At 39.5% G+C, this 57671-nt stretch carries 52 protein-coding genes and 1 other RNA gene (1 of these 53 cut by a window edge); 25 read left to right on the top strand and 28 right to left on the bottom strand.

What is annotated here, in order from left to right; genetic code table 11:
- Positions 1 to 736: the 3' portion of an NAD(P)-dependent oxidoreductase gene (locus FAZ19_RS17050; RefSeq protein WP_136821954.1), read on the top strand. Its footprint begins 119 nt before the window's first position; only the last 736 of its 855 coding nucleotides appear in the window; the start codon falls outside the window, past its left edge; it ends in the stop codon at positions 734 to 736.
- Between the two features lie 62 nt (positions 737 to 798).
- Here FAZ19_RS17050 and FAZ19_RS17055 read toward each other — a convergent pair whose 3' ends face one another.
- From FAZ19_RS17055 to FAZ19_RS17085, 7 genes are all read right to left on the bottom strand, one after another.
- On the bottom strand, positions 799 to 1938 hold the full coding sequence (locus FAZ19_RS17055; RefSeq protein ID WP_136821955.1) for an AhpC/TSA family protein: 1140 nt from the start codon (positions 1936 to 1938) through the stop codon (positions 799 to 801).
- Between the two features lie 115 nt (positions 1939 to 2053).
- Positions 2054 to 3523: a PKD-like family lipoprotein gene (locus FAZ19_RS17060; RefSeq protein WP_169305690.1), complete on the bottom strand. Its 1470-nt coding sequence runs from the start codon at positions 3521 to 3523 to the stop codon at positions 2054 to 2056.
- On the bottom strand, positions 3504 to 4322 hold the full coding sequence (locus FAZ19_RS17065) for a DUF4843 domain-containing protein (RefSeq protein WP_169305691.1): 819 nt from the start codon (positions 4320 to 4322) through the stop codon (positions 3504 to 3506). The genes FAZ19_RS17060 and FAZ19_RS17065 overlap by 20 nt, the downstream gene beginning before the upstream one ends.
- Before the next feature lie 16 nt (positions 4323 to 4338).
- Positions 4339 to 5820 carry a RagB/SusD family nutrient uptake outer membrane protein gene (locus tag FAZ19_RS17070; RefSeq protein ID WP_136821958.1) on the bottom strand — a complete coding sequence of 494 codons (1482 nt, stop codon included), beginning with the start codon at positions 5818 to 5820 and terminating at the stop codon, positions 4339 to 4341.
- A gap of 30 nt (positions 5821 to 5850) precedes the next feature.
- Positions 5851 to 9228, bottom strand: coding sequence for a SusC/RagA family TonB-linked outer membrane protein (locus FAZ19_RS17075; protein WP_136821959.1), 3378 nt, complete (start codon positions 9226 to 9228; stop codon positions 5851 to 5853).
- A gap of 171 nt (positions 9229 to 9399) precedes the next feature.
- A complete protein-coding gene (locus FAZ19_RS17080; protein WP_136821960.1) occupies positions 9400 to 10590 on the bottom strand; it encodes a FecR family protein in 1191 nt (396 codons plus the stop codon).
- A gap of 62 nt (positions 10591 to 10652) precedes the next feature.
- A complete protein-coding gene (locus FAZ19_RS17085; protein ID WP_136821961.1) occupies positions 10653 to 11255 on the bottom strand; it encodes an RNA polymerase sigma factor in 603 nt (200 codons plus the stop codon).
- Between the two features lie 278 nt (positions 11256 to 11533).
- Between FAZ19_RS17085 and FAZ19_RS17090 the strand changes: the two genes are divergently transcribed.
- The 6 genes from FAZ19_RS17090 (at position 11534) to FAZ19_RS17115 (ending at position 19993) form a co-directional block, all read left to right on the top strand.
- Positions 11534 to 12874: a cytochrome ubiquinol oxidase subunit I gene (locus FAZ19_RS17090; protein WP_136821962.1), complete on the top strand. Its 1341-nt coding sequence runs from the start codon at positions 11534 to 11536 to the stop codon at positions 12872 to 12874.
- 4 nt (positions 12875 to 12878) lie between these two features.
- On the top strand, positions 12879 to 13895 hold the full coding sequence (locus FAZ19_RS17095) for a cytochrome d ubiquinol oxidase subunit II (RefSeq protein WP_136821963.1): 1017 nt from the start codon (positions 12879 to 12881) through the stop codon (positions 13893 to 13895).
- Positions 13896 to 13988: 93 nt separating this feature from the next.
- On the top strand, positions 13989 to 15731 hold the full coding sequence (locus FAZ19_RS17100; protein WP_136821964.1) for a DUF1800 domain-containing protein: 1743 nt from the start codon (positions 13989 to 13991) through the stop codon (positions 15729 to 15731).
- 11 nt (positions 15732 to 15742) lie between these two features.
- Positions 15743 to 17011, top strand: a complete 1269-nt coding sequence (locus FAZ19_RS17105; protein WP_136821965.1) for a DUF1501 domain-containing protein — start codon at positions 15743 to 15745, stop codon at positions 17009 to 17011.
- A gap of 148 nt (positions 17012 to 17159) precedes the next feature.
- Positions 17160 to 18599, top strand: a complete 1440-nt coding sequence (locus FAZ19_RS17110) for a sulfatase family protein (RefSeq protein ID WP_229707617.1) — start codon at positions 17160 to 17162, stop codon at positions 18597 to 18599.
- An 8-nt stretch (positions 18600 to 18607) separates the two neighbouring features.
- The gene (locus FAZ19_RS17115; protein ID WP_136821966.1) at positions 18608 to 19993 is read left to right on the top strand and encodes a sulfatase-like hydrolase/transferase; all 1386 of its coding nucleotides are present in this window, start codon (positions 18608 to 18610) and stop codon (positions 19991 to 19993) included.
- Between the two features lie 39 nt (positions 19994 to 20032).
- Here the strand turns inward: FAZ19_RS17115 and FAZ19_RS17120 are convergent, their stop codons facing one another.
- Positions 20033 to 20452: a hypothetical protein gene (locus FAZ19_RS17120; protein ID WP_136821967.1), complete on the bottom strand. Its 420-nt coding sequence runs from the start codon at positions 20450 to 20452 to the stop codon at positions 20033 to 20035.
- A 132-nt stretch (positions 20453 to 20584) separates the two neighbouring features.
- Here FAZ19_RS17120 and FAZ19_RS17125 point away from each other — a divergent pair, with 132 nt between their 5' ends.
- The 11 genes from FAZ19_RS17125 (at position 20585) to FAZ19_RS17175 (ending at position 31386) form a co-directional block, all read left to right on the top strand.
- Entirely contained in the window at positions 20585 to 22492 is a 1908-nt protein-coding gene (locus FAZ19_RS17125) for an AAA domain-containing protein (RefSeq protein ID WP_136821968.1), read from the top strand.
- Between the two features lie 106 nt (positions 22493 to 22598).
- Positions 22599 to 23987, top strand: a complete 1389-nt coding sequence (locus tag FAZ19_RS17130) for a M20/M25/M40 family metallo-hydrolase (protein ID WP_169305692.1) — start codon at positions 22599 to 22601, stop codon at positions 23985 to 23987.
- Positions 23988 to 24277: 290 nt separating this feature from the next.
- On the top strand, positions 24278 to 25120 hold the full coding sequence (locus FAZ19_RS17135) for an ABC transporter ATP-binding protein (protein WP_136821970.1): 843 nt from the start codon (positions 24278 to 24280) through the stop codon (positions 25118 to 25120).
- The gene (locus tag FAZ19_RS17140) at positions 25113 to 25916 is read left to right on the top strand and encodes a hypothetical protein (protein ID WP_136821971.1); all 804 of its coding nucleotides are present in this window, start codon (positions 25113 to 25115) and stop codon (positions 25914 to 25916) included. Before FAZ19_RS17135 ends, FAZ19_RS17140 begins: the two co-directional genes overlap by 8 nt.
- A 1-nt stretch (position 25917) precedes the next feature.
- A complete protein-coding gene (locus tag FAZ19_RS17145; RefSeq protein WP_136821972.1) occupies positions 25918 to 26295 on the top strand; it encodes a GntR family transcriptional regulator in 378 nt (125 codons plus the stop codon).
- A gap of 86 nt (positions 26296 to 26381) precedes the next feature.
- On the top strand, positions 26382 to 27239 hold the full coding sequence (locus tag FAZ19_RS17150; protein WP_136821973.1) for a hypothetical protein: 858 nt from the start codon (positions 26382 to 26384) through the stop codon (positions 27237 to 27239).
- Between the two features lie 189 nt (positions 27240 to 27428).
- A complete protein-coding gene (locus tag FAZ19_RS17155) occupies positions 27429 to 28142 on the top strand; it encodes a response regulator transcription factor (RefSeq protein ID WP_136821974.1) in 714 nt (237 codons plus the stop codon).
- 2 nt (positions 28143 to 28144) lie between these two features.
- Positions 28145 to 29503, top strand: a complete 1359-nt coding sequence (locus FAZ19_RS17160; protein ID WP_136821975.1) for a HAMP domain-containing sensor histidine kinase — start codon at positions 28145 to 28147, stop codon at positions 29501 to 29503.
- Between the two features lie 129 nt (positions 29504 to 29632).
- Complete coding sequence (locus FAZ19_RS17165) at positions 29633 to 30148, top strand: hypothetical protein (protein WP_136821976.1); 516 nt, start codon at positions 29633 to 29635, stop codon at positions 30146 to 30148.
- Positions 30135 to 30635: a hypothetical protein gene (locus FAZ19_RS17170; protein WP_136821977.1), complete on the top strand. Its 501-nt coding sequence runs from the start codon at positions 30135 to 30137 to the stop codon at positions 30633 to 30635. Before FAZ19_RS17165 ends, FAZ19_RS17170 begins: the two co-directional genes overlap by 14 nt.
- A complete protein-coding gene (locus FAZ19_RS17175) occupies positions 30619 to 31386 on the top strand; it encodes a YoaK family protein (RefSeq protein WP_136821978.1) in 768 nt (255 codons plus the stop codon). Before FAZ19_RS17170 ends, FAZ19_RS17175 begins: the two co-directional genes overlap by 17 nt.
- Here FAZ19_RS17175 and FAZ19_RS17180 read toward each other — a convergent pair.
- A complete protein-coding gene (locus FAZ19_RS17180; RefSeq protein ID WP_136821979.1) occupies positions 31352 to 32500 on the bottom strand; it encodes a PepSY-associated TM helix domain-containing protein in 1149 nt (382 codons plus the stop codon). The genes FAZ19_RS17175 and FAZ19_RS17180 overlap by 35 nt on opposite strands.
- On the bottom strand, positions 32501 to 34570 hold the full coding sequence (locus FAZ19_RS17185; protein ID WP_229707616.1) for a TonB-dependent receptor: 2070 nt from the start codon (positions 34568 to 34570) through the stop codon (positions 32501 to 32503).
- 537 nt (positions 34571 to 35107) lie between these two features.
- Between FAZ19_RS17185 and hisG the strand changes: the two genes are divergently transcribed.
- The 3 genes from hisG (at position 35108) to FAZ19_RS17200 (ending at position 38620) form a co-directional block, all read left to right on the top strand.
- Complete coding sequence (gene hisG, locus FAZ19_RS17190) at positions 35108 to 35959, top strand: ATP phosphoribosyltransferase (protein ID WP_136821981.1); 852 nt, start codon at positions 35108 to 35110, stop codon at positions 35957 to 35959.
- A complete protein-coding gene (gene hisD, locus FAZ19_RS17195; protein WP_136821982.1) occupies positions 35959 to 37245 on the top strand; it encodes a histidinol dehydrogenase in 1287 nt (428 codons plus the stop codon). The genes hisG and hisD overlap by 1 nt, the downstream gene beginning before the upstream one ends.
- 76 nt (positions 37246 to 37321) lie before the next feature.
- On the top strand, positions 37322 to 38620 hold the full coding sequence (locus tag FAZ19_RS17200) for an NAD(P)/FAD-dependent oxidoreductase (RefSeq protein ID WP_229707615.1): 1299 nt from the start codon (positions 37322 to 37324) through the stop codon (positions 38618 to 38620).
- Positions 38621 to 38699: 79 nt separating this feature from the next.
- Here the strand turns inward: FAZ19_RS17200 and FAZ19_RS17205 are convergent, their stop codons facing one another.
- Entirely contained in the window at positions 38700 to 39257 is a 558-nt protein-coding gene (locus FAZ19_RS17205; RefSeq protein ID WP_136821983.1) for a hypothetical protein, read from the bottom strand.
- Here FAZ19_RS17205 and FAZ19_RS17210 point away from each other — a divergent pair.
- Positions 39157 to 39867: a hypothetical protein gene (locus FAZ19_RS17210; protein WP_136821984.1), complete on the top strand. Its 711-nt coding sequence runs from the start codon at positions 39157 to 39159 to the stop codon at positions 39865 to 39867. The two genes, FAZ19_RS17205 and FAZ19_RS17210, sit on opposite strands and share 101 nt — an antisense overlap.
- Before the next feature lie 131 nt (positions 39868 to 39998).
- Positions 39999 to 40366: a transfer-messenger RNA gene (gene ssrA / locus FAZ19_RS17215) on the top strand.
- Positions 40367 to 40628: 262 nt separating this feature from the next.
- On the opposite strand, the gene FAZ19_RS17220 is transcribed toward ssrA, so the two are convergent.
- A complete protein-coding gene (locus FAZ19_RS17220; protein ID WP_136821985.1) occupies positions 40629 to 41441 on the bottom strand; it encodes a GNAT family N-acetyltransferase in 813 nt (270 codons plus the stop codon).
- A gap of 298 nt (positions 41442 to 41739) precedes the next feature.
- Entirely contained in the window at positions 41740 to 42465 is a 726-nt protein-coding gene (locus FAZ19_RS17225; protein ID WP_136821986.1) for a DUF2931 family protein, read from the bottom strand.
- A gap of 426 nt (positions 42466 to 42891) precedes the next feature.
- On the opposite strand from FAZ19_RS17225, the gene FAZ19_RS24525 reads away from it, so the two are divergent.
- Positions 42892 to 43035: a DUF6922 domain-containing protein gene (locus FAZ19_RS24525; RefSeq protein WP_373287738.1), complete on the top strand. Its 144-nt coding sequence runs from the start codon at positions 42892 to 42894 to the stop codon at positions 43033 to 43035.
- 122 nt (positions 43036 to 43157) lie between these two features.
- Here FAZ19_RS24525 and FAZ19_RS17235 read toward each other — a convergent pair whose 3' ends face one another.
- The 12 genes from FAZ19_RS17235 to FAZ19_RS17290 form a co-directional block, all read right to left on the bottom strand.
- Positions 43158 to 43553: a hypothetical protein gene (locus FAZ19_RS17235; RefSeq protein WP_136821987.1), complete on the bottom strand. Its 396-nt coding sequence runs from the start codon at positions 43551 to 43553 to the stop codon at positions 43158 to 43160.
- A 2-nt stretch (positions 43554 to 43555) separates the two neighbouring features.
- Positions 43556 to 44305, bottom strand: coding sequence for a class I SAM-dependent methyltransferase (locus FAZ19_RS17240; protein WP_136821988.1), 750 nt, complete (start codon positions 44303 to 44305; stop codon positions 43556 to 43558).
- Positions 44296 to 45033, bottom strand: a complete 738-nt coding sequence (locus FAZ19_RS17245; protein ID WP_136821989.1) for a DUF2071 domain-containing protein — start codon at positions 45031 to 45033, stop codon at positions 44296 to 44298. The genes FAZ19_RS17240 and FAZ19_RS17245 overlap by 10 nt, the downstream gene beginning before the upstream one ends.
- A 4-nt stretch (positions 45034 to 45037) precedes the next feature.
- Positions 45038 to 45415: a DoxX-like family protein gene (locus FAZ19_RS17250; RefSeq protein ID WP_136821990.1), complete on the bottom strand. Its 378-nt coding sequence runs from the start codon at positions 45413 to 45415 to the stop codon at positions 45038 to 45040.
- Between the two features lie 237 nt (positions 45416 to 45652).
- A complete protein-coding gene (gene arr, locus FAZ19_RS24530; protein WP_373287741.1) occupies positions 45653 to 46060 on the bottom strand; it encodes an NAD(+)--rifampin ADP-ribosyltransferase in 408 nt (135 codons plus the stop codon).
- Positions 46061 to 46450: 390 nt separating this feature from the next.
- Entirely contained in the window at positions 46451 to 46813 is a 363-nt protein-coding gene (locus FAZ19_RS17260) for a DUF2200 domain-containing protein (protein ID WP_136822027.1), read from the bottom strand.
- A 97-nt stretch (positions 46814 to 46910) separates the two neighbouring features.
- On the bottom strand, positions 46911 to 47420 hold the full coding sequence (locus FAZ19_RS17265) for a hypothetical protein (RefSeq protein WP_136821992.1): 510 nt from the start codon (positions 47418 to 47420) through the stop codon (positions 46911 to 46913).
- Positions 47421 to 47666: 246 nt separating this feature from the next.
- Complete coding sequence (locus FAZ19_RS17270) at positions 47667 to 48074, bottom strand: hypothetical protein (RefSeq protein ID WP_136821993.1); 408 nt, start codon at positions 48072 to 48074, stop codon at positions 47667 to 47669.
- A gap of 50 nt (positions 48075 to 48124) precedes the next feature.
- The gene (locus FAZ19_RS17275) at positions 48125 to 48571 is read right to left on the bottom strand and encodes a hypothetical protein (RefSeq protein ID WP_136821994.1); all 447 of its coding nucleotides are present in this window, start codon (positions 48569 to 48571) and stop codon (positions 48125 to 48127) included.
- 23 nt (positions 48572 to 48594) lie between these two features.
- Positions 48595 to 48888, bottom strand: coding sequence for a hypothetical protein (locus FAZ19_RS17280; protein WP_136821995.1), 294 nt, complete (start codon positions 48886 to 48888; stop codon positions 48595 to 48597).
- 61 nt (positions 48889 to 48949) lie between these two features.
- Positions 48950 to 49735: a hypothetical protein gene (locus FAZ19_RS17285; protein WP_136821996.1), complete on the bottom strand. Its 786-nt coding sequence runs from the start codon at positions 49733 to 49735 to the stop codon at positions 48950 to 48952.
- Positions 49736 to 49803: 68 nt separating this feature from the next.
- Positions 49804 to 50751, bottom strand: a complete 948-nt coding sequence (locus tag FAZ19_RS17290) for a hypothetical protein (RefSeq protein ID WP_136821997.1) — start codon at positions 50749 to 50751, stop codon at positions 49804 to 49806.
- A gap of 394 nt (positions 50752 to 51145) precedes the next feature.
- Here FAZ19_RS17290 and FAZ19_RS17295 point away from each other — a divergent pair, with 394 nt between their 5' ends.
- Complete coding sequence (locus FAZ19_RS17295) at positions 51146 to 52060, top strand: hypothetical protein (RefSeq protein WP_136821998.1); 915 nt, start codon at positions 51146 to 51148, stop codon at positions 52058 to 52060.
- Positions 52061 to 52253: 193 nt separating this feature from the next.
- Here FAZ19_RS17295 and FAZ19_RS23940 read toward each other — a convergent pair whose 3' ends face one another.
- The 3 genes from FAZ19_RS23940 to FAZ19_RS17305 form a co-directional block, all read right to left on the bottom strand.
- The gene (locus FAZ19_RS23940; RefSeq protein ID WP_169305693.1) at positions 52254 to 52406 is read right to left on the bottom strand and encodes a hypothetical protein; all 153 of its coding nucleotides are present in this window, start codon (positions 52404 to 52406) and stop codon (positions 52254 to 52256) included.
- 6 nt (positions 52407 to 52412) lie between these two features.
- Positions 52413 to 55961: a hypothetical protein gene (locus tag FAZ19_RS17300; RefSeq protein ID WP_136821999.1), complete on the bottom strand. Its 3549-nt coding sequence runs from the start codon at positions 55959 to 55961 to the stop codon at positions 52413 to 52415.
- A gap of 172 nt (positions 55962 to 56133) precedes the next feature.
- Positions 56134 to 57342 carry a hypothetical protein gene (locus tag FAZ19_RS17305; protein WP_136822000.1) on the bottom strand — a complete coding sequence of 403 codons (1209 nt, stop codon included), beginning with the start codon at positions 57340 to 57342 and terminating at the stop codon, positions 56134 to 56136.
- Positions 57343 to 57671: the final 329 nt, after the last annotated feature.

Here is a 57671-nt window from a genome sequence, read left to right on the forward strand (position 1 = left end):
TGATTTCGAGAGGCAGTCCACCGTTTATGGCAGCATTAAAGAACTGATCGAACATAGCGATATTATCTTCACGATGCTTACGGATGATGATGCTGCAAAAGATGTTTATAAGCAGGTATTAGGTGTTTCCATTGTCGGAAAACTCTTTGTAGATATGAGCACCATTTCGAAGGAGGCTAGCATTGAAATATCTAAAGCAATACGCATCAAAGAAGCATCTTTTTTGGATGCGCCTGTTGCTGGGAGTACCACACCTGCCGCAGAAGGGACATTAATTATTATGGTTGGCGGGGAGGAGAGCGATTTGCTACGGGCGCGACCGTATTTGGAAAAATTAGGGAAGCTTGTTAAGCATCTTGGTGAGAACGGCCAAGGCATAGCAGCTAAATTATCCATTAACTATTTTCTTTCGATGATCTATCAAGGTTTGGCAGAAACGGTTTTATTTGCCGAAAAATTAGGAATAAGTCGCAACAATATACTTGAAATAATTAATGAAAGTGCGAGCGGGAGCGGTGCGACAAAAGTCAAAACCAACGCTTTAATAACAAATAATTATACACCTACTTTTGCACTAGACTTGATGTTAAAAGATATTCTTCTTGCTCACAGGGCAGGTGCGGATTATCCGTTATCTCAAGTATTGATTGATACGTACCAATCCGCCCATGATAAAGGCTTTGGATCGGATGATGTTATGGGTATCATTAATTATTTAAAAGACCAAAAAAAATAAGATAAGAGAACAACCTGAGGCTACCCACCTCAGGTTGTTCTCTTAATCAATTATTAAGGCTCTTATTGACCAAACACTTTTGCAAGTTCAGTGTCAAGTTTATCACCACGTAAGTTAGTTGCTACGATATTACCTGTAGGATCGATTAAATAATTTTGAGGTACACCTCTTACGCCATATAATACAGCCGCATCGTTGCTCCATCCTTTTAAATCAGCTACATGAATCCAAGGTAATCCGTCGTCCTCTACAGCTTTCAACCAGGCAGATCTGCCTTTGTTGTCGTCGATTGAAACGGCGAGTATCTCTAATCCTTTAGGTTTATACTTTTCGTATGCTTTTACAAGATGCGGATTTTCAGCACGACATGGGCCACACCAACTTGCCCAGAAGTCGATAAGCACATACTGTCCTAAGAAATCAGAAACTTTAATCATTTTGCCATCCATATCGGGTTGTGCAAAGTCCGGTGCTTTACTTCCGATTTTGATCGTTTTGTCGGCTAATATCCTAGCTTCAAGCTCGCGAGCACTGCTTAATTGTCTCACTTCTTTCGATAATGCTAAGAATACAGGTTCGATCTCCGAAAGTTTCCGTTTGTTAGCTACGTCCTTAAGTGCGTCGATAGAAAAGATCGAGTTCGGATTATTCTGCGCGAATGCGAACTCTTTTTCGCGGCGGGTTTCAAATTTTGCGTCGAATTTTTCACGAATGGCTGCATATTGATCATTTGCGTCGGGAGCATCTTGTTTCACAGCCGCAAATTCTTTGTTTGCACCATCAATGATGGTCATAAAATCGCTGCCAATTTCCGCAATGTATTTTTTATAGCTATCATGCATGGGTGAGCCCGTAATCTTAGATGTGCTTAACGAGTCTTTTATCGCTATTTTATAGGTTTCATTAGCGAGGTAGAAGTAGAGTCTGTCACCGTTATTCTGCACCATCATTTTGCCTTTTCCCTCTGGGTCAAATACCATTCGGGAATAAGCAGGTTCATCTACCGTACCTGTAAACATGAATTTACCATTCTTGATGGTTGCCGAGTCTACCATCGAAAAACCCTCGTTAGTATAGTCGAGGTATACTTTTTTTCCGTCAAATTTTTGAGGAGCGCTTCCTTTAAGTTGGAATTCCTCCTGAGCAAGCAATTGAATAGGGGATAGAACCACTAGTGCTGCTGCTAATTTTAAAATGTTCATATATATTATTTGTTTTTGTCTTACTTGTACATTATGATACGGGTATCCGCGGTATATATTTGGTGTCGTGATTCACGACACCAAATACCTTTATTTATGTGGTATCACCGGATTGCTATTTTCTCCATGCCATATCGACAGGAGTACCTGGTATTCCTTCAATTTTCTTAACAAGATCACCATTACGGCCTACGTTAATATCCATGTAGTAAATGCTACCTTCTGCCCCTGCGATAAGGGTGTTCTCATCATCATCCAGTTTCAACATCGTTACTTTGTCTGTAAATGTTGTTTCCATTTCCCGGATCTGTTGGTTGATGGGATTATATCTGTACACCTTATTCTGTGCAGCGATATAGATGTTACCTGTCTGCGTCGCCACCATTTTCGTGTCGGCATTAATCCACTCCTGATGAATAAATAATCGCTTATGTTCGGATGTGAAGGTAAAATCTTTGATAAAATCACATTTAAACTTTAGCTCATAGATATTTCCTGTTGCATCTTTCATATAGGCATAGGTTTCCGTATTATTAATCTGTACGATATCTAGGAGATCCATGCCCACATTGTGGGGATCAAAAATCTCGGGATCGATGGGCGTATATTGGGTGCCAAAATACATTGGTATACCGTAGATGTTTAATCGCACAAATTGCTTTTTATCTTTTTCGTATGCAATCATGATGGTATTACCATCAATAGTACTCATGATGAACTGTGGTGCCAATTCATAATTCCCATCGGCGTAATTGCTAAACATACCATAAGTATTTGCTTGATCCCAGGTTTGCATGGTTCCGCCATAAAATTTGCCGTTAATTACCCCTATGAGCACGCCATTCGGGTGATTTTGAAGATTACCAATTTCTATGGTAGCGGGTGCTAAAAAGAAATTATCGCGTATCGTATTCGGCTTCTCTTTTTCCAGTCCCAGGTCATCTACGTCTATTCTTACTCCTCCATTTTTGGTTACTATCCAGTAGCCCAGCGGAGTTGCATTAGTTAGACCGGTGTGACGCATGAAATACAGGTGCAACGGATCCGCTGGTAAGTTTTCTCCATTGATTGTTTCGTAAATATTTGGTTGTACAGTATTATCCGGTTTGACAAAGGAAAGTTTCGTTATTCCTTGTTCTATACTTAAAACAACGTCGCCTCTAGAAAACTCGGTGATTCCGCGAATTTTAAAATTGTGAAAATACTTCATCCCATTCGATTTGTTTGTAATCGTCAACCGAGTGGTATACACTTTAGCTCCATATCCAAACAGCATGCGAAGGGAAGGGCCTTCATACAGATCACGTTCCGGGTTGATGGATTCGGGAACCATGATATTCCATAGGAACTCCAGCTGGTTAGCATCAATACCCTCAAATCTTGGTTCAATGATCAGGCTGTCCCCTACTACAGCTTCATACAGCGTGTCTAAGCCAATTATTTCTGGCGTAATTGGCATATTAATGTCATAGTTGCCCTTGTCCTTATAACAGCTGCCCAAGCATAATAGCAAGAAAGCAAAGAACGCAAGTTGAAACATGTTGATGTTTGTCTTTATTTTCATATTATCTAACCTCTCTTCCATTTTCGTCAATAAAAAAATACTTTCCGGATCCTGCATTATATCGGAGTAGCATCGGCCTGCTCGGATTGTCCTTATGGTAAAAGGAATAGGTCGCACCATTATCTTCTGTATTCAACACGTAGCCTTTCTCTGGATTGTTATTCACCCAGCGGAAGGGGTCGTTTAGCATCATTGTGAGTACGCTGGCGATGTAGGTGTTTTTCGGTACACCAAATGGATCTTCATCCGTGTTTGTCATATAATCTAGCCCAGTTACAAGTATAAATAATTGATGTTTTGCGCGGGAATAGTCACCGAGCCATTGATCCCACCAGTGCGGCTTTTCTAATCGTGCTGACAGTATAACCCGGGCACGGATAATGTTAGGGTTTTCAACACCAAAGTCTTCTGTTCCCTGTAGTTTTAAAATTACAGACACAGACCGCTCTTCTAGATCGGATACATTGTACAGAATAAGAGGAAGCCATGCGCGTCCTGAGTTAGCAACTATGGAATAATTATCTTCTAAGGGTTTATAGTGTAGTTCGGGAACTGCAGTGGATGAGTCCTGTTCCACATACGCCTTATAAGTACTGCCTTGCGGAAGACGATGCCCCGTAATTCGTACAGGTAGATAGACGGTGTCTACAGCTTTTGTCATGTCGTATGCAAAGGTATAGACAATGCTATCGCGATCATCACGGTTGAGATCGAAATAGATATTTGCATCTTGCTCATAGAGCTTCAGCTCCGCTTCTTTACAGCCATATAGTGACATAATCGCGATTAATGCTAAAATAAAATAATTTATCTTTTTCATAAGTTGTTTTGATGGATTAACGTTCACCATAAATAATCTCGTCATCTGGTAATGGGAGTACAAAAATGCTTTGATTAGCAGGGATTATCTCGCCTTGAAATCCAATAATGGGTTTGTTTAGCCTTTTATAAGCGTAGAACAGCTGGCCTTCGGCATATAGTTCTTTTCTATATTCTTTGAGCAGTTCGGTCTGAAACTGTTCCAAACTAGCGGCTTGCACTTTTGGAGCGATTGCCCGCTGTTCCCGAACTTCATCCAGATAAGCTAGGGCACGTACCGGATCGCTTTCATAGGTGCATTCTGCAGCGATATAATAAATCTCGCTAAGTCGGATGCCTGGTGCCATAAGATAATGTCTATTTGCAATAAAGGTATCCCCTAGTGGGTTCCGTCGATATTTTTGAATCGATACCTCATTACTATTCAATCCGGTAAACCACTGCGAAAATCGTATATCTGTAGCACCAGGACCTGATGTTTCGTAGATGCTTCGCGTGTCATCTACTTCTAAATACATATAGTTTGTGTTTTCTGGGAACCAGTCGCTATTGTATTGGTTGTTCATCGCTGGGATATACCATCCAAAAAGCAGTTCTTTATAAAAGATACGATCTTTTTTGTCATTGTCTACCGCTAGGAAATCCGTTCTATTTGTCCACGGGAACTTTTTAGCATCAATGACTATCATCGCATTCGCCATTGCACTCACTTTGTCTCCCTTATATAGGTACACGCGGGCTAGGGCGCCACATACCGCATAGTAGTTTAGTCGATGTCTTCTATTTTGTAAGAATAAGCTTGGGTTATGTAATTCGGTGTTGGCCAGTGTGTCTGCATTGGGATATCCAATAATATAGGCTGATTTGCGGATTGGATCGTTTGCCAGTAGTTCTTTGGCTTGTTCCATATCGTCAATTACGGAGTCTAATACTTCCGTCACCTTAGACATGGCTGTCGTTTTATTCGAGTAGGAGGTTACATACGGTATCGCAGTGGCTTCCGGATTTACCAGAGGAGCAGGGGCGAATAACCGAAGTGCATCAAAATGCAGATAGCCGCGTAGTGCTAGCGCCTCTCCCTTGATAATACGGTAATTATCTCCGATAAACAGACGCTGTTGTCGGTCGATTTGTTCTAGAATAAGGTTAGTGTTTACAATACCGTTATAAAGTCCCAACCATATCGCGTCTTTACGTTGCATAAAGTCAGCGTCGTCGTACTTGTAGTTTTTCGTGGGCAGGTATTTGCTATAGTCAAAAGGTTTTATCCTGTAATTTTGAACCAATACTTCCGGGGTGCCGACGGTAAGTTCTTTCCCGTAAAGATCTGCCTTGGCACCGCGGGTATAAATTCCCAATAACGCTTCCTTAAATCCCTCTTCTGTTGAAAAGAGAAGATCCCTGTCGATATCGCTTTCTGGCTGAATATCGAGCCATTTTGAGCAGGATAAAAAAGCAGTTTGCGATAACAGCAGGATGTATATTATAAGTTTTTTCATTATTTAGTTCGCTATGATATGTATTCTGTTTTATAGTGCTGCTTGTAAACTAAAGCTAATACTTCTTGCGAAGGGATAGTTGATCCCTCTTTCTTGCCGTACAGTAGACATGCGGAAAATATCATTTGCCGTCAGTCCTAAGCGAAGGCGGGACAATGACATTTTTTGCACCCAAGCTGTTTCAAAATCGTACGATAGGAACACAGACTGTAAGGCCAATAGATTATCGGGCATAATAAAACGCGATGAAACCCTCGTTTGTCCTTGGTCTTGTATGCTTTTATAGAAGGTGACATCGCCTGGGTTTTTCCATTTTTCAGCTAATACCCGACTGTCTACATTATAACGTGGATCGGCATTTTCGACACGGTCGACCAGCGTTTGGTTGTACATTTTAGCACCCATGCGCGCTTGGAAATAGGCTACTGCTGTTAGTTGTTTATACCGTAGTGTACCACCAAAAAAGCCTTCCAGTTTTGGGGTTGCAACGGCTACTACTGTAATATCTCTTGCATTCCAGTCATAAGTCAGCGACCCGTGTCGATTTAAGTATACCTCGCGGCCGCTTTCCGGATCAATGCCCAAGGATGGAACAGCATATATCGCATCTACCGACTGTCCTTCTTTAAAGCGGAGAAAAGGAACACCTAAATTTTCCTGTTCCTGCTGTTCCTCGTCGACCCGGTCATTATAGCTCTTTAGCGAATTGGAAATACGCACAATTTTATTTTCATTTCGAACTAGGTTAGCCATTAGGCTTAATGTCCAGTCTTTATTCCGTATCGGTATTGCGTTGAAATTAATTTCAAAACCTTTATTTTCCATGTCGCCCAGATTCTCTTTGTATGATGCAAAGCCGGTTGATGGCGCTACGGTAAGATCCGTCAAGATATCTTTGGTTAACTTATAATATAGTCGTGGCGATAGGGTTATACGGTCGTTAAATAAGCCCAGATCGATGCCGACATCCGTATTCTGTGTTTTTTGCCAGGTTAAGTCTTCGTTTCCATAATTACGGACGCTAGCACCAATACCTGATGAGTACCAATTGGTTTGATCGTAGGTATAAGTAGTTGTAGACATATACGGTGCAAAGTTGACCGAACCCGTCAAGCCTGTCGTCGCGCGTAATCGGAATAAGTTAATAACGTCGTTTTGAAACCAGGACTCGTTGTGTACATTCCAACCCAGACCGAAAGACCAGAAGGGGGCTGTGCGGTTGTTATCGCCGAATTTAGACGAGCCATCCATACGCACCGTGGCGTCCATAAGGAATCGGTTATCATATGAATAGTTTGTGCTCAAAAAAGCACCGAATAATCGGGATAAAGCTAAGGAACTGTATGGACTTGCATTTTCAGCGTATCCTTTTGCAAAGCCTATGCTTTGAAAGCGATCGTTGGGAAAGCCAATTGCCGTAAAAGAGCGTTCATCCATATTTTCGGTACGAATGTTAGTTCCGCCGACGACATTAAAGTCACTTTTTCCGATCCGTCTTAGCCAGTTTAAACGAACGTTTGCATCCCATTGTAGTTCGTTGTTGTAATAGCTTTCATAGCTGCCTTTTTCATCTGTCCGGTCTGTCGAATAATTATAAAATTCATTCGCCATGGGAGAAATAAATTCGTCTGCGGTATTCATGCGTTTCATTAGGCTAACTTGTCCGCGTAGACGTAGTCCGTTGCCCAGGTCAAAGTCACCTGCAAAGTTATTCAGAACTTCCGTATAACCTTGCCGATTAAAGCTGTTTAAGGTCGCGTTATATAATGGGTTCAGTACAGATTCATCGTTAGTATTTCCTGATGCATCGACACGTCTCCAAGTATCTACCCGTTGAATAATATTTCCATTGTCGTCCCTCATGCGGTAATACGGGTTCATGAGTACATAATTTACATAATCACCATAGGGCGATTCCGTTCCCTGTACGACTGTAATTGCTAACTCATTGAAAAAACGAATTTTATTTTTTAAGTTATAATTGAAGTTTAAACCACCAGAATATTGGTTCCGATCTGAACCTTTCATCACCCCAGGTCTGGTCTGGTACCGAACGTCCACGCCGTAGCGGAAGGTCTCTGAGCCGCCTTCTACAAATAAACCATGCTTTTGTCCGACAGCCGTGCGTAAGGGCTGCGATAGCCAATAGGAGTCTACGCCGCCCAATACATTTGCTAGCTTGCTATAATACAGCTCGTCGAGATTACTTTGTGGCTGGCGTTGGATCTCGGAATCAAATAAACCAGACAACCGTTCAAACTCCAGTTTTTCAGGAGCATGTAATACATTGTAGTCGCTAATATCTGGCGCATTGACATTGCTCTCGTGCGAGTAGGTTAATTGTAGCTTCCCTTCTTTAGGTGCCTTGGTAGTGATCACCATTACACCGTTTGCAGCTCGAGAACCGTAAATAGCCGTAGCAGCTGCATCTTTAAGTATCGTAACCGTTTCGATACGTGTCATATCAAGATCGAGTACTTTTTGAACACTCACTTCATAACCGTCCAGTATAAATGCTGGCATATTTGTTGTTCCCGTAATGTTATCTCTACGCAGTACCTCACCACTTCCTGCAGGTAGGGCAGAGGATCCACGAACATTAATATTAGGTATAGTGTTCGGATTTGCACCAGCTAGGTTGTTGTCTAATAATTTGAACGAAGGATCAAATACTTGCATAGCTTGCAGGACATTCTGGGGGTTTACTTGACGTAATTCTTCACCACTTTTTGTGATTGCAGTACCGGTATAAGAGTCTTTTTTAATGGTCTGATATCCCGTTACAATTACCTCATCGACCTGCGCCGCTTCCTCCTGCATTTGAATGTTATAAGTCAACTTTCCATCCTGTAATTTGAATACGGTTGGTTTATATCCAATCATCGTTACTGTGACCGATCTTTCCCCTATAGTGCTAGGTAATGTGAAATTTCCAGCTTGGTCGGCTACCGCAATAGTTTTACCGTCGATGGCAAAGCTTGCCCCACCCAACGCTGCACCGTCGCTTCCGAGGACTTGTCCTCGGATTGTTTGCTGCGGCATGTCCTGTTTCGACTGGATTGGCTTACTTGGGGTATTCTTTCCCTGCGGTTTTCGTTCCAGCACAATCGTTCGATCTACAATTCGATATGAAATATTCCTTGGGGTAAGGATTTTGTCTAAGAATGCCTCTAATGGCATGTTTTTAGCGACTATACTTACTGGCGATGCATTGTTCAACAAGTCTTTTGTGCCCAATACTTCGTAGGCAATCTGTTGCTTTACAACTTGCAAAACCGTCGCCAATGCGGTGTTCTGTCCAGTATAGGTAACTGTCTGCGGGTAGGCTGCATGACCAATTTGAAGGCATACAACGAAATACAAAAATGTACTTAGCTTGATCACTCTAATAAAGTAACTTAAATTCATTAATTTTGTGGTTAGTAATTGGACTAAGTCCGTTACAATTCAGTTAATTGTCAGCATAGCTGACTCAGTTCCGGCGGGAAGGTATTGCAACTACCTTTCCGCTATTTATCTTAGATTTTCGTGCTGATTTTTTCCTTGAACCTCCTTTCTTCCATTCATTCCATAATTCTTCTATTCGTTCCCGTTGGCCGGTGCTATAATTAATTTATTATCAGCAGTCATTTGATAGGTTATGTTGTTGCTTTCCAGTAAACTCAATATGGTCGATAACTTGCTGGTGCGAAAGGTTCCGCCAAAAAATTCAATATCCGGAACGGTACCTTTGTAGATTACATCTACATTATACCAACGGGATACTTCGCTCATTACTTCCTTCAACGATTTTCCGTCAAAGTTGAACTTTCCGTTAAGCCATGCCAGTTCTTGTGCTACATCTACGTCCTTTCTAGAAAGTTTGCCCTTTCGTAAAACGGATTGTTGTCCTGGTTTAAGCTCCGTTTCTGTTTGGTCTGCCAAAGCCTGTACACGCACTTTTCCTTCCGTCAATGTTGTTTTAATCGGATAACCGTCTGTGTATGCGTTTACATTGAAATGAGTGCCTAATACCGTAATCTTTTGATCGTTGCTGATTACTATAAAAGGATGATTGGCTTGCTTTGCCACTTCAAAGTACGCTTCACCCTGCAGAGTGACTTCTCTTTTGTCTTTTGCAAATCTAACTGGATAATCTAATTCGCTACCCGCATTTAGTTTTACGCGGGTACCGTCGGGAAGGGTTACGCTGTATAAACCACCTCTGGGAGTAGCTATTTTGACGGATACAACAGATTCCGTCTCTGTAACAAGTTCTCCATCTTTGTAGTTTAGCCCATTTTCATTGATATAAATTTCCTGCTGTGTTTGATCCAGTTCGAATAGCCTACCATCAGAAAGTCTTACTGTAGCTTTATTTCCTGCGGGTGCATAATCGATATCCGCCGTCTGCTGATTAGAATTTGCAGTTTGATTCGTATTAGTGAAAAATAGGTACACACTAAAGGAAACTGCTAACAATACCGATGCTGCAATAATGTATGGGCGAAAAATCCGCAGAAAAGGAGGGGCGATCGCTAATGGAGACGGAAACACTTTTTTTCTTAATCGTTTATACGCTCCTTCAGTATCTACTTGAGCAAATCGATGATAGGCCTGCTGCTGTTCCGTGTGATTGATACAGTTTTGGTAAATATCTCGGTTACTCTCCGAAAGTTCTAGCCACTGGCTTAATAATGCTTGCTCTGTTTCGGTTAATTTTGATCCTTTGATTTCTTTTGCGATAATTTCTCCGATAACGACTGGTTCTTTCTCTTTCTTGCTATTCATATTTCCTGTTGTTATCTATATATACAACACCAAATTGAAAAAGTACTAAAGAAAAATGCGAATTATTGAAATTTTTCTACAATAAATACACCTGCAATTAAAAGAATGAAAGAATCTTTGTTTATTTTACTTCGTAAAATGGCTAATGCACGGATTTTTTGATTTTTTACAGTTTGTATATTTATTCCCATCTCATCAGCCACCTCTTGGTTGCTTTTCCCCTCTAAATAGGTTGATTTAATAATTTGTTGAGCTTTAGGGGGGAGATTTTGTATTGCCGTATATAATTCGCCCATAGCTTCAGCATACACGATATGCTGTAGTTGACTTTCTTGAAATTGTTCTTGATCTGCTAGATAATTGTCTGTACGAGCAGCTCGACGTTGCCGAGCAGTTTGTTTATTCAATCCGATTCGACGGGCTGTCTGGTATAAAGACGACTTAAGATGAAGTAAATTTTCAAAATCACGTTGACTGTTCCACATATTTACAAAAGCTTCTTCTGCAATATCCTCTGCTTCTCTCGTTTCTTCTACAAATTGTCCTGCAAATAAGCAGATACGACTATAATAGCGGTGAAAAACAAATTCAAATGCCTTCTCTTTTCCAATATTTAAATCTTCAAGCAGATGTAATTCGCTACTATACTTCATTTTTATCGCCATTTCATCCGGTTAATACGAACTATTGCCGTAAATATAAACATAATTCAAAAATAAAGTTAACAGAACCCTTACTTCTGCAAGTTGATCTTCATTTATCCTCGAATAACACAATCTTTCGTATCGGTCTCTCATTGTTATATTTATCGACAAGGAAATCATACACTTGGTTGTGCTTTTAACATCCAATCCGTACCTTAGTGACATGCTGTATACTGGTTAGCAAAAGGAATAACCGGAAGAAAAAACAGTTTACCGATTTCGTAACAATGATATAAAGTATGGATGATTTTATCGCCGCTCGTTCCCAAATGGCTATGTCGCTTGGTTTTCACATTATATTTGCCTGTGTGGGGATGGTTATGCCTTTTTTTATGGCTATTAGCCACTATAGGTATCTCCGTACAGGGGATGAAATCTACAAAGGACTAACAAAAGCATGGAGCAAAGGGGTTGCTATCCTTTTCGCGACCGGTGCAGTATCGGGAACCATGCTGTCCTTTGAATTGGGATTATTATGGCCCGAGTTTATGAAACACGCCGGTCCCATTTTTGGTATGCCCTTTTCATTGGAAGGAACAGCATTCTTTATCGAAGCCATCGCATTGGGTTTCTTTTTATATGGTTGGAATCGGTTCAATAAATGGTTTCACTGGGCTACGGGTGTGTTGGTCGGTATCAGTGGTTTAGCCTCGGGAATACTTGTCGTCGCTGCGAATGCTTGGATGAATAGTCCGGCAGGTTTCGATTATCATGAAGGCGTTTATTCAAATATTGACCCCATAGCAGCGATGCTGAATGATGCCTGGTTTTCTCAGGCTTTGCATATGGTTTTAGCCGCATTTGTATCCACCGGATTTACGGTGGCTGGTATGCATGCGCTTATGATTTTGAAACGAAAAAATATCGAGTTTCATTCCAAGGCTTTCAAGATTGCTGCTACCTGTGGCTGTATTGCCGCTTTATTGCAGCCCATTAGCGGAGATATTTCCGCCAAAGATGTCGCCGAGCGACAACCAACGAAGCTGGCGGCTATGGAAGCACATTTTGATACCGAGGCAAGAGCGCCCTTCATTATCGGTGGCATTGTTAATGAGGAAGAGCAGAAATTGGATTACGCCATCAAAATCCCTAGTCTATTGAGTTTTTTGGCACATGGTGACGTAAACAAACCTGTCACTGGACTCAATGAGTTTCCAAAAGAAAACTGGCCACCTGTCGCGATTACGCACTATGCATTCCAGCTAATGATCACCTTGGGTATGCTACTGTGCGGACTTTCACTTTTGTATTTTATTGCTATTTGGAAGAAGCAGCATTGGATGCACACTAATTGGTTCTTACGTCTTTTTGTATTCGCCATACCATTAGGTTTCATCGCACTTGAAGCGGGTTGGGTAGTTACCGAAGTCGGGCGTCAGCCTTGGATTATTTACGGCATCATGCGTACAAAAGATGCGGTGACACCCATGCCCGGTATTGTATATTCCTTCTACATCTTCACTTCGGTGTTTGTGTCGCTTTCGGCTATTGTCATCTTTCTCTTGTATAGGCAACTGAAAATGGTCGGTAGATTGTATGATGTAACGGATCCTAACTTTGGCATAAAATCAAAATCATAAGGTTATGTTATACGTAGTCGTCGCTTATCTCTGGGTATCCCTTTATCTCTACCTTATATTAGGTGGAGCGGATTTTGGTGTAGGTATCATAGAGCTATTTACAGGAAAGAATAACAGAAGCCGGGTCAAAAATACCGCTTACAAATCCATTGGTCCAATATGGGAAGCAAATCATATGTGGTTGATTATTGCAATCGTCGTACTTTTTGTCGGTTTTCCAATCATATATAGTACTTTATCCATATATCTTCATATTCCGCTTTTGCTTTTGCTGTTAGGAATTATTGCTAGGGGAACAGCATTTGCTTTTCGCCACTATGACGCAATTGACGACGAATGGCAACAGGTTTACAATCGAATCTTTCAACTAAGTAGCCTAGTGACACCCTTCTTTTTAGGCATTATCGCTGCAAGTACCGTTTCTCGACAAATAGATCCTTCAGCTACAAGCTTTTTAGCCGCCTATGTGTACAGCTGGTGGAACCCCTTCGGGGTTGCAGTCGGTGTCTTTACAATGTGTATCAGTGCCTATCTTGCATCTATATACATTATCGGAGAAGCAGGCGATAAAAAATTTATCGATTATTTAATCCGTAAAGCCAAAGTATATTTCGTACTGGTACTGGGGGCTGGTAGCTTAGTATTTACGACCGCATACTGGACTGGTGTTCCTCTATTTGAATGGGTATTTGGAGGCTTGGTCGGTCAAATTGCCGTCTTATTGGCCACTGTTTCTATATTAATACTTTTTTGGGCGGCAACTCGATATAAGAGCACCCTGATGCGTATGTGTGCAGCCTTTCAGGTCTTGATGATCTTGATCGCCGCAACCTATAACCATTTTCCAGAGCTCATTCTGCTTGCAGATGGCAGCGCATTATCCCTAGTCGATCAGCAAAGTAGCGAAAAAACCATTAATGTATTGGCATGGGGGTTACTACTGGGAAGCATATTTATTTTACCCTTTCTGTTTTATCTTTTGTATTCCTTTCATAAAAAGAGCGCATTTCAAGATGAATAAAAAATTAAACTTTTTCCTCGTACGATTGTCATAAAATAGAATCAGCAGTCGGTCGAGGTAAATGAGATAGAGATAATGTAAATATAAGGTGCTATGAAAAAATGTATTTTTATTAAACTCTTCTTAGTGCTATTGACCTTTGCACCATTGATTCCAATAGCTGCTCAACAACAGTCAAAATTTCCCTATGCCGAAGCAGGCCTAAGTAAAGAGGCCGCAGCAATTCATTTGCTTAGCCGTTTTACGTACGGTTACAAGTTAGAAGACGTAGCGTATATTCAACAAGTAGGGCTTGAGAACTGGTTTAAAGAACAGCTCAGCATGAAGGTTGAGGATAAGGAGGTACATAAACATCTCCAGCCCTATGCAGATGCGATGTTGGATAATAGAAGTCTATTGGCGCGATACCCTCGCACACAAAGCGTCAAACAGATGATGATCAGAGATGGTTATATCAAAAAAGACTCGATAAATAACACCACCACATATCGTATAAAGCTAAATGAATATTTAGAAGACAAAGGCCTTAAGTCTCCGCAATACTTGTATAACATGTTTATTGCCTCAAAATTTATACGGGCCTCGTATTCAAAAAATCAACTCGCAGAGGTGATGACCGACTTTTGGTTTAATCACTTCAATGTCTCATTCACAAAAGGGCAGTCAGCCCCTTATATCCCTTCCTATGAAAATCATAGTATCCGTCCGTATATATTGGGAAAATTTAGCGATTTATTATTGGCAACGGCCAAGTCACCAGCCATGCTTACCTATTTGGATAATGTAGCGAGCACCGCAGAAAACACGAATTCGAAAAGAAAATCAGGTTTAAATGAAAATTACGCACGAGAACTTTTGGAGCTTCATACGCTAGGAGTCGATGGCGGGTATACCCAAAGGGATGTTCGGGAAGCCGCGCGGATTCTTACAGGTTGGACAATTAATTCCCGCCGACTTGATGGGAATCCAGATGCGCTGAATCGATTAGCGAAAAATAGATCAAATGTCATAGAGGATGACTTTTTGTTTCTATCAGCCAGACATGATAAAGGAGAAAAAGCCGTTATGGGAAAAATTTTCAGCAATAAAGGCTACACAGAAGGTCTGGAACTCTTAGAATTTTTAGCTGCAAGACCCGAGACAGCAAAATTTATTGCACGCAAACTGGCGATCCGCTTTGTCAGTGACACGCCAAGTGAAGCGCTTATAACTGAAATGGCAAGTACGTTCCTATCGAGTAAAGGCGACATTAAGCAGGTGCTGGTAACGATGGTGAACTCGCCTTCATTTTGGGAGAAGAATAATATTGGTAGCAAAATTAAAACACCATTCGAGCTGGCCATTAGTAGTGTGAGAGCACTAGATGGAAATTTAGAGAACCCTGAAAAACTTAATAAATGGGTAACACGTATGGGAGAGAAAAAATATTACTACATCGCACCCACAGGGTTTCCTGATAGAGCCTCCCAGTGGATCAATAGTGGATCCTTGTTAAATAGAATGAATTTTGGATTATCTTTTTTGAAAACCAATGTGACGGGGGTGCGTGTTGATTTAGTGCATGCCTTACACGATAGGGAACCCGAAAGTGCTGCTCATGCGCTGGATGTTTTTGGTAAAAATATGGTTCCAAATATGGATCAAGAGCTGCTTAAGAGAAGGCTTTCCCCACTACTCACTACCCAAAACTTACAGCAAAAGGTGTCGAGATCAATTCCTTCTTCAGCAGATGATCAGCGTATGTCAATTGAAGAAGCTGAAAAAAATACCACACATCCGATGCTTGAACAAGTTGTCGGACTAATTATTGGATCCCCTGAATTTCAGAGACGTTAAACCGTGCACATATGTATAGTAGAAGAGCATTTTTAAAATCATCGGGTATAGGTCTGTTCGGAATAGGTCTTCTTGGCGGTATACCTTCTTTTGTGGTTGAAGCCGTGACCCGGGAGAAGCTTAATCCATTATTTAGCAAACGTAAAGTATTGGTTTGTATATTTCAACGAGGTGCCATGGACGGATTAATGGCTGTTACTCCTTTTGAAGATAATTTCTTAAAAGAAGCGAGACCCAACTTGTTCATTGCCCCCCAGCTCAAAAATAACCGAGCACCTGGCTTAATAGATCTTGATGGTAGGTTTGGTTTACATCCGGCGATGAGTAGTTTCGAACCTTTGTTCAAGGATGGCAGACTAGCCATCGTACATGGGATCGGTTCGCCGAATACAACACGGTCGCACTTTGATGCGCAAGATTATATGGAAAGCGGCACCCCGTTCAAGAAGAGTACATCTGATGGTTGGCTCAATAGAGCAGTTGGGCTTACCGGGCACGAAAACGTGCAAACTCCTTTCTCGGCCATAAGCCTTACATCGGCCTTGCCACGATCATTATATGGAGATCATGATGCCTTAGCGATAAGCAATATCAAGAATTTTAAAATTCAGGGTGCCGGCAAGCGTATGCTGCAAAATGCAAAAAGCTTCGAGGAACTCTACGACGATACTGCTGATGAATTGTTAAATGAGGCTGGTGGAGATAGCTTTGACAGTATGAAAATACTTCAACAAAAAATCCAGAAAGAATATATTCCGGCCCAAAATGCGAAGTATCCTGCTACCAATCTCGGCTCTTCGCTCAAGCAAGTTGCCCAGCTTATTAAGATGGATGTGGGGCTAGAGGTCGCGTTCACCGAATCCAACGGTTGGGATACACATTATAATCAAGGTAAAGACACAGGTATCTTCGCACGCAACGTTGGCGACTTGTCCGATGCTATAGTGGCTTTTTGGAATGATATAGAAGCTTATCAAGATGATGTGCTCGTAATGACGATGACCGAATTTGGAAGAACTGTGCATCAAAACGGAACCGGTGGCACCGATCACGGACGCGCATCCTGTAATTTTATATTGGGGAATCACGTTTCTGGAGGTAAGATACATGGAGTCGTCGATCCATTGGCCGTAGAAAATCTAGAGGATGGGAGGGATCTCAAAGTTACGACCGACTTTAGAGCCGTGTTTTCCGAAGTATCTCAATTACACCTTAATGTCAAAGATAACAATTCACTATTCCCGGAATGGGATGGTAAAAATATTGGTGTCATGAGGTGATATGATTTGAGGGTATTTTGATCGGAAAAGGCAATTACTTGTAAGTTTTTAAGATTATTTTTGGATATACTAACTGAATTTAAACCGGCTGGTCGTTTTATAATCAAGATAATTCAGATCGGACACTTGTCAGCATTTAAAAAAGTGGATGAAAAAAATTGAACAAAGACATCTGTATCTCAACTTTAAGGATTGCAGACACTACATTTTATTGACGCTCATTCTATTTATCGGGTTTTGTCCCAAAGTTTTTTCACAGCAAGCCACTATGGCTTCGTCTTCTAAAGCGAATCGTCCTAATATCTTGGTTATCATGGCGGATGATTTAGATAGCAGACAGTTGAGCTGTTATGGAGGTATGAATTTACAAACTACCCATATCGATCGGCTCGCTAGCGAAGGCGTGAAATTTAATAACCTAGTTGCCTCAGAAGCTATGTGTGTACCCACACGAGCATCTTTGTTTACAGGCCTTTATCCAGTACGACATGGTGCCTATCAGAATCATAAGCCTGTAAACCCAGATTTGAAAAGTGTAGTACATTACCTAGCAGAACAGGGGTACCGGGTAGGTCTAACCGGAAAAGATCATGTTACCAAACCGCGATCCATTTTCCCTTTTCGCATTGTGCCCGGATTTGAAAAAAACTGTATTGCTACTACCGATGAATATTTTTTGGACAGCATTGCCCATTTTATAGAAGAAGAGGAGCCCTATTGCCTTTTCGTGATGAGCGCCAATCCTCATGCACCTTGGACGGTGGGAGACCCTTCCGAATTTGATAAGGACAAGCTCATCCTACCGGCACATTGGGTAGATACCGACCTAACCCGTAGACAATTCGTAAAGTATCTAGCCGAGGTGCGACGGTTGGACAATCAAGTCGGAGATGTATTGAAACTTCTGGAACAACAAAACCAATTGGACAATACTATTGTGATTTTTCTGGGAGAACAAGGACCTCAGTTTCCCGGTGGCAAATGGACGTTATATGATAATGGACAACTCAGTTCGATGTTGATTAGGTGGCCTGGTATAATCCCTCCGGGTAGCACAACTGATGCAATTGTTCAATATGAGGATATCATGCCGACCTTGTTTGCAATTGCCGGAGGAGCATCTTTAGAATCTTTAGATGGACGAAGTTTTCTTCCTGTAATCAAAGATCCTAAAAGATCTTTTAGGAAGTACGCTTATGGTATTCATAATAATATCCCCGAAGGACCCTCATATCCCATCCGAAGTATTCGAAATGACCGGTTTAAGCTCATTCTCAATTTAAAAGCGAACCAAAGGTATCATATCAAGTACATGACGGATACAACTAATATGCAGCAAGTGTACACATCATGGGTAGCCAAAGGGAAAAACGATAAGGAGTCCGATAAACTAGCACAACGGATCGTCAAGCATTCTCCGGTGGAGTTTTATGACCTACAGAATGATCCGTACGAATTAGAAAACCAATCTGATAACCCTGCATACCATTCAACCATTGCGGAGATGAAAGAAGAACTACTTAATTGGATGGAAAAGCAAGGCGATACAGGAATAGCGCTAGACATTCCGATTGAAAGAAATAACTAATTAGTAAAATGAAAAATATACTTTCCAGATTTGCAGGAGTTGTGAGACTGATTAAAGCCTCCATCGTATTGATATTGGCATCGTATTCATTTTTGTTAAAAGCGCAAGATATACCCAAACCGAATATCATTTTAATCTTGGCAGACGATTTGGGGATTGGCGATGTCAGCTGTTACTATGGAAAGTATAGCACCCCGAATATTGATAAGATCGCCGCTGAAGGTATTCGGTTTACCAATTATTATAGTTCATCACCGATATGTTCCCCATCACGAGCAGGTATTCTCACAGGTCAATCGCCTGCCAAATTACATTTTACGACATTTTTAAATACCCGCGAGGATAATAAGAGAAAGCAGCAGGTCGATTATTTGGATCCGAATGTTCCGTCCATTGCCCAGTTATTAAAATCGGAGGGATATGTTGCCGGGCATTTTGGGAAATGGCATATGGGGGGAGGACGTGATGTTACAGAAGCGCCTAACTTCGACCAGTATGGATTTGATGAATGGTCCGGTACCTATGAGAGTCCCGATCCTGATCCGGCTATTACTGCCACTAATTGGATTTGGAGCGACAAAGATAGTGTAAAGCGATGGAATCGTACAGCGTATTTTGTCGAAAAGACGTTAAGCTTTTTGAAAGAAAATAAAGGTAAGCCGTGCTATGTAAACCTTTGGACAGATGATGTGCACACACCTTGGGTAGCAGGAGATGATGAAGTGGGCAGATACCCGGGGAAGCCGGAAGAAGAGCGAAGCTTCGAAGCTGTATTGGCAGAATTTGATCAGCAACTAGGAAGATTGATGGATGGTTTAAAGGAATTAGGTATTGATCACAACACCTTAGTAATCTTCACCAGCGATAATGGACCGTTACCAACTTTTGGACAAGACCGATCAGCAGGGCTACGCGGTAGTAAATTGTCTCTCTATGAAGGCGGAATAAACATGCCGTTTATTGCACGTTGGCCTGCTAAAATTAAAAAGAATGAGACTGATACGACATCCATATTATCAGCTTTAGATTTGTTCCCATCATTTTGTGCTTTGGCAGGAGTGGATCTTGGGAATTCTGATTTATTAGACGGAGAAGATCGAAGTGCGACGTGGTTAGGGAGGCCATCACCACGAAAGGAACCATTAATTTGGGAATATGGGCGTAATAGTTCTTTTTTTAGCTTTCCCAAAGCACCCAACCGAAGTCCCGCGCTAGCCTACCGATGGGAGAATTGGAAGTTCTTGATGAATTTAGATCAAAGTGGTATGGAGTTATATAATTTAGCGACAGACAAGAAAGAATCAGTCAATCTTGTATCACAGCACCCAGATTTGGTAAAGAAATTTAGTAATACACTTTTGGAATGGTGGATACGACTGCCGTTATTTGAATGATTTACACGTTTATTTTACATAATAGCTACTTCTTAACATCTACGGCATTTCCCATTCCGAAGCAATAAAGTAGTATGGTCCATTTTCCATTTTGCCTCCTCTGGGAGAGACAAGATCGCCTTCATAAAATACCCCAAGTTTATTGGTTATTTTTTTTGTTGCGAATAAGCTCCACGCCTTTCCTAGCTTGCTTTGTTCCCAGTCCGGGTGAATAGAGGTTGGATTTGAGCGAGACAGCACTTTTGCATTGTATATGTTAGGGGCAAGACCTAGGTCGACCGCAACAACAGTAGAATCCATGTCTGTTGTCATATTCTGCTGCGAGTTACTATTAGTAAAGGAGTCTACATCTACCTTTATCGTATCAGAAGCTGTATTTTTACCGTCCGATCCGGATCGACAGGAAATGGTCGACATCACGACGAGACATACCGGTAGTAATTGTTGTATTTTCATCATAAAAAACTTTAAGCAATAATGCTGCCGATTGTTTTCAAAGCGCAATAGTACATGTAAATTTGTTATGCCTAATATCAGATCATGTTATAAAAACAGTTACTTTGCAACTGTTTTTATAACGAGAATATCTCTATGAATTATTTTGACGAGCTCACTGCCTTATTGAATGAGGAAAAATATTATGATAAGGCCCAACACGAATCCCTGATTTTAAAAAGCAATCTAAACGAACGACGGGCGCAAGGTGTTACTTGGTTTCCAGTTTCAATAACCAATAGTGAACTTGGTCGCGGCGATTACGTAACGATTACGTTGACCAAGACTAATAATCTGGAAGAAAATCATCGTTTTCGATTCGGCATGCCAGTTTCCTTGTTTTCTAATTATGCTCCCAGTGACGACCGCATTGATGGCATTATATCCTTCGTTAGTAGAGATATCATGCGGATTTCATTTCGAGTGGATGAGTTACCCGAGTGGAGCCGAAGGGGAAAACTTGGTGTCGATCTACTATTTGACGAAAACTCCTATAGAGAAATGCAGGATGCTTTGTGTCAGGCTAAGGAATTGCGTACTGATGTGAAGCAAGGAAAGCTTATCCGACAGCTTATCGGGGAGGAATCTCTTTGGCATGATCAGGTACACGTTGCCTACGAACACCCCGAACTCAATGCAAGTCAAAATAATGCTATTCAACATATCTTAAGTTCGTGTCCACTAGCTATTGTACATGGTCCTCCTGGTACGGGCAAGACCACCACATTGATTAGAGCCGTACAGGCTCTATTAAAGCAAGAAGCCAAACAGATCTTATTTGTTGCACCCAGTAATACAGCGGTTGATGTCCTGACCGAACGTCTAGATGCAATTGGAATTTCAGTAGTCCGTATCGGTAATCCCGTTAAGGTGTCTGATCACCTTCAAGAGCTCACGTTGGATGCCAAGGTAGAAAAACATAATGCGAATAAAGAGCTTAAAAATCTGGAAAAGCAAGCCCGCGCGTATACAGAAATGGCCCATAAATACAAGCGCCATTTTGGTAAAACAGAACGGGAGCAACGAAAAGCTTTGTTTGATGAAGCGCGCAAAATCCGGAAAGAGGTTGATCGAGTTCAGGATTATATTGTTGAAGATATCTTGAACAGGGTAGAAGTGATCACCGCGACGTTAGTAGGAGCAAACCATTATACGATCCGTAACAGAAGGTATGAAACGGTTATAATAGATGAAGCGGCTCAAGCATTGGAACCTGCTTGCTGGATTCCAATCCTAAAAGCAAACAACGTAATATTAGCGGGAGATCATTGCCAACTGCCCCCCACCGTCAAATCCAGTAACAATTCCAGAGAAGGTCTTTACCATACCTTGTTCGAAAAATTGATAGTACATTATCCGGCAGCAGTTTCTTTATTAAACGTGCAATATAGGATGAATGCGCAGATTATGAAGTATCCATCGCAGGCCCTCTACGCAGATCAATTGCAAGCTGCGGAACCGATATCGAATTGGACCTTACTCCATGATGCAACACCCATACTCTTTATTGATACAGCAGGTGCTGGATTTGAAGAAACGCAGATTGATGGTGCTATCTATAATACCGAAGAGGCCCATTTTTTAAAGGTACACCTCCGTTCGCTGCTTAAGGATCTGCAGTTATCTTATGCGAATCAGGTATTCCCCAGTATTGGTATTATCACCCCGTATCGAAGGCAAGCTATTTTGCTTAAAGAAATAATAGAGCAAGATGAAGAACTACAGCCTTTTGCCGCCTTGGTTCAAATAAACACGATCGATAGTTTTCAGGGGCAAGAAAAAGACATCGTTTACATCAGCTTAACCCGAAGCAACACCGAGCAGCAAATTGGTTTTTTAAGTGACGTACGGCGCATGAATGTAGCGATGACCCGAGCTAAGAAAAAGCTGATTGTGATAGGCGATACCAGCACAATCGGGCAACATCGTTTTTATAAAGATTTTCTGGATTACATCGAATCCATTAATCGATACCACAGTGTGTGGGAATGGAGTGCACTGTGATAACGATGAGCACTTAATGAATTATTTTTAGTTAAATTTTGGTACTCAATTGTTTTACTTGATCTTCATAATGCGTATTTTTAGGGCACTCAATCTAACATTAAACATGAGAAAATTATTTTCTATATTATTTATATCGTTTGGCGGTATGCAGATCAATTGTGCACAACAGGATTCCATTATGTTCGATAGGATCTACCATGAATCCTTTTATAACGGTCAAGCTTATGATAATTTAAGATACCTAACCAAAGAAATTGGACACCGGATCGCAGGCTCAAAAAAAGCAGACCAGGCAGTTGTCTGGTCAAAAGGGTTAATGGAAGGGCTAGGTTTGGATAAGGTGTATTTACAGAATGTAGAAGTACCTTATTGGGATAGGGGGCCAAAAGAGAAAGCGCATATTGTAGAGACCGGCGAACCTTTAAATGTACTGGCATTGGGAGGGTCCGTGGCTACGCCGATCAACGGTCTGGAAGCAGAAGTTATAGAAATCGAATTACTCAGCGATTTGCGTAAATATGGGGAGCAAGTACGTGGAAAAATCGTTTTCATCAATAAGCCTTGGGATGAATCTATGGTAGAAACCGGTGTGGCTTATGGCCTCAATGCTGGCCAACGTAGCCGTGGACCAGGGGAAGCAGCGAAACTGGGAGCCGTGGCGTTTCTGTTCAGATCCTTATCCTCTTCTGCCATAGATGATTATCCGCATACAGGAGGTACACGGTATATCGATGGAGTAGATCGCATCCCGGCAATAGCTATATCGGCAGTATCTGCAAATCGATTGAGTGAGAGATTAAAAGAAAATCCTAAAGCAAAGGTTTATCTAGAACAGCATGCTGCTTGGAAAGATAATGTACCAACGCATAATGTCATTGGTGAATGGATTGGGAGCGAATTCCCAGAAAAGATAATTACCATTGGAGGGCATATCGATTCCTGGGATGTTGGAGAAGGAGCACACGATAACGGGACGGGTACCATGGGTACTTTAGATGCGTTGCGTACGTTAAAAGCTTTAGGTTATAAACCGCGGCATACCATTCGATTGGTTTTTTATATGAATGAAGAGAACGGTGTACACGGATCCATGGCATATGGAAGATATGCTAAGGATAAAAATGAACAATTGATTGCGGGTATTGAAAGTGATGCCGGTGGTTTTGCACCGAGAGGGTTCGATATTAAAGCATCTGCTTCGCAGGTTGAATGGATGCAGAAGCACTGGAAGCCATTATTCGAACAGAAATTCTGGGTTTCTCGTTTCTTAAGCGGTAGCCCCGGAGTTGATTCAGGCGTGTGGGGAGAACATTTTCCTAATACAACCATGTTTAACTTTAGGCCTGATCCGCACCGCTATTTTGATTTGCATCACACGGACAAAGACGTTTTCGAAGCAGTAGATAGACGAGAATTGCAATCAGGTGTAGCCGCGATAGCTTCTTTGCTCTATTTGGTTGATCAACAAATTGATGAGTTACATAAGAAATAAGCATTGTATTGGGATTTGTTGGATGGGAAGAAATGAAAAAGCTGTTTAAAAAGAAAGGTTTTCAAACGGGGAGAATGAAAACCTTTACTAACCAATTATAAACCTAAATTATGATGATACAAATATAGTGTGTTTTATACACTAAGTGCAAGTGCTTTATTGTAAATAGACATTCGAATGACAATATGGGTCTAATTTCCTTACCTCAAACAAGACAATTATTTTTTTATAAAAATTGGATATTAAAATAATTGTTATAATTTAGTGTATTATTTAAGTAGTACACTAGTATGATAACTATTCAAAACCTAAATTTTAATTACAATAAGGCTAGGCCCTTATTTAAAAACATGAATATGCAGCTGACCGAAGGGCATATTTATGGCTTGCTTGGTAAAAATGGAGCCGGCAAATCGACTTTGCTAAAAAACATTGCCGGTCTTGTCTATCCTTCCGCGGGCGTATTACAAGTGCTCGGGCATAATCCTGCTCGACGCGAACCTTCGCTTTTACAACAGATTAGTTTTATTCCTGAAGAATTTCACCTACCGGCAGTCAAATCACCGACTTACGTGAAGGTGAATGCACCTTTTTACCCCAATTTTGATCGGACGTATTTAGATACACTATTAGCCGAATTTGATATTCCCATCGAGCAGAAACTTTCCGAAATGAGCTATGGGCAAAAGAAAAAATATATTATTGCCTTCGGATTGGCAACCAATGCGAAATTGATTATTATGGATGAACCAACGAATGGGCTGGATATTCCATCTAAAGCACAATTTCGAAAAATAATGGCCTCAGCGATGACGGACGACCGTTGTATTATCATATCTACGCATCAAGTGCGTGATCTGGATAATCTTATTGATGCTGTTATTCTGCTAGACGAACAAAAAGTAGTCCTTAATGCCTCCATTGACGAAATCACAACGGCGTTTACGTTTAAGAAGGTGAAGGAGCTGGATGATACCGTTTTATACGCTGAAGAGGCGTTAGGTGGTTATCAGGTGATAACAACTAATCATAGTCTCGAGGACTCTAAGTTCGATATGGAGTTATTATTTAATGCGGTTTTAGCAGAAAAAGGAAACATTACCTCACTTTTAAATATAGCTCATCATGAATAACATATTTAATTTCAATCGCTTTTCTCTTCTGATACGCCGGGAATGGATTAATTTCGGAAAAATTTATCTTATTTCACTCGCTGTCGTCGCAGGTGTAGTTCTCGCGTTCTACGGCTATTATGTGTATGAACAATTACATTATGGTCATGGAAACTGGCGTGGTAGTCTGGGCTTTAGGCCGGTTATATTTGTGTTTTTAGGGCTATTATTCTTAACAATGACCTCCAGTAGTTATTTCTCCGATCTGGGGCAAAAGCCCAAGGCGATCATTGAACTACTGATTCCCGCTTCCACGTTGGAGAAATTTTTGGCGAGCTTGGTGTATACGGTTTTCTTAACGATAGGCTCCTTTCTTCTAATTTTCTATGTGATCGATTTCGCCTTTTTGTCGTATATACGTGGTTTTACCAAAGAAACGACATCGTACATAGCGGCAGACGGAACAGCTGTTGTAATCGATCACTTAGCTTATTTTTTTAACCAGCCGTTACCAGACGCCACTAAATATTTTTTTGTGTTACCTTTTTTGTTAAATAGTATTTTCTTATTGGGATCCATTTATTTCAAGAATTTCCATTATATAAAAACAGCAGTCAGTGTGATGATTTATATCGCCTGTTGGATTGGTATATTAGTTTTTATCATGCAAGGGGCTACTCGGAATACGATATGGGTAGGAGATAATTTTTGGCGGGAGGAGATGAATGTGTTACGGATTATTGGTGCAGTAGGTGTGTTGTTGACCTTATTTTTCTGGTTTCTGAGCTACCTACGCCTGAAAGAAAAGGAGGCATAATATGGATTTTAATAATAACAAAGCAATCTATTTACAAATTGTAGAACACGTTTGTGAGCATATCTTACTCGGCACATGGAAGCCGGAAGAAAAAATTCCTTCGGTTAGGGATATGGCCGTCAGCGTGGAAGTAAATCCGAATACAGTAGCGCGTACATATGAATTATTACAGCAAAAGGGCATTATCAATAACAAAAGGGGAGTAGGTTTCTTTTTGAGTACAGATGCGATCCAGCAGGTACAATCGTACCGGAAAGCGGCGTTTATTGATGACGAACTACCGCAGGTATTTAAAAATATGTATTTACTAGAAGTTACGACGGAGGACATCCGCCGGATGTACGAAGCGTTTATTAAGCAAAATTTCAACACCAAATAGCGACGCCAGGACGATGTGAATAGGATCAACAGCAGTTTAATTCAAAATCACTTCGCGTGTTCAGCGCTTATAATAAAAAAAGAACAATGAAACTAAGTAATAAACTATTGATAGGTCTGGCAACGATACTTTTAGTCGTGCCGATCTGTGTGTGCTATATTGTTGTGAAAGCCAATCGGGCGGACGCGCATACGTATAGAGATCTCCTGTACAAGGAAGCTACAAGTTTGCAGGTGCCAGATAAATATATGCGGACGGTCTCTGTTGAGCCTTTTAAGAAAGTTAAACTGTTGGGTTCAGGAAATACCTCTATTAATCTTCAGCATATAAACAGCGATAGATTTGCCATCAAAGCAGATAAGGATAAGGAATCGGATTTTGTTTATCATATTGATGACCAAGGGAATTTGGAAATCGATTTTCAGAATCGTAAGCAGTATAGTCAGCTCTCAATCTCCATCTTTTCACCGAATGTAGAGGAATTGACGGTTTCTAATATTCACATACAGGATTTTACGATACAGGCTCCTGAATTTCATGTATCGTTGGAAAAACAAAGCGCTTTTAGTTTTGGATTGAATACCAAGATAGATCACTTATATATGAATGTCAGCCAGTCCAATCTTGACATGCGATGGGTTGATGTTGTTAACGAGCCGATGCATGGGGTACGCGACCTCACTCTAGACCTTAACAGCAGTTCAGTTCGAATCCATAAGAGGGCTTTTGGTAAACTATATGCAAGTATAAAAGATTCTGAAATTGCATTTAATTTGCAGAAAGATACGACAGGCCATATCGAAGAAATGAACATCTTTACGAAGGGAAAATCTGCGGTGTATATGAATGGTACTGAAATAAAAAGCTTGCTCGGGAGCCTTTCCGACCAGACTATGACAGATCTTCCTGTATATCATTTGCGTAAATTGTTAAATAGCAAATAGGATCGGCAGAATAGTATAGCCACGTATAGTGTACTTCGTAAATCGTGTGTGGCTACACTATTCTCTAGTCAAAAAGAAGACACCATTTCTTCTTTACAATAAGTTTGCTGGTAAATTATAATGTTGCTCTTTATTGAAAATATTTGTATATTTTAGCTATTCGTTATAAACGAAGTTAATTTTCAATATATGGTTACGCAAAAAATTTTGTTGGTAGAGGATGAGCGAAATGTAGCTGAATTCATTGTACAGGGGTTAGTGGAAGATGGCTATGCCGTATCGCATGTGAATAATTATGAAGAAGCGCTTCAAATTGTGCGTAACGACCGTATTGATCTCGTGATTTTAGATGTTTTGCTTCCTGAAGTAAATGGACTTGAAATATGTAAAAACTTTAGAAATTTAGGCTACAAAGACTTGCCTATATTGATGGTAACTGCGTTGGGGAGTCCGGAAAATGTAGTATTAGGTCTGGATAGCGGTGCTGACGATTACCTCTCTAAACCTTTTAAGCTTATAGAACTGAAAGCGCGAATTCGCTCTTTGATCCGACGGAAAAGTGAAATCGCGAACCATTTAATTAATCAAGAAGAAAAAAAGTACAGCTACGGGTTCCTAGAACTGAATGATTTTAAAAAAATAGCGTATTGCGAAGGTCAGGAACTAAATCTTACATCCACAGAATATCGACTTTTGATGCTTTTCATCCAGACTCCGAAAAAAGTATTCAATCGGAATGAACTTTTGGATAAGGTCTGGGGGATCAATTTTGACATTGGATCTAATGTCGTAGACGTTTATGTAAATTATTTGAGAAAAAAAATTGAGAAAATAACGACAAAAAAGGCGATACATACCGTTATAGGCATGGGATACGTATTAAAAATAGACGATAATAGTTAAAAATGCATAAATACAATAGAACATTATATTCGCTGATTACTATCCTTATTGTTTATACAGTCTCTTTTGTGATCTTTGTTTTTTACTCCATCTCTAATTTTGCCTTTACAGATTTTTATAAACGATTGGACTTAAGGAGAAAACTGGCCGCAGAGCAGATGCTTAATGAAGATCCTAGGAATGAAGATTTCAAATGGACGTATGAGAATGTTGAAAATCTCGACAAGCAACATAATTTTATTGTCGAATTTGACCACACACATACAATATTATATAATAACGGTTTGGATCCTGCACTTTGGAAAGAGATTAGTAAAGTAGGCCATGCTAATTTTAAGATAGGAACCAAGTTTTATTCGACAGATGTCTATAAGAACGATGGTAAAATGTATGTTGTCGGAGTTTCTGCCGAGAATTATTTCTATACCCATCATATCGCATATCTACGAAACTTGTTATTTATCAGTGTAGTTTTGGGGGTTCTTTTTGTCATCGTGGTCTCTTTACTTGTAAAGCGATCATTTCTAAGACCAATTAACGGTATTATAAATGAGGTAGAAAAAATAGGTTCAGAAAATCTATTTCTTCGTCTTAAAGAAACGGAAGACAAGAGTGTGTTGAATAAATTAGCGATAACATTTAATAGAATGCTATCTAGGATAGAAACTTCCTTTGAGACGCAAAAAAACTTCGTTAGCAACGCATCCCATGAGCTAAATACACCCTTGACTTCCATCATCGGAACAGCAGATTTAGCACTGTCAAAGGAACGTACTGTAGCGGAATACCAACAATCGTTGACGAAGATAATAGCCGCAGCGGATAATCTCGAAAAAAAGACCAATGCGTTACTGTTATTGGCACGTACAGGCTATGAAAATAATGGAAGTAATTTTAAGCCGGTACGTATCGATCAGATTATTATGGATTCAGATCTAACTGTAAAGGCGATCAATGAACGATTCCATATTAAAACGGATTTCACCCTACTTCCCGAAGATAGCATGAAGCTAAAGGTATATGGATCGTCTGCTTTGCTACAATTGGCTTTTTCGAATATCATATCGAATGCCTGTAAATATTCTTCCGACCATACCGCTTACGTAGCTCTTGGTGCACTTGATAATAGTGTTATTGTGCTCATTAAAGATGAAGGTATTGGTATTCCTGAACAGGATCTTCCTTACATTTTTGATCCGTACTTTAGAGCTTCTAACACCGGAAATTTCTCAGGCTATGGTATAGGATTACCTCTGGCACGAAATATTATTCGGATGCATAATGGAAAATTAAATGTGTCTTCTGTGCTGGGGGAAGGCACAACGGTGCGGATAGAACTACCTACGGTTACCTCTTTTTAATCTTATTCTAATGTATGTTGGATCATTCTAATTACATTCTAATATGACCTAAAAAGTCTCACACAAAACTAATGTGAGGCTAATCTCGTTGCAATTTCACTGTCCTAACTTTGAAAAAAAAATCAAAATATGGCTAGGACAAAGCGTGTTCTCATTCAAACAGACTTCACTGTCAATTCACTAAATATTGTTGTAGATCTACTAGATCGGTATCCCGATCAATGTTTTGAAATTATCCTCGTACATGGTTTACAATCTGATAATTCCATTACCGAATTACTTGGTTTTCACGCTGAAGATCATCTCGAAGTACTACAGACGGAAGAATTTATTAAGGCTTGTCAGCTCATGCGTTCGAAATACGGTGAACGCATAAATGAAATGTATGCGGATATCATCACATCCCAAACGAACAATTACTTTAGGAATTACTGCAAGGGCAGCCGAGTAGATCATCTTGTAATTGCAAAGGATTATAGGTTTGAGAGCGCTACACAGAGAAGTTTCGATCTATTGGAAATATTTAATAAGAATTCCAATGTCGGTCTTTCGGCAGTTTACCTAGGTACGCGGTTAGAAAATGTCCCTGTCATAGATAAGTTAGATAGTTTATTTTTTAGGAGGAATTGGCATGTTACATTTTAAACGAAAAAGACTACTTGCGATCACCTATATCTTATTGGTTTCGTTGTTGCTTACTGCAGCATACATGGTTATGCATTTTGAGAATCCGGAACGCCTTATCCAAGGTGAATGGGTCGAAACAGGATGGTATTTAGAAAAAACCGATAGCAAGGCACGACATTCGGAATGGGAGCTACAACATAGCTTACGAGAAGAAATTATGAAAGATCTTGAGTTGTTTAATGTCAAAGTCTGGGAGTTCGACAACGATGGAACGATTAAAGCGGCTAATAATTCATTGAATGAACGCATAGAGTGGTATATCAGAGGCAGGGGGCATATTTTGCAATTAGTTAGGGAAGGTAAACAACTTGAAAGTTTCCAGATCGCCAATATAGATCGAAATACATTAGAATTGCACCTTAATCTGGATCTACAAGTGAGAGGGGTGCTGAAAATTAAATTAGAAAGAAAGGGATATCAAGAAGATTATGCTGAGAAAATATAGTAATCATAGAACTGTTAGCGATAACATTAAGTTGGGTGGTCTGACGGCCTTTTCAGCGGGTATGGTGAATGTCATATCGGTTATCGTCTTTTTTGCATTTACGTCGAATATTACCGGATATTATGCGGTTTTTGCACAGGAGTTATCGAAGGGAAACTGGTACCAAGGAGCTGTTGTGCTTTTCTGGATTCTTTTATTCTTCTTTGGAGGTGTAATTTCAAATGCAGTTATTATTCACGGAAAGAGTTTATGGGGGCAGTATGTATCACACGCGATTCCTGTCGTACTCGAGCTTTTAAGCATCCTATTTGTAGGAGTGTACCTCGATTTTTTTTACAATGACTCTTTGCAAGAAACCGAACTTTTGGTAGGTGCCCTGTTATTTGCAATGGGGCTGCAGAATGGTTTAACAGCCAGTATCTCAAATTCAGTTGTAAAGACCACCCATTTAACCGGCTTAACAACCGATTTGGCCATTATGGTTTCGATGTTCACAAAGACAAAGAACAGACAAAATAAACAATTGGTCGACAAATTTCATTTGTTGTTGGTTATTTTGTTTTCCTATTTTCTTGGCGGATTGCTCAGTGGGGTCTATTATTTTTACTTCGGTAATCAAACATTTTATTTAGTATGCTTTGTGCTAGTGCTCATCGCTTTCTTTGATTTTTATAAATTAAAGCGCGTGAAGTATCTTTATGAAAGACGGGCACGGATTAAGAAATCTTCCTACTCTTATTCCACCAGATAATATATCCGGTTACGGGTAAACTGGCGCATATCAACGAAATGAAAAAAGCAAGTATTTTAGTCAACATGCCCCGGATGTTGCCGGTGTGGATATCATAGTTTAGCGATGCGATTTTATCACCTGCAGCCAGCGATTTGCTTGATTTTATTTCCTTAATTCGGAGATCCTTTTTGTTAAAATAGTACCATTCAAAAAGCCCGCTCCGTTGTTCAAGATGTCGGATTTGTATATCGACTGTCGGAGCCTCTATCGATCTAAGGCGTATTGACATCATACCTGCGCGGCTATGTTTTGCTAAAGCATAATGCAGCGCATTGTCCAGCGGATCGGTGTACATACTATCTATTGACGTCAGAGGTTTTAGCTGTGCGATTTGAGCGTGATCGTTTGTTGAAAAATTATTCAGAAAAGATGTATACCCCTTTTTGAACTCAGGAAACGAGAAGACCAGTCCGGTAATAGCTAGGATCAGTGCCAGAAGGAAGCTATAGAAACCGAGTACATTATGTAGGTCATAGTTGAAGCGTTTCCATTTCACTTTGGTCTTGAGCCAAATGGCGCGCTTAAGGGTTTTACCTTTCCATTTTTTTGGCCACCAGAGTATTATTCCAGATAGCAAGAGAAGAACAAAAATAGCGGTTGAATAACCTACAACCGGATGACCATACTTTTTACCGAGTAGTAAATGAAGATGCATTTGTAACATCAGCTGAAAAAACTCAGTTTTAGAATTTTCAATCGCTGCGACTTCTCCGGTATACGGGTTAACGAAAATCCGTTTGTAGTATACATAATAATTCCAATACCCAAACGCGCTTTCGTCTGTTTCCTGCGCACGGAATACCCAGGTCCGGTCCGGTGCAGGATAAAGATCAACACGAGAGACGCGCTCTTCCTGTCCAAGTGCTCCCTGCGCAATGTGGAGTAATTCACTTAAAGGCAGGGGAGATGCTTGATCGATTTGCTGCTGGATAATATATTTTTGTGGGTATACCAGTAGCTTGAGGTCATCGTGAAAGGTATAGAAACATCCCGTAACGCTCAGGATGAACACCACGATGCCCGTTATTATGCCAAGCCACTTGTGAAGCCAAAGAACTACTTTTTTAAACACTTAAAATCTGTAATTGACGTTTAACGAAGCAATTGTTCCCATGCCTTTTACATAGTTGACGTTTTCAGCCCGATATTGACTAAGTACGGTATAATAATCTGTGTTAAAAAGATTCTCTATCCCCAAGCCCATTGACCATTGATTATTTATCCTATGTGAAGCATTTAGATTAAAGAGGTTTACATCGTTTACAGGACCTTCTGCAGCACGGTACTTTCGGGTAGATTCAACTGGTTCGAATCGATCTCTAGCACTGGTATGTACCCAGAAGAGCTGTATATTCCAAGCAGGATTTGGCGTAAAATAGAGGTATCCCGTCGCTTTAGGAGGACCTATCAATGATCCATTAATATAGTTTTTGGTTCCATTTTCCTGCTCGGATTTTCCTTCAACATAGGCATATGTGCCACCTACTGTCCACTGGGGAGATAATCTCGCATTTAACGCTATCTCGTATCCGTAGATATTTTGAGGTGTACGTTGTGGCATCAGATAACCTCCTACATCTACAAGTTCGGCACCCAATTTTGAGGTACTTCGATAGTACGCCGCAGAGAGCTGAAATATACTATATGTGCTGGAAAAACCTATTTCATAATTATTTGTGATAATGGGATCTGTTTTCAGACTATCCAGATCATTGTCTGTGGCTCGCCGCACAATACGTCCGAGTTCGTTGATAGCAAATCCTTGCGAAAAACTGATAAATGGATTGAAAAAATCATATTTATTGAAACGCAAGCCGGCATTAAACATTGTTCCCCGATAGGGAATCTTACCGCCTGTTACGGCAATACTACCTGCATTGTCAGGACCTGTAGCTATGGTGTTGAAATCGTTGATTTTTACCGAAGCATTTTCATATCGGAGTCCACCTTTGAAGATCAAATTTTCTAAAAAGTCAATCTTTAGTTGTGCATAAGGAGCCATATTGATCATATCCATATTAGGAATGTATACTCTCCCGTCGGTTAAATCTTGATTGGTCACATCGTTAAGTAAGTCGAGGCCATATGTGACCTCGGAAGGGAATTGACCTAATAGAAAGGGCGTATTTAGATTGATACGTAGTCCTTTTTTTGTTGAATTTATTTGTGTTTGCCCTGGTCCATACCACGCTGTCGCATTCGCGACATAGCGGTTCATTGACCTAAATGTATTGTAATAACCAGATACCTGTAATAGCGTGTTGTTAAAGAGATTGTTTTTGGTATAGGTTAACATTGCATTGTGATTGTACGGTGTACCGGCAGGCTCTCCCGGATCTTCCCCTTTAATACCTATGGTCGGCGATTCTCCATATATACCAGCCTGACTAATGTATTTTGCATGCTGTGTGCTGTTATATAAATTGTAAACTGCAATTAAAGAGGAAGAAGCGTCAATATCGTAACCCAATTTAACAAACGCATTATATTGGTAACTGTTTGACAATCCATCTGTTTGCCCCAGTGCTAGACCGTCGGCGTCTCGTTGTAATCCCATGTAGTCTGCCGAACCACTTGCTGTATAACTGAATTTGTTAAGACGACCATATAAACTTTGGGCAATCCGATAACCGGCTGTTTCACCACTTCGGTAGGGTTGTAGTGTACTTCTCACTGTGGTAACACCCCCAATAGGATTGCTTAGGCTATCGTTTCTTTTGGTTATATAATTGATGATCCCTCCAGCTGAACCATTTCCATATATAGAAGTAGCACCTTTGATCACTTCAACACGCTCGATGACGCTGGGATCTATGGAGCGTATATCTCGCTGTCCATTCATCAAGGGAGTAGATTGCGGAATTCCATCAATCAGTACCAACACCGATCTGCCCCGTAGCGTTTGGCCGGAATTCGTGGCTTTATTAGTCGCGGTACCTAATCCCGGAATTGTATTACCTAGTATACTTGCTAAATTGGTGCTTATTTGGCTTTGTGCTTCGATCTCTTTCGTAGAGAGGATAGAAATAGAAGAAGGTACAGTCGATATACTTTCAGGTTTACGACCAGCAGTCACCACTACTTCGTTAAGATTTTGCACGGTGTCCAATAATGTCAGTTTTGTTGAATTTTGGGACCTCACGTTTTGAGCTGATGTATGTAGCCCGTTGATAAGAAGTAAGCCTATCGCTAACGACTGAATATAATGATGTCTTTGAAAATTGAATATATAACACATTTATTTAGACTGATTTTAAATTGGTGCAAACTTATATAAATTTGTATTTATATGCAATTACAATTGTATAATAAAATGAGAAAATTCATCAGTCTCTCCTCAGTCTCTTAAAATGTGCTTATCGCGGCACTGTAGTAAGATTTGAAAAACAGGAAAACTCGTCCGGTAGCGATATTCGATATTTGGATCCGTTTTTCTGATAGAAATAAACAGGAGGGATCCCTTTAAAAATATAGCAACTATTTTTTGTAAAAGTTGATTAAAAAGCTACTTTTGTATATTATTAGTAATTAATGACATATTTGTTTACACATCACGTACATTTCCATCATCGCCAGTGCGGCGATATGTAATTTTATGTGTTTCTACGTGAAGCAATTTTCCCTTTGTGTCTATATCAAAATATTAATAATTTTATTCAACTAACATCAAAAAAGCATTTTGAAAAATCTAAAAATAGCTATCCAGAAATCGGGTAGATTAAACGAGAAATCAGTACAACTTCTAAAAAACTGCGGTCTTGATTTCGAAAATTATAAAAGCTCATTAATCACAACTGTTTCTAATTTTAATCTTGAAATTCTTTTTTTACGCGATGACGATATTCCGGGATATGTGGAGGAGGGGATAGCAGATCTAGGTATAGTAGGTGAAAATGTCATTGACGAGACCGAATCAAAAGTTACCTATCTGCAAAGACTGGGCTTTGGAAAATGTACATTAAAATTAGCTATTCCAAAGGATTCAGATATTCAAGACCTAAAAGATTTAAATGGAAAATCTATAGCGACATCCTATCCGGTAATTCTTCAAAACTTTTTAGCTGAATATAATATTCAGGCCGATATCCAAGAAATATCAGGATCCGTGGAGATTGCGCCGGGCTTGGGACTTAGTGATGCAATCTGTGACATCGTTTCTACCGGGGGAACGCTAAAAAGTAATGGATTAAAACCATTTGCTGATGTGCGTAAATCAGAAGCGATTTTAATTGGACGTGATGGTCTGGAAGAAAACGAAATTTTATGTGAGTTATTACAGCGTATACAATCGGTATTACGAGCTAAAGAAACGAAATACGTGGTGTTGAACGTGGAGAAATCTAATTTGCCATTGATTACGGAGCTGCTCCATGGGGTTAAAAGTCCTACAGTGGTTCCTTTGGCTGAAGAGGGTTGGGTTGCTGTCCACACCGTGATTTCGGAAGATGATTTCTGGGGAAAAATTAACAGATTAAAGTCGGCTGGGGCGCAGGGAATAGTCGTAATGCCTATTGAAAAAATCATTTTGTAATGTTAAAAACGTATCACTATAACAACTTATCGCGTGAAGAAATTGATGAACTCGTAATCCGCAATACAGATCCCAATGATGCAATTCTGGAAACGGTAATTTCGATCGTAGAAGAAGTGAAGACCAATGGCGACCCGTCATTGCGGAATTTTGCAGCTAAATTTGATCAGGTTGAGATCGATCAGTTGTATCTGGATGAATCCGATATTGACCTATTGGCTGCTACTATTTCCAGGGACCAGCAACGTGCTTTGGAAATCGCTTTTCAGAATATTCACAAATTTCACAGCACCCAGCTTCGTAAAGAACGGGTGGTAGAGACGATGCCCGGCGTAAAATGTTGGCGAGAGGTGCGTCCTATCGAAAAAGTTGGGCTGTATATTCCGGGCGGCTCAGCAGTTTTGCCTTCGACCCTTTTGATGTTAGGTGTTCCTGCACGCATCGCTGGATGCCGAGAGATCGTCGTATGCTCACCTCCCCAGAAATCGGGTAAGATCAACGGTTTTGTTGCCTATTGTCTCAAATTGCTTCAAATCAAAAGAATCTATCTGGTAGGCGGTGCACAGGCTGTGGCTGCTATGGCCTATGGTACAGAGTCTATTCCTAAAGTCGATAAGATATTTGGCCCTGGAAACCAATTTGTAACCAAAGCCAAAAGTTTTATTCAAGGAAAGACGAACGTAAGTATTGATATGCCGGCTGGCCCGTCTGAGGTATTGGTTATTGCAGATAAGTCGGCAAATCCAGCCTTTGTAGCAGCCGATCTGTTGGCACAGGCAGAACATGGTGTCGATAGTCAAGCCGTTTTAGTGTCGACAGACATTGATTTAATACAAGCCGTGAACGACGAATTGGCTAAACAATTGGCTGTGTTGCCTCGCGCAGAATTGGCGCAAAAAGCCATCGAAAATTCGTACGCAATTTTAACGGAAGACCTGCGGGAAGCGATACAGTTTTCGAATGTATATGCTCCTGAGCACCTGATATTAGAAACAGATAATTGGCAGACCATTACTTCTTTAATCCTAAACGCAGGTTCGGTATTTTTAGGACACCTTACGCCCGAGAGTGCAGGTGATTATGCTTCAGGTACCAATCACACCTTGCCGACATCGGGATACGCCCGTTCATATTCAGGCGTATCCGTTGATTCCTTTGTCAAGAAAATTACCTTCCAGCACATTTCAGCGGAGGGTCTTGAGCAAATCGGGTCAACGGTAGAAATATTAGCAGAACTGGAAGGGTTGCATGCCCATAAAAATGCCGTATCCATTCGTAAAACGTAATCTCAAATAGCTACTTGGGAAATTTATAGAAAACATTCATTTATAGTAGATGTTATACATATACTTGATCTAATCCATGAGATCGATAAAAGAATTAAGCAATATGGGAGAAAATATAAAACATATCGTCGTCGTAGGCGGGGGATTTGCTGGTATAAATTTCATTAAGTCCATCTGTGACGATAAACGGTATCACATTACGTTAGTCGATATCAATAATTATAATTTTTTTCCTCCGCTTATTTACCAAGTAGCTACGGCCTTCATTGAGCCGTCGAATATTAGTATGCCTTTTCGAAGAATGTTCTACAAGAACAATAATGTATATTTCCATTTGGGCACCTTAAAGCAGATTGATTCGGATAGCAGAAAAATTATCACGGACAATGGTAGCCTATCGTACGATTATCTGGTTTTGGCGGTGGGGACAGAAAGTAATTACTTCGGACTTGAAAATGTAAAGGATAATGCCTATCCTATGAAAACCGTTTCCGAAGCATTGGGGATCCGTAATAAGCTCCTTTTGAATATGGAAGAATTTATTCGCTACCAGGGTACGCCGGAGGGGGAGGGTTATCTGAATATCGTAATTGCTGGAGGAGGCCCTTCGGGTGTGGAGATAGCAGGTATGGTGGCTGAATTAGGGCAGCGTATTATTAAAAAGGAGTATCCTGAAATCAAAGATTTTAGTGCACATATTTATTTGGTAGATGCTGCCAAAACCCTGCTAGGTCCAATGAGTAGCTTGGCACAGGAGGAAGCAAAACGTGTGCTGGAAAAACTTGGCGTGAAAGTGATCCTGGATGTAGCAGTAAAGGATTATGTCGATGAGCATGTTATTTTGAGTAACGATGTACGTATAAAAACGAAGACCTTAATTTGGACTTCCGGTGTCACCGGACGCGAATTGCCGGGGCTACCTACTACGGTGATCACCCGCGGGCGTCGTGTTCTGGTCAATGAGTACAACGCCGTACAGGGATTTGACAATATCTTTGCCCTGGGTGATATCTGTTATCAGACTAGTGATCCCAACTATCCTAATGGACATCCGCAGCTTGCGCAGGTAGCCATTCAGCAAGGAATACTGTTGGCAAAGAATCTTAAATCAAGAGATGCTAAAGATACGTTAAAACCATTTTCTTATGTGAATAAAGGAAGTATGGCCGTTATTTCAAGGTATAATGCCGTAGCAGATTTACCTTCGTTTTCATTTAAAGGATTCTTTGCTTGGCTTACCTGGTTGATTATTCACCTGTTTCCGATTGCAGGATTTAGGAATAAATGGAAACTTTTAGGCAACTGGATGTATGCTTTTTTCTCTACAAATTCAACTTTGCGGTTGATTATAAAGGGTGTTACGAAAAAAGTTTAGGTTTTTGTAGAGTAACGGTTTTTCCGAAATAAAACAAGGTCCACTTTTGAAGGTGGACCTTGTTTTATTTCGGAAAATATTATTTTTTCTTCTTGACCTTTTTCTTAATGTCTTTTGTTATTCTCTTCTTTTCTTTCTGCACATCTTTATAGAATCCCTTAATCACGTCTTTGATCTTATCCAACGTACCTTCTTCTTTTTTAGACTTTTTATCTTTTTTAGCGACCAATTTTTTATCTTTTTTTGGTTTACTAACTTTTTTGCTAGATTTTTTCTCGTCAGTCTTTTTCTTTGTTTTTTTATCTTCCTTTGTCTTTTTTTCTAACGCTTTTTTTGCTTTAGCATTTTTTACTTTGCCAGGTGCGTCTTCTTTATAGCCGGCTTCTTTCTCGATTTTTTTAGCTTCTTTTTTAGTTGCTTTTACCGCTGGTTTTGCAGGCGTTGTGGTGGGCTTAGCTGTTGTCGCGGAGCTAGATGAAGTAGCCGGTTTAGCCGGTGCTGCTGCTGGTTTTTTAACTGCCGGTGTAGTTGTAGCCTTGGCCGCAGGTTTTGCTGTTGTTGCAGAGCTAGATGCAGTAGCCGGCTTTGCCGGTGCTGCTGTTGGTTTAGCTGCCGGTGTAGTTGTAGCCTTAGCCACAGGCTTTGCTGTTGTCGCAGAGCTAGAAGCAGTAGCCGGTTTTGCCGGTGCCGTTGCTGGTTTTGTAGCTGCAGGTGTAGTTGTAGCCTTAGCTGCGGGCTTTGCTGTTGTCGCAGAGCTGGATGCAGTAGCCGGTTTTGTCGGTGCTGCTGCTGGTTTTTTAGCCGCTGGTGTAGTTGTTGTAGCCTTAGCTGTGGGCTTTGCTGTTGTAGCAGAACTAGAAGCAGTAGCGGGCTTTGCCGGTGCTGCTGCAGGTTTAGCAACTGGTGTAGTCGTAGCTTTGGCCGCAGGCTTTGCTGTTGTCGCAGAGCTAGAAGCAGTAGCCGGTTTTGCCGGTGCTGCTGCTGGTTTTTTAGCTGCAGGTGTAGTTGTAGCCTTAGCCGCAGGCTTTGCTGTTGTCGCAGAGCTGGATGCAGTAGCCGGTTTTGTAGGTGCCGCTACTGGTTTTTTAGCCGCCGGTGTAGTCGTAGCTTTAGCTGCGGGCTTTGCTGTTGTCGCAGAGCTGGATGAAGTAGCCGGTTTAGCCGGTGTATTCTTCGAATTTGTAGATTCCGCAGCAGATTTTGAACCCGTCGCAGATTTATTGGTATCTTCTGACATATTGTATTAATTAATTTTGTCTACTTTTTTATTGGACAACAACAAGTTAAAGAAAATTGTTTGCATCTCGAAATTTTTATTAAACTTTTTGATGATCTACTATTCAAATAATATGTTTAGATTTGTACCTTATACATGATTGGGCTCGACCGGAATTGACAGGATAGAGATGATTATGTAAGCATGCAGTGCGTTGTTAGTAGAGCACTTTAATCTGAACTTTCAACTTTACAACTGGCGAAGAAAACTACGCCTTAGCTGCTTAAGTTAGACTTAACATAGCTATTTGTCCCGTTAGATCCTGTTCTTTGGTTTAACATCAGGGGCATCGAACAATAGAACTGGCCAATGTGATTTTGCTAATCATTGGTAAGACACAGCAAATACGGAGAACAGTATAGGTACGCGACTCACCTTCTCTCTCCCGACAATTAAAGAGAAGCTAAGCATGTAGAAAGCGTAAATTATACTATGTTTGGACGAGGGTTCGAATCCCTCCGGGTCCACAAAATAAAAGCTCAACGAAAGTTGGGCTTATATTTTTTTAGGAGGGTTCGAAATGTATTCGCTCAATCCCTCCGGCTCCACAAAATTAGTAAACAGAAGGTACCCAAAACCCTACCGTACTCTCAAACTCGCAACATCGCTCCAGTCTCCGGTTCCGTGCGTCCAGTTAATTTGTGCCAAATTCATCAAATACTCATTATAGGCACTTTCCACTTCTGAAAGCGATGGAGTGGGATCCGCTTACAGGCTAGCTAGAGACACATTTTATCCATAATTGCCTCCAATACGACTATAAACCTGTTGGGGTAACCAAGGCGTTTCTCTTCCCAACACCATGCGAATAGCAGTAAACTCTTGGATTTCAAATCCGTTATTGGCCAAGAATACAGTGCCTGCAAGATTATCCTGAGGTAATATAACGATGTTAGAAACAGAATATTTTAACTCCATCAATGAAAGCCCTGCGCGCTCTGTACGCGCATAGATTGGGCCTTGCCCTAGGTAAGGCAAGTAAAAACCCTCTATTTCTCCCTTGATTTCGAAAACAAAACCACATTGAAGGTGTAGGTCGAGTAACGTCCTACGGTTTTCTCCTGTTGTTTCCCTATCTAGCTGAAGGATCTGTTGCCGATGAGAAGGTTTAATCGATTCAATATGCGGATCAATCTTGGCGGGTGTATTTTCAATAGTTTTTCGAAAGGTTGCATATAGACCAGCATCACGAAAACCCACCTTGCGATATACCGGGGCTCCCAGATCAGTTGCGATCAGGTGGATCGTATAAATGTCGTGGCTGTGTGCTAATGCAACCAGATGTTCGACAATCAGCGTGCCAATGCCCCGTCCGCGGCAAGAGGAATCCACGATGATATGTCCTAGCCACGCCGAATCCTGATGTATAATAAGCGTCCCCAAACCAATGATCCGATTATATTGTACTATCTTAACAGGTTTACAGAAGGTCTGCATAGCATATAACACGAACTCCTTACGGATATCATCCCAACCTTCAGGTTGCATGTGGGCAATATGCGGGATATCCTGAATCGTAAATGTTGTAATCGTAACCTCTTCCATGTTGTAAATATAATGTGCCTTCTAAGCAATAAAGTTATCAATATTACATCAAATTATTTTATTGCATGAGCTGAATAAGGTCAGGCCATTTATATTTACTGTGATTTTTAAACTTACCAGCGATGGGCTTCCACTTGGTTTCTGCTAAACTATCCTTTTTATAAAGATAAAAATTTATGTGCAGATAGATTGCAGAGGTCGTATTGAAATTTGTAAGCTAACAATCAATTACAGATGTGTATCTATACACAAAATGAAATTAACAGAATAAAACATTTTGTCGAGCAGATGCCGGGTCTTAGCGTCTTAGATACTTAAAATAAACCGGTATGCTATCCTTATATTGTAGATTACTGATATCCTGTTGCAGCATATTTAGCTTCGTGCTATCCGGTATTTCGCTAAAAAGCGCGCTGGCAAACTCCTCTTTATCTCGAGTGACCTCGATTTGGGCCGAAGAAGCGATTTTATCCGGGATCGGTTTCGGAAAGAGCTGGCTTCTGTGGAATTCCTTCTCGTATTTATCTCCGGCGAGCCAGAAAATAATGTTGCCCTCATTGGCAATTCCTACATGGAATTCCAGTCCCATTTTTCTTTTTCCGGAAGATAGTTTTCTTAGATAGCCGTTGTTTTTAGCATCTTTAAATATGTCGAGCATCTTTTCCTTGGGCAGGGCAATTGTATCCAAATAATAATGTTTGGTTCGGAAGTCCATATATTCCACAAAAAGGCTCAGAGGAAGAGGTTCTGGCTCGTACGCTTCATAATATTCACCTGCTCCCCAGTCGGAATAAAATGCATTTATCTTGTCAATATCCTTATAAAAATTGCCGCCATACTTGTCGTTTTCCTTCACAAACCAGATTCCGAAAATATGGATAGGAAATTCTTCCGGATTGGAAACTGAAGATGTGTAGTAATACCTATCCCATTTCTTGTAGACAACAATTTTAAAAATAAATAGCACGACGAGTACTACTGTTGTTATAATCAAGAATTTATTCAGGATATTCAGTTTCTTCATTTCCAATCAGTTTGACCCAATGCGGTAAAATATAGAAATAACAACGTCGCGATGATGAAAATTATGGACACGATAACTGTTATCCAAAAAGCGAATGTTTTATAATTCTGCTTGTAGTGAATACTAAATGCTAAACTCCCGACAAAAGTGTATACAATACCTATATATATATTGCGTATACCTTCATCCTCGGTGACAAAACCATAACTTAAGTAGGTCATTAATAGCAAAAAATTTATTGCAAACAACACTAAAGAGATGGCTTTATTATTAATTATCAGTTCCATGCCGCCGCTGCGATTTTAAATTTTATGTTTTTCAGTCTTACAAATTTTTAAAGCTACATAAAATCAATAACAATCCAAATTCCTAATCTTAGCTCGCTGAGGAAAGTTCTTTTTGGTATACTGATATCCAAAAGATTGATTGGAAAATCAATATAAAGCGGTTATAAAACGTGTTTTTGAACGAGGAAACCAATCTGAAAAAGATGAAATTACACGATTTTATGGGCCTGAAATAATAAAGTGGGTTTTAGCTGATTATAAGATAGAGCCAATGATCTATTAAAAAATACGGTTTGCAGAACCACGAGGCTTTTGATACCATTGTATTCCATTACGTGTAAAGTGGACGCCAACGCGTTGCTAGTTAAGTGTATATAAACAATTCCCAGATTTAGACTGTCTATGTCAATTGAAATATGTTATCCAAAATACGACACTTAAATATGTCCAAAGTACCGAAAATACGATATGCATAGACGTTTCAAATCTTTTTCCTTTCCATAAGGCAGTTGAGTAACCAAAAAACTGAATGATTAGTCTAACAGTCCAAAATAAACCAAGGCCAAGCGCTATTTTTTTACCTAGGTCGGTCTCAGCTATTTCGGTAGAAGATGTCAAGCAAAGCAAACCCATGAGCAATACCGTCAAAGCGATGAAGAACGTATGTACCGTCATCATTTGCCGATTGATTAAACTAGAAGATTTAAGTTCTTCCGCCCAGTTAAAATACCTTGGAAATACAAGGTGTATCGATGCCAAAACAATTAGTAATACACCAACTATTTTAAGATGTATTTCCATCCTCACTTACAACTAAATATGGACATAAACGGTGTAAACTTTTTTTCTTCAAATGATGTAAATCCCGCTTCTTGAAATGCCGTTTTCCAAGTCTTTTTTGAGAAAAAATGCGTAAAGCCGATTGTAAATGCCACAAAATTTGGAAAATCTCTCAAATGTTCCACCATAATCACATTTCCATTGGGCTTACATACTCTGCGACATTCTTTTAAAAACATCACTTTCTCATCGTATCTCCGTATCTCGTGAATCGCTGAGAGTAAAAAAATGTTATCGACAGCATGGTCATTTAATGGAATTGCATTAGAATTGATCTGTAGAGTATTCGGATAAACCATACTTACTTTTCTTGCTCGAATTATTGCAGGCTCAGTATGCTGTTCGGAATCGTAAAAGTCGTACACCTGCAAAGTAGATTGCGGTAATATCTTTTTTATAATAAAGCTAGTCTCGTCAAAGCCAGCATTAATGTTCAGATTGAACTGATCTTGGACATCTTTTATCTCCATTTTCGCTAACCATTCGAAATTATAAAAACCTGAAAAATCATAAACATAGGCAGAAACAATCAATGGCATCGTTAAACCATAAATGAATGCCAAGATCACAAACCAGTAGAAATAATCATACCAATTGAAAATGAATATACTTCCGATAATTAGTGTCAATGCAATCAATCCAAATACATAAAAGTGCCGGTTAAAACTTAATATATTCAATACACCTTGAAAATTTCGTCTCTTTATTTCCATACTTCTTTTTTACCTTTTTTCCAATAATATGGAATGTTTTTAATGACAAAAGCATTAGCTAATATCGGATGTTCCAGTTTCAAAGTATTTAAAAAATCAAAATTATAGTCGATTACTTTTACTGGGTTGGGCAGCCAGTTTTGTCTTACTCCTTCAATTATCAAAACTTCTTTGGTCTCCTTGTTGTAAGTAAATGTAAAAGGCAACGGTCCCGCAAATCTTCTGGCCTCTTTCCAGTCTGCAAATGGTGAATGCTCAGGCAAAGAAATTTGCTCTTCCGTATCAACTATCCTGATTTGGAATTTTGATTTAATCGAGGATATTTCTTTTTCCCTCAGTTGGTCGATTTGCTTTACGTCTGTCGTGGTGTAGTTATAATGGGTAAATATATTGCCGAAAAATTTCATTTTCGGTTTGTCGGTTTCTGATTTCAGAATATACAAGCCACGTAAATTTTTGCCCGCATGATTCGTATAGCGAACAAAAACACGATAACCAATAAGGAAAAAGTCATTGCCTATAAATTTTGGAAAACCTTTTGGGCGCAAGTCCTTTGTTTGGACCATAGCAACTGCAATAAAAGCCCATTTATCTTGAAATGTGTCCAGTCGTAAACATTCAGGAATAAGATTTTGTAACTGTTCTTTTGATACTGCAAAAGTTAAGACAAGTGAACTTTCAAAATACGCTTCAACTGCAAATGGATGGTCTTTTAAAAATGCTAGCATTGAGTTATTTGAATTGTTTTTGATAAAATGCGTTGTAGTAAACAATTATAATAAAAATAAGTGCAAATAGTGAATTAAACTTCCCCCAAAGCAATAAGTCGGGAACAAGAATAAATTCAAGAGTGTTCATCGTCGCAACCACAACTATTTGAGTGATAGCAATAAACTTTTTCTTGTAGCCGCTTAAAATCCAGACAGCTATTATGATTTCCGAAAGTCCAATTAAAATCGTCAATGGTCTAGAAAAGCCCCCACCTAATATTCTTGCAATAATTTGTTCGTGTCTTGGAACAAGATCTAGAACCTTACAAAAAAGTCCGTTTGCAATCCAAACTGTCGCAATAAAATACGTAAGTATCTTGTTAATTCTTGACTTTGTCATCGTTGGTTGTGTAGGTGCCGATTATTTCCCAGTCTCGCTAAACAGTGGTTTCTTTAATGATCCGGTCGATTATATCGCCTCATATCATTCAAGTACATCAAATCCAAGAAATGTAAGTTCTCACCATTTGGCAACTGGGACATTTATGAATTCCGACGTGATTGAGTCTTTTATCTTCAATACAGGTTTTATTAATTTGAGCTACTTCCGTTTGTTGTTAACCCAGGCATATCTAGATCAATTAATTATTTCCCCTTTATTGGTCTCCAATTTTTCACGAAATTTTTGAATTTCTTCCGGTGTTTGTTTAACCCATTCTGTTACCTCTCCAACGATTTTCAATGGGGCTTCGGAACGATATGAACGGGTCGGATTGCCAGGGAATTTCTTATCGGTAAGATTTGGGTCATTCTCATAATTTCCTGTTGGCTCAATAATATAAACCCGTTCATTACCATCACCTTTCGCTAACGCAGCGGCAAGCCCCGCTCCATTAACCAGAGCAGTGAAATAAATATGATTCATTTTTAGTTCAGACTTATAATTAGAATTGCTGCCAGCAGTCAATAAATCGCCAACCTGCAAATTCGCTTTCGTACCGTGGTAAAACGGACCCTTATCAGAAGGATTGTACTTATACGACATTGCTAAGTCAAAATTCTCTTTCGCTTTCTCAGCATTATTTAAATCTTCATAGCATTTCGCAATGTTTAAATAAAGTGAGGGGAAGGCACTTTTAACTGCATCATCATTTATCTTTAATGCAAATTGCAATGTCGTTTCCAGCCAATGCAATTTGTCGGAAACGTGTTTTTGATGTCGGGCTACATAATGAGCTGCGAGAAACTTTTCAAAGTCATTTGTCGCTTCGTGCCAGCCCTGGAGAAATAATTTGCTCGCTTCTTCGGGTTTGCCTTTTTCTTCCATCTCCATACCTTGAAGACAGCGTTTAACAACATTATTGAAGGGTGAGAATTCCATTTTCTAACTGTTTTGTCAATTTACTATTTGTCATCTTAAGCCTTGGTTACCTGGCTAATGCCTTAAAATTTTCTCCATCTTTTTACCCTTCGCCAATTCATCCACCAACTTGTCTAAATACCTTACTTGCCTTGTGAGTGGATTTTCAATTTCTTCTATCCGATAGCCACAAATTGTTCCTTTTATAAGCTGCGCGTCAGGGTTTAAAGTTGCTTCCTCAAAAAATGTTTCAAACGTTACGTTTTGTTCAATGAGTTTTTGCAGTTTTTTGATGTCAAATCCTGTAAGCCATTCGATGACCTGATTTAATTCTTCTATCGTTCTGCCTTTGCGCTCAACCTTAGTGATGTAGTGCGGATACACCGATGCAAAAGTCATTTTTGCAATTCGTTCATCGTGTTTCGGAGTTGTTTTCATATCGTATTTTAATTTCTGCAATCCAACTTTTTTACCCCCAATCCTAAATCTATAACCTACATTATAAAATTACATATATAACGCGGAAGCTTATTATTTATAATCCTGAATCTTCATACCGAATACTAAAAAGACCTTCATAAGAAGAGAGTTCTTCATTAAATTCTTCATCTTCATAAATCCGCTCTCTTTTTAAATGAACATTAAACCTTGCGGCAATTAGATTTTGTAAATTGTCAAATCCGATAATTTCGAATTTATTAGTTTTACTTCTATCGAGCGTATAGCTGGCAGAGAGGCTGGAACAAATAGGGCATGCGGTTACGGAAACCCCCATATTAAATTCTTCTAATTTGCCGGTCGCAAGTGCTTCCTTTTTAAACATAAATTGCAGGTGTTCACCATTGTCGCCGAAGCCCGTCACATAATAAGAGTTATCAGTCTTATTGTAATAAGCTGTTGCTGATTTGGTCTTCCAATCTATACCATTTTTCTTTACGCTAAAGGTAAACTGGGATTCTTGATCTTCATCAACAGGACGTTCCTTTTTACAGCCGGCTGTAAAAAGGGCCAATAAGCAAATATAAAATACAATTATAGCTCTCATGTTTATAACAAATAATTAGGCAACACTGCAATATACAAAAAGTACTTTTCACTTATAAGTGAAATTACATTTCGAGATGAATAAATTATGAGTGCATTTGTTATATAAGAATGGCATCGTGGTAACTTATGTACGATTTATTCAATCAGAAAGGACGTGGATAGGTGGCTTGATCTATTATACATGTTATTAAAATTTTCATGCTTTCTTTTTCCTCTTTAAAAACTGCACCGTAAAAAGGTTGTTTTACTTTTTTACATGCCTAAAAATCCTGCATTCCTGACGAGCAGTATCAGCCCTTATAAGCTTTCCGTTCGAATCCCATTGCGCCGGAATGGTACATAAATATAACTTTCCGTCCACTATTTCCATTTCTAAATAATCGTTTTGATTCCTAATTGCCGGTAGGACTAATAGATTATCTTTTAATTGCACCTTAAATGTTTTAGAAGGGGCGACCCCAGTGCCAATATCAGTAAACAGCGCATAGTCTTTTTCCGTCTCGAATTGTATTTTTACCGTATTGATCTGAAATTTGTCCTTATACTGCCAAACACCTTCAAAGGCTGATTTGATATTTGTTGGAATTTGGCCAGGCTGTGCAACAGCTACCTTGGCTGCCAGCACCATCAAAACTAAAACTAATTGTTTCATTCCACTTTTTAAAACTTATGCATTTGGTGTTATTTCGTTAAAACCGGCGATCATTCTATATCCAATTTTGCAATTGATATGACTTTTCTACGCTCTAACGTAAATTCAAAAAAATGCTTTTCGCCTCCTTTCAGTACCCTAAAAAAATCTGTCTGAGATTGCATACGATCTGTAAAATATTTGAAGTCATCGGACAACTCAATAGTTTGTGCTGTTGATGAAACGCAGCGAATGTCATAAATTGCCTTTTCATGTTCATTCTCTCCATTTTCATCGCTAACTGAAGCGGTACCGACGTCTATATCTGCACAGTGAAATGACAATATATTAGGCTGGGATTTATCTTTTATAGTAACATTTGTAGCAAATACATCATTGTCATTTTCTATCGTTTCACATCTACAAGATTCTTGCTTATTGTTTTTACCAGTTTGCGTATTAGTGCCAGTACACGCAGAGAGCGTTATGGCCAGGCTGAACGGAATTATTTTTTTCATGTAATTTGTGTTAAACAATGCAATTAAATATCCATTCTGGAAAGCCCTTCTTTTAATCTTTTAATAAGCTCAGGTGTTTCCAGACACTCCAAGGGACTTAGGCCATCTAGAGCGGGAACTTTTCGATATATCCAATTTATACTTTCCTCACCTAAACGTGCATATAACACTTTTGCTATATCAGTATGGTTATTCAATATTTGTTCCAAAATTTTTTGACTCTCGGAATTCGTCCAAGAGCTCTCCGTTGCCAATTTCACAAGCGTATCCCAAGCTTTGCTTCCATTACTATCAAAATATTGTTCAAGTCTGTTCATAGTAGGATAGGTTACGGTCTATACTTCAAATAATAATATATTTTTTATGCCATTAATGACTTTAGTTTTTACCTTCACTTATTTTTACGCCATAGAACTCATATTCGTGGCCCCCTTCCTTGTACTGGGTCACCAGTCCAAAGTAAAGCGTTTGATCGTCCGCCCAGAATTCCTTTTCTATTACGCAGAGCCATTTGCCGGTTTTCATTTCAAAAACCTCATTGAGCTCGGCTATCTTTTTAAATTTACCGTTTTTCTTTTCCTGAATGAAATGATAAAAACACTCCTGTCCTTCATATACTTTGTTCAATCTATATTTTCCCGATGGTGATGTGGTTACCAGGTTTGGATTACCTGTTTCATAGGTTGTCTGTCCTGTTGTCAGATCAAAGCTCACGTCCATTGTGTGACCGCATTCCAACAACAGGATATCCTCCGAAGGAAAGTATGACACAAAAGAACATTCGCTTAGGTCAACCTCATTTTTAACCGAAGGGGTATTTCTAAAATTTATTTTTTTTATACCCAGATAGTGATCCTGCTCTTCAAACTCTACGATTTCGGCCAATTTTTGCTGAACGATCTTAAAATCTGTAATCTTCTCCATTGGCTTATTCATTTTCGCATGTTGTTCAGCCGAAAAGAAATCCTCGCTACTTATTTTTTCAATTGTTACTTCAATAGGCCCAGGCCTGGATGTAAGAGGCGCCGAACTTTCAAGGTTAGCAGGCATTTCTCTTACCTTGGATGGGACACCACCGTTTGATTTTACATTCCGGTCACAGGATATCACAATCATTAACGGGAAAACAAATGTTGAAACTATTTTTAAAACTCTTATCCTCATTTGATTTGAAATTTTAGGCGACTGTTTATTTTAAATATGCAATGCTTATAAATACACCCCCATACGTTCTAGCAGGGAAACCACCAATGCATAAAGGAAACTTTTCCATTCCTAAAAAACATTTTTATATGTCCGTCAGAAATACCTTTTTCATCTTCTCTTAACTGGATCACCCATAGTTTTCCTTCCTTATCCATGCCCAGCCTGCCTTTCACAGCAGTCGGAAATAGCTGTTGTATATCCTGCATCGTGGTATTTGCATCTATCCGGATTCCTTTGTAGGTAATAAAATTCCCATGCAAAAACCAAAACTCATCCACAGCTACACTGTCACCGCTCGTTTCAAAACGCGAACCACTTTTATATAAATATTTATCATCCGGCGCTTCCGTACCAAATATGGTATTACAGGGCGCTTCTTCTGCCAGTAGTTTTATACTGTCGGGCTTGCCAAAGACTTTCTCAAACTCGCCCATTGTAAAAAAACGTTTCAGCTTATCATTGAACCTGATGTCGTCTGCCAGCATAACATCTCGCGTTTCATAACCTGTGCCGGGCTTAGCAACAGCAACCTCCGGGCTGCATAATTTGAATAGGTCATGTTCTGCGAGAATAGCTTTATCATACTTTAAAATTACGGGCTTATCCGGGTCATTGGTTATATCCAGAAGCTTTCCTGTTTGCCTGTAAAACTCTAGCCAGCCTACTGCATTTTCTACCAGCCGTTCTTCAGAAGGTGTTTCAGAGATATCATTGATAACATAAAGTTTAATTGTTGCTTTATCGGGCGTCATATAAGCAATTCGGGATTTTAGGAGTTCTTTCCCAAAATGCCCAATTGCAAAAGCATTGCTTGACTGTACAAGATCAGATACCAATTGCCCACATGATAAATCCTTGTCTTCCGCTACAACAGTTTTAGCTGAATCCGCCAGAACTGTTGACTGTGTTTCTTTAACAGAAGACCCCCGGCAGGAAAAAAATAAAATGACAATTAAAGCAACTATTCTTGACATATAATTGTATTCAAGTTAACAGAAGGATCGGCGAATAAATAATAGTGCATGATCCAAGATTAATATTAATCTAATATAAGAATTTACCAGATAAAGACCAATTTTCCCTTTCAAATGCTGAATGCCGACCAGACAATTCCGGATGAAATCGACCAACCAATATTACAGTTCGCCTAAACGACCCGCACTTATCGGTGATGATACGTGGATACTACGTTCTATTTGTGCCCATGGTTAAAGTCGAATTAATAATTGAATAGACCGGGCCGTAAGGAAGGTATTTGGAAGTTTGTTTCGCCTTTTGTAGTTTTATTCCTGATTTCCTATAGCTCGATTTTTCTTTTTCCAAGAGTTGTGATATTTAGAAAAGGAAGTTGAATTAAAAGTAATATTTATGAGTCAACAAATTAAGTACTTTTCAATTTATTTATTGGTATTTCTGTCACTTTCATGCCAACAAACTACCAGACCATCCCACGGAAAGAAACCCGAGCATACTAAAACAATCGAAAACCGGCGCAACAGCTTTGGATTTTATAAAAGTTTTGGATTTTGTAATAGTGAAATAGGCTATTTTTCACAGCAGGAGGCAGATGATTTATATGCTGATAAAATTATAAAAATTGATAAAAGGAATGAAATAAAGTCTGACTCATTTTCAGCTTTTGATCAGGAGAAATGGAATTGTATAAAAGAAAATTTAAATCTGAAAAATGATAATAACATTAAAATAATTACAACCAACGCCAATTTTCCATTTGAAAAACTGACGTTGATAGACGACAAATATGTGGTCGTTTCTCGCGATGGATATTTTTTTACTTTTATTTTAAAAGATACAATCGAATCAGCAGAGAAAATCCATACACTTGGACAAAATTTTACGCCCTTGTTTAATATGCAGCTTACGGGACTATCAGTTGTAAATTCAAAAGAACCTGATGTTTACAAAAAATATGGATTGGATTTTTCAACTATCTGTAACTGTAATTCCCCGTCAATATATTTAAATAAAGATGCTAAAGAATTGATAATTTTTAATTACTGTGATAAAGAGATACCTTTTAAAGATATAAAAAATAAATACCATTTTGAGGTTGATAAATTAGAAGTTGATGGCGATAAAATGGTTGTTTCAAGCCGGGATTTAGAACTTAGTTTTCAAAAAGTAGAAAATGGAAAAATCTATCACCTGAAAGTATTGAAAGGTAAGTTTCCTAATAATTATGTAGGTAATGATCTGAAGAGCTTTTACACTTTCCAGCCTGACAAATTTCAGAAAGCCAGTTGCGAAGATTACGATGGTTAAAATTCCATAGCATAAAAAAAATAAGCGTGAAATCAATGCAAATTAAATCGAACAGCATAAATTTATCAATATGAGTAAATTTTTTTTATTCACATTTAAAGGATATGATCATCAAACAATCATGAAAGCTGCATATAGGTGGCTTCCTATTTTTGCAGTGGTGATTTTCATATGTTCTTGTTCTGACAGGTTGTTAACTAAATGCAGCAGCATATTTTTCGATCATTTCATGGAAATCATCACCCAAGATACCTAGACTCCCAAAGATGTCTTCGTCTGCCTGCACATCATCCAGTCCGGATAAGTCTGCAATAAACTGCGTTAAGTTGTCAATAGAGTAGGTCATTGTCGATCAATTCCGTGTCTTTGAATATAAATTTACTAAAGGAATATCAATTTTAAGGCCCGCTTTGAATACCCATGCATCGAATAATTTACCATTCATTTCGGTATTGGTAGTACGATCTGTGTGCGTTCTGAGCGGTATACCATTTACTCCGGCGAATACTACCAAAGGGGTATTCCTAATTCCAAATAATAAATTCACTCCAGGACTAAAAACCTCCGTAAAATGCACATCCTTGTTATAGGCCGAGTCAGGCGTGACCAAGTAATGGTTTACGATATTTCCTAGATCGACGAGCTGCAGATGAATACTTGGCTCGGTAAAAAGGCCCTTAAATGCTGAAGGAAATAAGGCACTAGTAAAGGTAAAGCCAATGGGCGCGGTTACACCTCCAGTCCATTGACAGTTCAATGTTGAATTGCCACATACGCCCATATATCCGCCAAATGCACCCACATAGGCATTCAGATCTATAGATGTTTTTAACTTACGCTTCATTTTATACGATGTAGGGGGGAGAGCATGCGATTCGATCACATTTGCGAGCTGATTTGCGTCATTGGTTGATACCACATCGCTAAAGAAGCTTACCAGCTTGATGAGCCGTGCACTGTATCTTTCCTTATCCTTATCGGCTATAGTTAGGTTATTTAGTGAGGTTTGTACAGTCAAGGCGAGCACGTTATTGTCGTTCGACCTGATGATGTTCGTAATGTCATTCAGTACGGTATTGATTTTTAGTTTGTTATAGACGGAAAGGATGTGTAAGATTGTTACAATTTGCTTGCCATGTTTATCCTCCAAAGAATCTAGAAATATGGAATCTGCCTGCGACGCCATATTTCTGATCTCTTTCCATTGCAGATTGGTCTTCAAGCCTTTAGTATCTTGCCATAGCTTGGTTAACATATCCAATTTCTCTTTGGATAAGTCGAGCTGATGCGCGTCCACCTCAGCCGGGTCTTTTGTCAGTTTATAGCTCAAGGAAAGGTTATCGTTGTCGTCTTTATTTAAAGTAATATTGGAGATGCCCTTTGGATTAATTCTAAGCGATACCAGTGATTTTCCATTCGATCTTAGCGACAATACGCTGTTTTTTAGCGATAAGGTAGGTGTCAGTGTGGCTGTATCCGTATCTACTTTTCTTATTTGCGGTTGTGTAGAAACAGAAAAATTGGAGTTCTTCATAAGGAAAGTGACCCGATCCAAAGTCTTGTTCATATTTGTATCCTTTAGATTCAGATACAGTCCTATGGCTTTCACGAGCTCCAGCTCTACATGCGACTTCTTATTTAGACCCTCTAGGTATTCCCGAAACCTCAATTCCGTGATGTACTCTGATGAAGTGTTTTCGAGAAATTTTTCAGCGTCTTCATTATTCATTTTGCTTAGTATAGGGCTTACCTTCTTCAAGTATGCGGCGCTAACAGTATCGATTGCAGGAAATTTAATTGATTTGGATTTATCCTTTTGTGTGGACTCCACTTGTATTAATTGTTGAGAGTCGATACTTACCGAGAGTTTCTCGATATACTGAGGATCAACCTTCACTTCTACGACTTCGTTGCCTCTTCTAACAAGCATTCTACCCTTTTCGATTTTAAAATCCGATCCGCCCATCTCCACTAAGATATTAGTGTTATCCGGCCCGCTCGTATAATAGTAATCCATCAAAGCCAGAGATTTTTGTATGGCAGCTACAAAACTTTTTTGCTGTATATCTGCTATGATGTCTAGTGTAGCGCTAACAGATGCCACATGACGGGAAATCGTACTCGACGTTTTCATGAGCGGATTTTGCCTCTCATCAAAGCTACTGATCACCTGCTGTAACACTGTCCATACACTTTCAAAGGATTGGTCTGTTTTATCCAGATTATTCGTTGCACGTAATTGTTGCTGTTCGTTGTTGATCCGGTCAAATTGACTTAAGGTTATAAGAAGAGTACCCAACCATTTTTTAGTCGGAGCATCTAACACGATTTGTAAATGCTCTTTAACATCATTTCCGTACTTAAGATTTAGCAGTTCTACCAATACTTTCCATTGGCTGGGAGAGATTGTATTTATCTCTTCGTAAGATAGGAGTCTAAAATTATTTTGATCCCCGATTTGCTGAAGGGTAAACAGTTCGTTGGTGACAACATACAGTAAAGAAAAAGATTGGCTTAACGTTTTGGTTAGTTCGTTGTCAGCATTCTTATAATAAGGATCAAGGTATAGGTTCCGGATGATATCGCGATAACTATATCGCTCCAGTATAAGCCGCTGTATGTCATATCCAAAATGCACTGCTGTACGCAGTCGATTCACTTCATCTGGTTGCAGTAATTGCTCAGTCCACGTGCTATTAACTAAATTCTTTGGCATCTCTACGAAATCGCTCGCAATTGCATAACGCCACGATTTTCCAAAGTTTGGACTGTGGTAGTCCTCCAGCGATTCTAGCAGTTTTATTGTCTCCGGAAAGCTGTCGTACACGAGAGGGTTCTTTATACGCTCACGCAATTGATCCATAAACCATATGGCAGCTTCCTGTTTAGCTCGCTTCGCCAAAAAGATAGCCATAGCCTCGATCATCTGTGACTGGCTGGGTATATTTAGCCCAGAATAAGAAAGACTTTGTTGCGCATCTTGAGCCATCGTCGTCACCGAGATATGAGGAACAGGAGTAGAAACCTTCTGTAAGAGTGTTTCGGAGATGAGATTAAATTTCGCTTTGTGTTGGGAAGCAATATGTTTCGCGATTTCTGTAGCAAACTCATTTAGTTTTATCTTTGAATTACTTAAATAATTCGTCAACGTATCTTGTATTGTAGTTCGCTGATTCTGCTTTTTCGATATTTTGCATGCATAGATGGATTTGACTGTGTCTATCTGATATATGGTGTCCTTAACAAATAGACCGCTATTAGCCAAAATTGCCTCGCGGACAATCACAGTATCGGTGTTAGATAATTTTAACTTTACCTTTATGTCGGAGATCGTAAGTTCATTTTTAAATTGGTCGATACCTTTTATAATACTATCCAACGCAAATACATCATCTGCGAGACTTTTTATTTCGGTTTGTATATGCTCCAATTTCTTTATCTCTTTTTCTGCATCTTCTTGAGACGTTTTATAGGATTCGAATAATTTTTTTGCTGGGGCATTATCAGTTATATGAATTTGAAACTTTTCTTTAATGGCCTTTGCGACTTCTTGAAATGTCTTTAAATTTCCTATTCCTAGTTCTTCAAGAATACGGTTCTTAATACTTTTTTCCTTTTCGGTAGTATGATTGGATACAAATCTAAAGACCTCTACGGTGGTTTTTATGGAATCTATCTTTTCCTTTCCAATCAGATCCAATAGGGCATAATATACTTGCTCTTTCTGTTCGAATGAAAGGTTTTGATTCGCCATGAACTTACTCAAATAAAAAAGGTTATAGAGCGGGAGTTTTTCCTCTGTAATGGCGGTTTTGATTTCGCCACTTTTGGTGTCCTGGCTTAAGGTTTTTGTTACGATGCAGCAAAGCAGCAAACACATGGTAATAATGGTTGTCTTCATATATCGGTAGTTAATTCCAAGAGTGAAGCTCGGTATAGCCTAATTCACTCTGACACTGGTATTTTAAGTCATAAAAATAGTAAAATAATGGATAGTTTCATATACCCTCAAATGGGTATTTTTATATTTATAGGACGGATGGCTTTCGCCAATGTAACTTTGATCCCTTCTATCAAAGAGCAATCAACGAAAACCTTCGACCAGACGACAAGGGAATAAAAAACTTGTTAAAATCTACACTACCACCTATCAGAAACATACATATCGGTGAATCATATCTAATATTCGAGTAATCCCGCCCATAATGTATCCTGGCGACGATACCTAGTGCCCGCCAGTTCTGTTGCGTGTATTTGATAAAAAGACTATTATTCATTCTGTATTTATTTTCATGCGGATAATTGCTCATATTTCCGAAAATATATTCATACTCTAGTCGTGTGATTAACTCCCTGTTATTATATGGGCGAACTTTTATTGATCTCTCCCCTGTAGGTGTTTTCTCTATAGCATCTATTACCTTCCTAGTTTTTAATACATTGAATAGTTTTCTAAATTGTAAAAATCCAACTACCCGATCCGTGCCATAAGCATTCCGTTGTTCATCTGAATATTTGAACGGGCCAAACCAAGTAGCATCGTGTTGATACGCTAATTTTGCAGAAAACATATTTCTGGATCTGAAAAGATGAGAGTAGGTCAACCCTGTCTGTATATAATTTGTAGAGAAATCGCCTTTTAGATAGTCGTTTCTACGATCTGCAGTTTCATCACTTGATTCCGTATAGAAGAAACCATCCGGCTGTCCATTAGAGAAATGGTGAGCGGTAACATTCAATGAGAGCGTGCTCAACGGTTTGTCAAGTTTTTCCCAGTTTTGAAAAGGTAGCCTCGAGTCAGCATATATTATGCGATATTTAGATTCTGTATTCCAGATTACCTTGTCGATTGTGAATCCAAAAATATTGTTGTTTGGGACAAGTGGGCTAGAGCCGTCCTTAGTCATTCTCACATTAAAACCATAATCAAATGTCAATCGAGATGTTTGCCAAAAGTGCTTGCCATGGTTTCTGCCCATCATTATTGGAGTTTGATGATATATATTACCTTCGAAAATATAACCATTCATTCCTTCTCCGTCTCTTAACGCAGGACTAACACGTTCAAGATATTGAGGCTTTCCCGGAATAGGGATCGCTAGATAAGAGATTTTTTCATTTGCAAACCAGATATTCTGCATAGCAGTATACACACTCTTGTCTACGTTCTGACTTAGCAAGCCAACATAGATATTATCCATGTTTGAAGAGTCAGTCTGAGAAATAGCGAATAGATTCCCAAATAATCCTACCAGGAAAATAATGATTTTTTTTGTGTTCATAAGTTTTTAGATAATTGATTTTCAGTTAATAATAATTCTAAATTAAGAAGAATCAATATATATTACAAGTTTTTATATGTCGAATTTCTTAGCTTCAGGGTAAGATTATGTATCGCAATAGCGGTGCTATGAACAAGCAAAAGGTTTATGGTCTGATCAGTGGAGAGTGAATTCTTTCCGATTTTGAAGTTGACTACTCTTTGGATGACATTTTGAATAAAAGATCTATAATTTCAACGTCCGTATTAGGCGCGTGGTATATCAAGAAGTTTAAAGATATTTTTGATGCTTGCAAATTGTAAAAAAGAGTGGTTAGTGCAAAAAATGCA

Origin of the sequence: Sphingobacterium alkalisoli (genome assembly GCF_005049105.1) — a bacterium.
Taxonomy (GTDB): Bacteria; Bacteroidota; Bacteroidia; order Sphingobacteriales; family Sphingobacteriaceae; genus Sphingobacterium; species Sphingobacterium alkalisoli.

What these genes read in the sequence shown, in the direction of transcription:
- FAZ19_RS17055 (WP_136821955.1), bottom strand. Translation starts at nt 1,938, where the DNA reads ATGAACATTTTAAAATTAGCAGCAGCACTAGTGGTTCTATCCCCTATT.
- FAZ19_RS17060 (WP_169305690.1), bottom strand. Translation starts at nt 3,523, where the DNA reads ATGGAAGAGAGGTTAGATAATATGAAAATAAAGACAAACATCAACATG.
- FAZ19_RS17065 (WP_169305691.1), bottom strand. Translation starts at nt 4,322, where the DNA reads ATGAAAAAGATAAATTATTTTATTTTAGCATTAATCGCGATTATGTCA.
- FAZ19_RS17070 (WP_136821958.1), bottom strand. Translation starts at nt 5,820, where the DNA reads ATGAAAAAACTTATAATATACATCCTGCTGTTATCGCAAACTGCTTTT.
- FAZ19_RS17075 (WP_136821959.1), bottom strand. Translation starts at nt 9,228, where the DNA reads ATGAATTTAAGTTACTTTATTAGAGTGATCAAGCTAAGTACATTTTTG.
- FAZ19_RS17080 (WP_136821960.1), bottom strand. Translation starts at nt 10,590, where the DNA reads ATGAATAGCAAGAAAGAGAAAGAACCAGTCGTTATCGGAGAAATTATC.
- FAZ19_RS17085 (WP_136821961.1), bottom strand. Translation starts at nt 11,255, where the DNA reads ATGGCGATAAAAATGAAGTATAGTAGCGAATTACATCTGCTTGAAGAT.
- FAZ19_RS17090 (WP_136821962.1), top strand. Translation starts at nt 11,534, where the DNA reads ATGGATGATTTTATCGCCGCTCGTTCCCAAATGGCTATGTCGCTTGGT.
- FAZ19_RS17095 (WP_136821963.1), top strand. Translation starts at nt 12,879, where the DNA reads ATGTTATACGTAGTCGTCGCTTATCTCTGGGTATCCCTTTATCTCTAC.
- FAZ19_RS17100 (WP_136821964.1), top strand. Translation starts at nt 13,989, where the DNA reads ATGAAAAAATGTATTTTTATTAAACTCTTCTTAGTGCTATTGACCTTT.
- FAZ19_RS17105 (WP_136821965.1), top strand. Translation starts at nt 15,743, where the DNA reads ATGTATAGTAGAAGAGCATTTTTAAAATCATCGGGTATAGGTCTGTTC.
- FAZ19_RS17110 (WP_229707617.1), top strand. Translation starts at nt 17,160, where the DNA reads ATGAAAAAAATTGAACAAAGACATCTGTATCTCAACTTTAAGGATTGC.
- FAZ19_RS17115 (WP_136821966.1), top strand. Translation starts at nt 18,608, where the DNA reads ATGAAAAATATACTTTCCAGATTTGCAGGAGTTGTGAGACTGATTAAA.
- FAZ19_RS17120 (WP_136821967.1), bottom strand. Translation starts at nt 20,452, where the DNA reads ATGATGAAAATACAACAATTACTACCGGTATGTCTCGTCGTGATGTCG.
- FAZ19_RS17125 (WP_136821968.1), top strand. Translation starts at nt 20,585, where the DNA reads ATGAATTATTTTGACGAGCTCACTGCCTTATTGAATGAGGAAAAATAT.
- FAZ19_RS17130 (WP_169305692.1), top strand. Translation starts at nt 22,599, where the DNA reads ATGAGAAAATTATTTTCTATATTATTTATATCGTTTGGCGGTATGCAG.
- FAZ19_RS17135 (WP_136821970.1), top strand. Translation starts at nt 24,278, where the DNA reads ATGATAACTATTCAAAACCTAAATTTTAATTACAATAAGGCTAGGCCC.
- FAZ19_RS17140 (WP_136821971.1), top strand. Translation starts at nt 25,113, where the DNA reads ATGAATAACATATTTAATTTCAATCGCTTTTCTCTTCTGATACGCCGG.
- FAZ19_RS17145 (WP_136821972.1), top strand. Translation starts at nt 25,918, where the DNA reads ATGGATTTTAATAATAACAAAGCAATCTATTTACAAATTGTAGAACAC.
- FAZ19_RS17150 (WP_136821973.1), top strand. Translation starts at nt 26,382, where the DNA reads ATGAAACTAAGTAATAAACTATTGATAGGTCTGGCAACGATACTTTTA.
- FAZ19_RS17155 (WP_136821974.1), top strand. Translation starts at nt 27,429, where the DNA reads ATGGTTACGCAAAAAATTTTGTTGGTAGAGGATGAGCGAAATGTAGCT.
- FAZ19_RS17160 (WP_136821975.1), top strand. Translation starts at nt 28,145, where the DNA reads ATGCATAAATACAATAGAACATTATATTCGCTGATTACTATCCTTATT.
- FAZ19_RS17165 (WP_136821976.1), top strand. Translation starts at nt 29,633, where the DNA reads ATGGCTAGGACAAAGCGTGTTCTCATTCAAACAGACTTCACTGTCAAT.
- FAZ19_RS17170 (WP_136821977.1), top strand. Translation starts at nt 30,135, where the DNA reads ATGTTACATTTTAAACGAAAAAGACTACTTGCGATCACCTATATCTTA.
- FAZ19_RS17175 (WP_136821978.1), top strand. Translation starts at nt 30,619, where the DNA reads ATGCTGAGAAAATATAGTAATCATAGAACTGTTAGCGATAACATTAAG.
- hisD (WP_136821982.1), top strand. Translation starts at nt 35,959, where the DNA reads ATGTTAAAAACGTATCACTATAACAACTTATCGCGTGAAGAAATTGAT.
- FAZ19_RS17200 (WP_229707615.1), top strand. Translation starts at nt 37,322, where the DNA reads ATGAGATCGATAAAAGAATTAAGCAATATGGGAGAAAATATAAAACAT.
- FAZ19_RS17220 (WP_136821985.1), bottom strand. Translation starts at nt 41,441, where the DNA reads ATGGAAGAGGTTACGATTACAACATTTACGATTCAGGATATCCCGCAT.
- FAZ19_RS17225 (WP_136821986.1), bottom strand. Translation starts at nt 42,465, where the DNA reads ATGAAGAAACTGAATATCCTGAATAAATTCTTGATTATAACAACAGTA.
- FAZ19_RS17235 (WP_136821987.1), bottom strand. Translation starts at nt 43,553, where the DNA reads ATGGAAATACATCTTAAAATAGTTGGTGTATTACTAATTGTTTTGGCA.
- FAZ19_RS17240 (WP_136821988.1), bottom strand. Translation starts at nt 44,305, where the DNA reads ATGGAAATAAAGAGACGAAATTTTCAAGGTGTATTGAATATATTAAGT.
- FAZ19_RS17245 (WP_136821989.1), bottom strand. Translation starts at nt 45,033, where the DNA reads ATGCTAGCATTTTTAAAAGACCATCCATTTGCAGTTGAAGCGTATTTT.
- FAZ19_RS17250 (WP_136821990.1), bottom strand. Translation starts at nt 45,415, where the DNA reads ATGACAAAGTCAAGAATTAACAAGATACTTACGTATTTTATTGCGACA.
- arr (WP_373287741.1), bottom strand. Translation starts at nt 46,060, where the DNA reads ATGTCGTATAAGTACAATCCTTCTGATAAGGGTCCGTTTTACCACGGT.
- FAZ19_RS17260 (WP_136822027.1), bottom strand. Translation starts at nt 46,813, where the DNA reads ATGAAAACAACTCCGAAACACGATGAACGAATTGCAAAAATGACTTTT.
- FAZ19_RS17265 (WP_136821992.1), bottom strand. Translation starts at nt 47,420, where the DNA reads ATGAGAGCTATAATTGTATTTTATATTTGCTTATTGGCCCTTTTTACA.
- FAZ19_RS17270 (WP_136821993.1), bottom strand. Translation starts at nt 48,074, where the DNA reads ATGAAACAATTAGTTTTAGTTTTGATGGTGCTGGCAGCCAAGGTAGCT.
- FAZ19_RS17275 (WP_136821994.1), bottom strand. Translation starts at nt 48,571, where the DNA reads ATGAAAAAAATAATTCCGTTCAGCCTGGCCATAACGCTCTCTGCGTGT.
- FAZ19_RS17280 (WP_136821995.1), bottom strand. Translation starts at nt 48,888, where the DNA reads ATGAACAGACTTGAACAATATTTTGATAGTAATGGAAGCAAAGCTTGG.
- FAZ19_RS17285 (WP_136821996.1), bottom strand. Translation starts at nt 49,735, where the DNA reads ATGAGGATAAGAGTTTTAAAAATAGTTTCAACATTTGTTTTCCCGTTA.
- FAZ19_RS17290 (WP_136821997.1), bottom strand. Translation starts at nt 50,751, where the DNA reads ATGTCAAGAATAGTTGCTTTAATTGTCATTTTATTTTTTTCCTGCCGG.
- FAZ19_RS17295 (WP_136821998.1), top strand. Translation starts at nt 51,146, where the DNA reads ATGAGTCAACAAATTAAGTACTTTTCAATTTATTTATTGGTATTTCTG.
- FAZ19_RS23940 (WP_169305693.1), bottom strand. Translation starts at nt 52,406, where the DNA reads ATGACCTACTCTATTGACAACTTAACGCAGTTTATTGCAGACTTATCC.
- FAZ19_RS17300 (WP_136821999.1), bottom strand. Translation starts at nt 55,961, where the DNA reads ATGAAGACAACCATTATTACCATGTGTTTGCTGCTTTGCTGCATCGTA.
- FAZ19_RS17305 (WP_136822000.1), bottom strand. Translation starts at nt 57,342, where the DNA reads ATGAACACAAAAAAAATCATTATTTTCCTGGTAGGATTATTTGGGAAT.